Source organism: Paludisphaera soli, from assembly GCF_011064595.1.
Classification (GTDB): Bacteria; Planctomycetota; Planctomycetia; order Isosphaerales; family Isosphaeraceae; genus Paludisphaera; species Paludisphaera soli.
Map to the genome: position 1 here is coordinate 57,401 of NZ_JAALJI010000012.1, position 57,544 is coordinate 114,944.

The following is a 57,544-nucleotide window of genomic DNA, read 5'->3' on the forward strand; positions in this document are numbered from 1 at the left end:
GGGGTGGCGCCTTCGATGTGGCTGCGGGGCTCCTTCATCGACTGTTCCTGGCCGACGTCGATCCCCATCGCGTGGGGATTGCCCTTCGAGTCCAGGAACGAGAGCGAGCCCTTCACCGGCACGCGGGCCGCCATGCGGGAAGCGAGCTGGTCGGCCTGCTCGAAGAGCTGGGCGGCGTCGCGGGTGCGGCCCTCGGCCTGGGCCTTCTCGGCGGCCTGCGTGGTCAGGACCCGCTGGCCCTGGACGGTCCGCCAGAGGTAGGCGAGGCTCACTCCGCCGAAGACGGCCACCAGCACCGTCACGAGCGCCATATAGCCGAGCATGCGGCCCCAGACGATCTCCAGCCGGCGGACCGGCTTGGTCACCACCGTGTAGATCGTCTGCTGCTGAATGTCGGTCGGCAGGCTGATCGGGGCGAGGATCGTCACCATCGACGTCAGCAGGAGCGAGCAGAGCAGCGTCAGGGTGCCGACGTAGAGCCGGCCCATCTCGGCCGCCCGGGGAGGCTGCAGGAACCAGTGGGTGAACGCCAGGACCATGCCGAAGACGATGACGACGACCCAGGGGGCCCACATCTTCCGGTTGGACTCGTACAGCGTCACGCGGGCGATCGCGTAGAGCCGCCGTCCCCGGACCGCGAGGACCTCGCCCAGGAGCAGGCCGGCCACCCGAAGCAGCACGACGAAGCCCATGTAGGTCACGCTCAGCCGGGCGCCGTAGACGATCCCGTCGCGCCAGCCGCTGGTCGGCGACCCGATGATCTGCGGCAGCAGGTTCACCCGCGCCATGACCAGGCCCACGCCCAGCCCCAGCAGGAAGGCCAGGCCCATCCCGACGAGGACCAGGTAGTCGGCCCGCCGGCCGAGCCGGCCGATCGTCCGCCAGACCCCGATCAGCGCCCAGAAGCCCAGGAAGATCACGGCCGCGAAGCTCATCAGGCTGGTGAGCGGGACGCCGGCCAGGCTGGCCGCCTTGACCCACTTCTGCTCCTGCATGACCTGGACCAGCACCGTCAGCGGGATCAGCGCGAGGGCCGCCAGGCCGAGGTAGTCGAACCACCGGCCGACGCCGACGACCCGCTCCTTGACCGCCGTGACGACCCAGTAGCCGACCCAGCCGAACAGCGAGAGCAGGCCGACGGCCTTGAGCCAGGTCAGCAGTCCGCCGACCAGGCCCGACAGGGTCAGCGACGGCTCGCCCGCGAGGAAGAACCAGACGAGGGCGTTGTTCAGCGCCGGGGAGATCTCGAGCGGCGGGGGGGGCGTCGCCGCCGCCTGCGCCCAGAGGAGGGGCCAACTAGGGAACGCGGACATCGATGGAGGTGCTCCTCGGATGCCGGACGGGCTGCGTCCGGGGGCCCGTCGCCGGGCCGAGGCCTCGCCGGGCGGATCCGCCGGGGGCCGGGCTCGTCGTCGGGCTTCGCGATGACGGGGATGATGACGATTTCGGGATGATTCGATCAAGTCGCGGGAGGCCGCGAGGCCGCGGGCACCGCGAGGCGCCCGCCGGGGATCGCGTCGCGATCAGGAGGACTTGGAGGCGGCCTCGGCCAGTTCCTCGGCGGTCGGCGGCTGGGGCGAGCTCGCGGCGACCTTGCGGCGGCCGGGGTGCAGCTCGCTCTCGCGGACGATCCGAAGGAACAACTCCTCCAGCGTGGTCGTCGGGTGGTCGATCGTGATCTGCTCGCCGCCGTGGCGGGCGATGACCTCGCGGACCTCCTGGAGCGCCTCGGCGGGGAGGTTGCGGGCCTTGATCTGGGTCACGTCCTGGACCGTCAGGAGGTCGGTGACCTTGCCCATCTCCTTCAGCTCGCCGCGGTGGAGGATCGCGATCCGGTCGCAGATGTCCTGCATGTCGGCCAGGAGGTGGCCCGAGAGGACGATGGTCTTCCCCTGCTCGCGAAGCTCGCGGATCAGCTCCTTGATCTCGGCCGTTCCGATCGGGTCCAGGCCCGAGGTCGGCTCGTCGAGGAGGATCAGCTCCGGGTTGTTGATCAGCGCCTGGGCCAGGCCGATCCGGCGCTGCATGCCCTTGGAGTACTCGCGGAGCTGGCGGTGCTTGGCGGCCGATAGGCCCACCATGTCGATGAGCTGGCCGACCCGCTTGTTCCGCTCCGAGGCCGGCATCTTGAACAGCCGGCCGTAGAACTGGAGCGTCTCCTCGGCGTTGAGGAACTTGTAGAGGTACGTCTCCTCCGGCAGGTAGCCGATCCGCTCGTTCTTGGAGACGTTGGAGGTGGGCTCGTTGAAGATCAGGGCGTCCCCCTCGGTGGGGAAGAGGAGGCCCAGGAGGAGCTTGATCGTCGTCGTCTTGCCCGACCCGTTCGGGCCCAGGAGGCCGAAGATCTCGCCGCGATGGACCTGGAGGTCGAGGGCCTTGAGCGCCTGGACCTTCGGCCGTCCCCAGAAGTCGCGATAAACCTTGGTCAGATTCCGCGTCTCGATGATGACTTCGGAACTCATGTAAGACGGAGCCTCAACTCAGGTGGGAACTCGGAACAGCGGCGACGGATCGACGGCCGGGATGCGGGCGCCCTCGGCCGGGGCCGAAGTCGGGGACGGTCGGTCGATTGACAAGAATACCAGATGGATGAGAGCGAAGATCCCGCCGGCCGGCGACGCCCGCGGCCGGGTGGCGGCGCGAGGGCGGGTCGATCGGGGGCGGGTCCGAAGGCGACAAGGCCGAAATCCCCGACGGCCGCGCACTCGGTGCGCGGCGGTTTCGGGGCCTTCGACGGCCGTCGCTTGGGGGTGCTACGACCCGGCGGGCCGAAAAGTTCGCAGGCTTTCCCCGCCCGCGAGATCGGCGCGCCGCCGGGATGGCGTCATCCGGATCGTTCGATCCTAAAGGAATGCTAGGACGTTGGCAAGCACCGCCAAGGCGACGCCCGTGCACGCCCGCGGTCGGGTCGGCGCGGGCGTCGGGGTCGCGTCGCCTCGTCGCGACGCTCGCGGCGCGGGGTCAGGGGGTCAGGCCGGTGCCGCCCGAGGCGGGGAGGGGCGGGGCGTCGACCCGGCCGCTGAAGGTCGGCACGGGGGACGTGGGCTTCGCGCCGTCCATCGAAGTGTAGGGCTGGACGGAGGTCGTCGAGGAGTCCAGGGGCGGCCCGCCCGCCGGATGGTCGCCGCCGGCCCCCGCGAACGGCAGGTAGCGCTGGCCGCGATTCACGTAAGGATTGTAGTCGGTCCCCGGGAACATCTGCTCGGGGGGGACGGCCAGATAGCGCGGGAAGTGGTAGTCGGCCGTGCGATCGGCCCCCAGCGGCAGGTAGTGGCCGGGCGAATACCAGCCGGCGTTGTGGGGGTCGCCGTTGGGGAACCCCCAGCCGTCGCCGGGCCCCGGGGGGAGGATCCAGCCGGCCGAGCGGCCGTGACCCCCGTGGCCGTGCGCCGCGTGGCCGCCGTGCCCCTGGTGATGATGGTGCACCCGCTGGGCGCATCCCGGGCAGGCGGGCCCCTGCCCCACGCCGCCGACGGCCAGCGCCAACCCCAACGTCATGATCGCGGCGGTCATCGTTCGATCCTCCTTGTCGAAACCCCTGCAAGCGCGCGAGCCCGCCTCCGGGCGAGGCTCCGAGAGACCCTATCATGCGAAGGGTGCGGCGGCGGCGAATCCGCCTGGAAACTCTTCACGGCGCCCGCCCCGGACGCTACGATCGGATCCGTCGCTCGCGACCGAAACAGAACGCGCCGCGGAAGGTTCCGTCATGATCCTGCTGATCGACAACTACGACTCCTTCACCTACAACCTCGTCCAGCGCCTGGGCGAGATCGACCCGGGCGTCGACCTGGAGGTCGTCCGCAACGATCGGATCACGATCGAGGAGATCGAGGCCAAGAACCCCTCCCGCCTGATCATCTCGCCGGGCCCATGCACGCCCCGCGAGGCGGGGATCTCCAACGAGGTCATCAAGACCTTCGGCCCCCGGATCCCGCTGCTGGGGGTCTGCCTCGGGCATCAGTGCATGGGCCACACCTTCGGGGCGGACGTCGTCCGGGCCGGGCGGATCATGCACGGCAAGACCTCGATGATCCACCACGACGGCAAGGGGGTCTATCGGGGGCTCTCGAACCCGTTCCAGGCCACCCGCTACCACAGCCTGATCATCCAGCCGGGCACGCTGCCCGAGGACCTGGAGGTCGTCGCCCAGACCGAAGAGGGCGAGATCATGGGCGTGCGGCACAAGACCTACCCGATGGAAGGCGTCCAGTACCATCCCGAGAGCTTCCTCACGCTCGAAGGGATCAAACTGCTGAAGAACTTCCTGGAGCAAGGGGCGTGAGCCGACCCCGGACCGGCCTGGGCGGGGCATCGTCATGCTGAGGGTTTCCGAAGCGCTGGCCCTCGTCTTCGAACACGCGGCCCCCCTGCCGGTGGTCGATCGCCCGCTGGAGGCCTCCCTCGGGCGATGGCTCGCCGACGACGTCTGGGCGGACGCCGACCAGCCGCCCTTCGATAAGGCCCTGGTCGACGGCTACGCGGTCCGCGCCGAGGACCTGGCCGACTTGCCCCGTCGCCTCCTCGTGGTCGAGTCGATCCTCGCCGGCCATCCGCCGACCCGCCCCCTGGCAGCCGGCGAGGCCGCCGAGATCACCACCGGCGCCCCCCTGCCCCCGAACGCCGACGCCGTCGTCATGCACGAACGTACGGACCGTCACGGCGATTTCGTGGCGATCCGCCCCCAGGAGATCAGGTCCGGCCTCAACCGGCTGCCCCGGGGCCGGGTCTACCGCGAAGGGGACCGGCTGCTGGCCGGCGGCGTCGTGCTGACCCCGTCGCGCTTGGGCCTGCTCGCGGCCGTGGGCTCGGCCGTGGTCCGCGTGGTCGACCGCCCCCGCGTGGCGATCGTTCCCACCGGCGACGAGCTGGTGGATTTCCGCGAGACGCCCGGGCCGGGCCGGATCCGCAACTCGAACGCCCTCATGCTCGAAGCCCTGGCGGCGGGTCGAGGCGTGGAAACCTGGACGTCGCCGATCCTCCCCGACGAGCCCGAGGCGCTCCGCGAAGGGCTGCGCCGGGCGCTCGAATCCGACGTGGTGCTGGCGATCGGCGGCGTCTCGGCGGGGAGCAAGGACCTCGTCCCCGGGACGCTGCGGGACCTCGGCGTGCGCGAGGTCTTCCACAAAGTCCGCCTCAAGCCGGGAAAGCCCCTCTGGTTCGGCGTGGGGCCCGACCGCGAGGGCCGGCCGCCGGCCCTGGTCTTCGGGCTGCCGGGCAATCCGCTGAGCGGCCTGGTGAACTTCCGGATCTTCGTCGCCCCGGCCCTCGACGTCCTCGACGGCCGCCCCGCGAGGGCCGCGGGGGTCGTCCCGGCCCATTCCGCCGGCAGGCTGGAACACCGGAGCGACCTGGAGACCTACCTGCCGGCGCGGATCGTCGGCGAGCCGCATGGGCCCGCCATGCCCACCATCGAGCCCGTCGACTGGAGCGGCTCGGCCGACCTGATGGCCGTCGTCCGGGCCGACGGCTTCCTCGTCCTCCCCGATCGCGAGACCGTGGTCGAGCCGGGTGAAATTGTCGGCTTCCTCCCTTTGCATTAAGGTACGGGCCCGACCGCTTCGCCCCCGACGCCTCGCAATCGACCGGAAGGACGACGAACGATGGATGCTGGAACCGCCGTCACACAGAGCCCGGAGGAGGAACGCCGGCTCACCCTGAGCGAGCGGGCGTCGCGGCATCCGATCTTCGCGGGCGCCCTCTCGGGCTTCCTGCTCTGGGCGTCGTTCCCACCCCTGGAATGGAGCGTGCTGGCCTGGCTGGCGCTCACGCCCCTGCTCCGGCTGGCCGTCGAGCCGGTCGCGCGGTGGCGGGTCTATCTCGGCGCCTGGGCCGGCGGCCTGGCGTTCTGGCTCTGCAGCCTGCAATGGGTCCGGCTGACCGACGCCACCGCCTGGACCGCCTGGGTGACGATGGCCCTGATCTTCTCGGCCTGGTGGCCGGGCTTCCTGGCCCTCACGCGGCACGCGGTCTTCACGCTCAAGATCCCGCTGATGATGGCCGCGCCGATCTTGTGGGTCGGGCTGGAGCACGTCCGGGCGTTCATCCTGTCGGGATTCCCCTGGTACTACCTGGGCCATTCGCAGTACCGGGCGATCCCGCTGATCCAGATCGCCGACGTGACCGGGGCCCTCGGCCTGAGCTTCCTGATCGTGATGGTCAACGCCCTGATCGTGGACCTGCTCACGCTCCCCCTGCTCCGCCGGTCGCCGAGCGGTCCCCGGTTGCGGCCGAGGCAGGCGGCCCGGGTCTGGATCGTCGCCGTGTCGCTGATCGCGACGTTCGCTTACGGCGCCTACCGGCTCTCGGCCGCCAAGTTCACCGAAGGCCCCCGGATCGCCCTGCTCCAGACGAACTTCGAGCAGGTCTACAAATCCGACAAGCACAAGGCCCAGGACATCCTCGACACGCTCGACCGCCTCACGCTCAAGGCCGCCGCCGCCGACCCGAAGCCGGACCTCGTCGTCTGGCCCGAGACGTCGTTCCCCTGGCAGACGATCGCCATCGCCCCGAACCTCCCCGAGGAGGCCTTCGCGAAGCAGCTCGGCCAGGTCGCCGACGGGCTCACCGCCGAGTTCTGGCGCGATCGGAAGGAGCGGATCGAAGCGATCATCCACGCCATGACCGACGCCGCGGGCGTCCCCCTGCTGATCGGGAACCTCCGCTACGACCATCGCCCGGAGGGCCTCGGCAAGTACAACTCGGCGATCCTGTTCGAGCCCACGTCCCGGGCCATCCAGGTCTACAACAAGATCCAGCTCGTGCCGTTCGGCGAGTACATCCCGCTGCTGGAAACCCTCCCCTGGCTGACCTTCTTCACCCCCTACCGCGACGGCTACCTGCCGACGCTGACGTTCGGCGAGGAGACCAACGCACTCGACCTGGGGAGATACCGCCTCGCCGTCGGCATCTGCTATGAGGACACGGTCCCCCACCTGATACGCCGTTTCTTCCACGACCCCCGCGACGGCCGCCAGCCCGACGTGCTCATCGACCTCTCGAACGACGGCTGGTTCCATGAGTCCGAGGAGCTGGACATGCACCTGGCCGTCAGCGTCTTCCGCAGCGTGGAGAACCGCGTGCCGCTGGCGCGCGCGGTCAACACGGGGCTCTCGGCGCTGATCGACGGCGACGGCCGGATCCTCCAGGTCCTCCCCCGCGGCACCGAGGGGGTGCTCCAGGCGGACGTCCCGCTCGACGATCGGTCCAGCCTCTACATCGCCTGGGGCGACTGGCTGGGCTGGTCCTGCCTGGCGGTCTGCCTCGGCCTGGTCCCGGCCGGATGGGCCTCCCGACGGCTGCGACCGCGACGACCGACCCAGGCCTGATCTTCCGAGGGGTCGCTGATCTCTCCAGTTTACGCCGCTTGCCTTCTCTCCAGTCGTGGGGTAGATTTTGGGCAAGTTGCGCCAGCGAGCGAAGAATCCAGTTTCTCTTGTGGCAACCTCGTGTTGCGACGTGAGGGGCTTGTCGTTCCGGGCGACGCGGCGTTACATTCGAACTGAAGGGATTTCGCCCCCACGGCCCGGCGTCGTCGGGGGGTCCCGCCACATCTCCAGGGATTACCACGGTCCAGCCCAATCCCGTCTTCGGCGCACGGCGGATTCGTCGCGCGGGTGGTTGGCCGGCCGTCTTACTTTGAATGGTAGGATGGGACCATGACTACCGTCGGAAAGATACTCGTCCTCTTCATCATGGCCTTCTCGCTCATCCTGAGCGCGGTCTCTACGGTGGTCTTCACGACCTCGAAGAACTGGAAGACCGCGACGGAAGCGGAGAAGAAGAAGGTCAACGACCTGACCACCAAGCTCCGCGACGCGGAGGCCAAGGTGGCGGCCGCCCAGAAGGACCTGGACACCGAGAAGGGCAACTACGCGGCCCAGGCCAAGCAGCTGGAGGACAAGGTCGCGGCGGTCGAGCAGCAGAATCTGCTGGCCCAGCAGCAGATCACCACCGCCGCCGGCCAGGTCGCCACGGCCCAGCAGAACGCCAAGACCGCCCTCGACGAAGCGGAGGCCAACCGCAAGGAGACGCTCCAGCTCCGCGAGATAAAGGCCAAGGTCGAGGCCCAGGCGGCCGAGTTCGCGCTCCACAATGCCGAGCAGAACGACAAGATCCGCGAGATGGAACGCGCCCTGGAGTCGGCCACCAAGAACAACACCGACCTCCGCGAGCGGGTGGCCAAGTACTCCACCCTGCTGCGGAGCAACGGGCTTTCCGACGACATCACGCAGATCACCGGCATCGAGAGCCCGCCGCCGGTCGTGGGCGAAGTCGACCGGGTCGACGCCACCAACCGTCGGTTCGAATCGTCGATCGGATCCAACGACGGCCTGGTCGTCGGCCACGAGGTGTACATCATGCGGACCTCGCCCCGCCCCGAATACCTGGGCAAGGCGAAGGTGATCGCCGTCGAGCCGAACCACTCGGTCCTTCAAGTCATCGGCAACACTTACCAAGGCAAAAAGCTGCAGGAGGGCGACATTGTCTCGTCTACGATCAAGCCGCGCCTCTAACGCCGGGGCCTCCCGCTCCGCCGCCGCCCCCCGGCAGCGCGGCGTCCTCGTCCAGGCCCCCAAGAGCGACATCTACGTGGCCCTCCTGGGGATCTCGCTGGCCGCCCTGCTCATCGGCTGCATCCTGATGACCATCCTCCTCATGCAGTATGAGTGGAAGGTTTCGGTCGGCTGACCCCGAAGGCCCTCTCCCGCCGTGACCCATCGTCGCCCGTCCCTCCCGCCGACCACGGCCGGAGGGAGCGGGCGAATTTTTTTTGACCAGGCCCTTTACTGTACAGATGAACCGTATACAATGGGTCGTAAGGGAAATGACGATTGAGCCGAGAAGGATCGTCGCTCGCTACGCCCGAAGATCGGATCAGGGCGCTCAGGCGTCGTCGACTCCCCGCTCCTTAACGTGGAAAGAGCGACCACCCATGTCCCAGCACATCGAGATTTTCGCGGCGCTCGCCGCCCCGTTCGCGAACGACGAAGTGCGGTCCCGGAGCCAGGGGGGCCGCGAGTTCTCCTACGTCACGGCCCGGACGGTCATGAACCGGCTGGACGAGGTGCTCGGCCCCGCGAACTGGTGGGACGAGTACACGCCGATGGAGAACGCGATCATCTGCCGCCTGACGATCCGCCTGGCGGACGGGACGACCCTGACCAAGAGCGACGCCGGCGGGTTCACCACCACGGCCGACACGAGCGACTACGAGAAGAGCGGCTTCTCCGACGCCTTCAAGCGGGCCGCCGTCAAGTTCGGCGTGGGCCGCTACCTCTACGGGGACGGCGTCCCGCAGTCGATCCGCGAGGCCCTGGTCCGCTCCCGTCGCGAGCAGTCCGCCGCGGCCGCCACGCCGGCCCCGGCCGAGTCCGACAGGATCGCCGCGGAGCCGCTGCAGCCCGCCCCGCGGCAGGCGCCCTCGCACGACACCGGCCCGAGCCCCGCGCCGAAGTCGGGGAAGGCCCTGTTCGCCTGGGTCAAGGAACGCGACGAGAAGCTGGGCGTCGACCTGCTGAGGACCCTCAGCGATTGGGGGAAGAACAACCACTTCCCGGCCCGGATGGTCCAGTGGAGCGGCGAGCAGGTGGACCAGGGCCACTCGGAGGCCCTCCGCGTGCTCTCGAACTACCACGCCGAGAACGGCGCCGTCGCCGCGGCCGGCCCCCGTCGCTGAGGCGATGGCGGCGTCAAAGCTCCAGTCGGCGTCGGCCTCGGGCCGATGACGGCTTGTGAGGCCGGGGAAGCTGCTCTACAGTAGGGTCGATTCGCTCGCGAAGCCCATCCACCCCCGCTGTCGAGCGGCCCCGGCCTCGGATCGTCGCCCCGATCGTCGCGAGGTCGATCGCGGGGCCGGCGTCCGAGCCTTTGTCGTTGTCGAGGGACGGCCCGTCGTGAACATCGTCTTCGTCGCCTCGGAGGGCGTCCCGTTCGCCAAGACGGGGGGCCTGGCCGACGTCGCCGGCGCCCTCCCGCGGGCCGTGGCGGAGTTGGGCCACGCGACGTGCCTCTTCCTCCCCTGCTACCGCAAGGTCTGGGACTCCAAGCGCGACCTCGCCGCGACGGGCCTCACTCTGCGCATCCCCGTCGGCTCGTCCACGGTCCTCGGCCACGTCTTCGAGGCCCGCCTGCCGGACTCCGACGTGCCGGTCTACCTCATCGACGAGCCGGGCTACTTCGATCGCGAAGGGCTGTACGGCCACCTCGGACACGACTTCGAAGACAACTGCGAACGCTTCGTGTTCTTCCAGCGCGCCGTGCTGGAGGCGACCGCCGCCCTGAACCTCCGGCCCGACGTCTTCCACTGCAACGACTGGCAGACCGGGCTCATCCCACTCTACCTCCGGTCGCTCTACAAGGACACGCCCGGGCTGGAGTCGGCCGGGAGCCTGTTCACCATCCACAACCTCGCGTATCAAGGGCTGTTCTGGCACTGGGACGTCCCGGTCACCGGGCTCGACTGGGGCTATTTCAACCACCGAGCCCTGGAGTTCCACGGCAAGCTCAGCTTCATGAAGGCCGGGCTGGTGTTCGCCGACATGCTCACCACCGTCAGCCCGACCTACGCCCGGGAGATCCAGACCCAGGTGCAAGGCGCGGGGCTCGACGGCCTGCTCCGCGACCGCCGCGACGACTTGCGGGGGATCGTCAACGGCATCGAGGAGCGGTCCTGGAGCCCGCGCAACGAGGCGATGCTCGCCGAGCGATACGACGTCGAGACCGTGTCGAAGGGCAAGGCGGCCTGCAAGGCGTGGCTGCAGAAGCACGCCGGGCTCCCGGTCCGGCCCGACGTCCCCCTGTTCGCGCAGATCGGCCGCCTCGACCCGCAGAAAGGCTGGGACCTCCTCGCCGAGGTCGCCGAACGCCTCCTGGCTCACGACGTCCAGCTCATCGTCCTGGGCACCGGGCATCCCAAGTACCACAACCTCCTCGAAGCCCTCGTGCATCGGCATCCCGGCAAGGTCTGGGCGCACCTCGGATTCTCGGACGACCTGGCGCACCAGATCGAGGCCGGGGCCGACGTCTTCCTGATGCCCAGCCTCTTCGAGCCCTGCGGCCTGAATCAGCTCTACAGCCTCGCCCACGGCACGGTCCCGGTGGTCCACGCCACGGGCGGGCTGGTGGACACCGTCGTCGACGTCAACCCGCAGACGATCGCCGACGGCCGGGCCACCGGCTTCATCTTCCACGAACCCACCTCGAATGCACTCTGGCGGACCCTCGAACGCGTCCTCGACGTCTGGGGCGACCGGAAGACCTGGGCCCGGCTCGTCAGGTCGGGCATGTCCACCGATTGGTCCTGGAAGCAGAGCGCCGGCCGTTACGTGGATCTCTACCGGGAGATCCAGCGGAGGCGTCGCCCGCAACTTGCCCAGACTCTCAGCGAGGATCCCGTTCTTCCTTGAGGCCGGGGGTTCGCTTCAAGTCCTCTCGCCGACATTCCGAGCCTAAGTATCGTAGCCCCGGGCGCAGGCCAGGGACGGGCCGGGGTGATCGAGACGAGGGACCGCGGAATGTCGCAAGTCGCGCTGGCCTTGATGTGGCACCAGCATCAGCCGTATTACCCGGACGATGCGACCGGCGAGAACCCGATGCCCTGGGTCCGCCTCCACGCGGTGAAGGATTACCTCGGGATGGCCCTCCACCTGGAAGAGGTCCCGGAGTTCCAGTGCACCATCAACCTCGTCCCCAGCCTCCTCAACCAGCTTGAGGCCTACGTCGAAGGGGCGACCGACAAGCACCTGACGGTCTCGCGCATGCCGGCCGACGGCCTCTCGCGCGACGACCTGCTCTACGTGCTCGACAACTTCTTCATGGCGTTCGCCGACGCCATGATCCGCCCCCACCCGCGCTACCACGAGCTGTACATGCTGCGCTCGTCGTGGAGCAGCACCGGCGAGCAGGCCCGGACCCGTTTCCGCGCCAGGGACCTTCGCGACCTGCAGGTCTGGTCGAACCTCGCCTGGTTCCACCCCCTGCTCTTCGAGAAGGACCCGGAACTCGCCGAGTTCAAGGCGAAGGACCGCAACTACACCGAGCAGGACAAGGACTGGCTCCTCGACAAGCAGCGGGAATTGCTGGGCCAGGTCATCCCGCTCCACCGCAAGCTCGCCGAGCGCGGCCAGGTCGAGCTGACGACCACGCCCTATTACCACCCGATCCTGCCGCTCCTGCTCGACAAGAAGCTGGCCCGCGAGGCGATGCCCGAGGTCGCCCTGCCGTCCTACCGCGAGGGCTACCCGGAAGACGCCGAGGTGCACGTCCGCCGCGCCGTCGAGAGCCACGAGCGGCGGTTCGGCTCGGCCCCGAGGGGCATGTGGCCGAGCGAAGGGTCGGTCTGCCAGGCGCTCATCCCGCTGCTGGCGAAGCACGGCATCGAGTGGATCGCGACCGACGAGGAGATCCTCGGCTGCTCGACCGGGGGCGTCGTCGGCCGCGACGGCCGGGGCCACGTCCGCCGGCCCGACCTGCTCTACCGCGGCTGGCACGTCCGCGAGGGGGACTCGCAGCTCGGCATCGTCTTCCGCGACCATTCGATGTCGGACCAGGTCGGCTTCCACTACCAGCGCAGCCCGGGGCCGATCGCCGCCGCCGACTTCCTCGGCAAGCTCCACGCGATCGGCGACGCCTGCCGCCACAACCCGTCGACCGTGGTCCCCGTCGTCCTCGACGGCGAGAACTGCTGGGAGTACTTCCCCGACGGCGGCGTCTCGTTCCTCCGCTCGCTCTACCAGGAAACCGTCCGCGACCCCCGCGTCCGGCCGGTCAAGATCGGCGACCACCTGCGCGAGAATCGGCCCGTGGACACGCTCCAGCGGCTGTTCGCCGGCAGCTGGATCAGCCACAACTTCGCCATCTGGATCGGCCACCCCGAGGACAACAGCGGCTGGGACGCCCTTCACGAGACCCGCGAGTTCCTCGTCCGCGAGCAGCAGACCGGCCGCCACGACGAGGCGAGCCTGGCGAAGGCCTGGGAGGAGATCTACATCGCCGAGGGCTCCGATTGGTTCTGGTGGTACGGCGACGACCACTCGTGCGCCCAGGACGCCCTCTTCGACCACCTCTTCCGCAAGCACCTCCGCAACGTCTACGCGTTCCTCGGCTGCGACCCCCCGGGCTCGCTGTTCGCGCCGATCTCGAAAGCCGCGCCGACGCGGGCGGCCAACGACCAGCCCCGGAGCTTCCTCAACGTCAAGGTCGACGGCCGGGCCACCTACTTCGAGTGGATCGACGGGGCCCGCTACGTCTGCGGCAACGACCGCGGCACGATGACGCTGGTCACCCGGGGCCTGATGCACGTCGTCTGGTTCGGGTTCGACGCCGACCGCTTCCTGGTCCGCATCGACGCCGACGGCGGCCCGGCCGCCGAGCGCCTGGCCGAGGTCGACCGGCTCCGCATCGGCTTCGTCGACCCAGCCGAGCGCGAGATCATCGTGATCCAGCCCTGCCTGGAGCGGCCGATCGGCTACCTGAACCACGCGGGGCATGAGCCGGCCAACGGCGACACCGTCTCGGCCGCGACCGGCGCGATCTTCGAACTGGCCGTGCCGTTCGATCGCCTCGGCTTGAAGCCCGGCGACCCGATCCGCTTCTACGTCGAGCTGCTGAAGGGGGAAGCCAGCCTCGACCGCGCGCCCCGCGAGGGGGTCTTCGAGCTGACCACCCCGTCCCCGGACTTCGAGCGGGTCCTCTGGCAAGTCTGACCGAGACCGAGCGGGGGTCGCGGCGGCGCGACGCCCATCCCAACCAGGAAGGAAGGGGGAGACGGATGCCCGAGCTTCGGAAGGACCCGATCGTCGGCCGCTGGGTGATCATCGCTCACGAGCGGGCCCGCCGCCCCCACGACTTCAAGGCGGCCCCCGCGCCGATCGCCGGCGCGCAGACGTGCCCGTTCTGCGAAGGCCGCGAGGAGATGACCCCGCCCGAGATCCTCGCCTACCGCGACTTCGGCAGCCGCCCCAACGGCCCCGGCTGGCGGGTCCGCGTCGTCCCGAATCGGTTCCCGGCGCTCAAGATCGAGGGCGAGCTGGACAAGCGCGGCGACGGCATCTACGACCGCATGGCCGGCGTCGGCGCGCACGAGGTCATCATCGAGAGTCCGGACCACCACCTCACCATGGCGTCGCTCCCCGAGGCCAACATCCGCGACGTCCTCTGGGTCTACCGCGACCGCCTGGTCGACCTGAAGCGCGACCGTCGGCTGGTCCACGGCATGCTCTTCAAGAACGTCGGCGAGGGGGGCGGCGCCAGCCTGGAGCACACCCACAGCCAGCTCATCGTCACGCCGATCGTGCCGATCTCGGTCTGGGAGGAGATGACCGGCTCGCTGGAGTTCTACAACTACCGGGGCCGCTGCATCTACTGCGACATGGTGCAGCAGGAGACGGCCGTCGAGAAGCGTGTCGTGCTCGACACCCCCCACTTCACCGCCTTCTGCCCCTACGCCAGCCGCTTCCCCTTCGAGACCTGGATCGTCCCCAAGACTCACGAGAGCCACTTCGAGAACATCCCCAAGCCGGCCGTCGACGACCTGGCCCACGTCCTGCACCAGGTCCTGGGCAAGCTGGAGCTGGCGCTCGACTCGCCGTCGTACAACTACATCGTTCATACCGCCCCCTTTGACCATTCCGGGCTGCCGCACTATCATTGGCATATCGAAGTGATCCCCCGATTGACCAAGGTCGCGGGTTTCGAGTGGGGCTCGGGGTTCTACATCAACCCCGTCCCGCCCGAGCACGCGGCGGCCTTCCTGCGCGAGGTGGAGGTCGCGACGCCCCAGCCGGGCGCCGCGGCGCGGGAACGGGTCTCGGGGGCTCGGCCTCAACCGCACGCGTCCAAGGTCCCCTGACCGACGGGGGATCGACGCCGATCCGTGGCCCCTCCGGGACGCGCGATGGACCCCTCAGCCGGCCGTGTCGCCCTGCCCCCCCGGCGAATCCTCGGGCCCCCCTCCGGCCTCCAGGCCCCGCGCGTCGCAGCCCCCGCGACCGCCACAGCTTCACGCCCCTCGGCGATCCGGCCCCGGCCGGCGGCGTCGGGGGGTTCCGTCTTCCACGAGGCCGCCCCATGTCGAACCTGCGCCTGATCCTCGCGCTGCACAACCACCAGCCCGTGGGGAACTTCGAAGACGTCTTCGAGACCGCCTATCGCGACAGCTACCTGCCGTTTCTGGAGGTGCTGGAACGCTACCCCGAGATCGCCTTCGCGCTGCACACCTCGGGGCCGCTGCTGGAGTGGCTCGTCGATCAGAAGCCCGACTACGTGGCCCGGGTGCGCGCCCTGGTCGAGGCCGGCCGCGTCGAGATCCTCGGCGGCGGCTACTTCGAGCCGATCATGACGATGATCCCGCACGCCGACCGGGTCGGACAGATCCGATCGTTTGCGGCCTACCTCGACGACGTGTTCGGCGCGAAGGTCCGGGGGATGTGGACGCCGGAGCGGGTCTGGGAGCAGCACCTGGTCTCGGCCTTCGCCGAGGCCGGCGTCGAGTACACGGTCCTCGACGACTTCCACTTCGAACGCGCCGGCGTCTCGGGCGACGACCTGTTCGGCTACTACCTGACCGAGGACGAGGGGCGGCTGCTGAAGGTCTTCCCCGGCTCCGAGACCCTCCGCTACACGATCCCGTTCCAGGAGCCGCACGCGACCTACGAGTTCCTCCGGAACCTGGCCGCGCGCCGCCCCGGGGCCACGGTCGTGTTCGCCGACGACGGCGAGAAGTTCGGCTCGTGGCCCGAGACCCATGACCACGTCTACAAGCGCGGATGGCTGAAGCGGTTCTGCGACATGCTCGTCGGCAACCGCGACTGGCTCGCCTCCACCACCTTCGGCCGGACGGTCGACGCGACGCTCCCCCTGGGCAAGCTCTACATCGCCGACGGCTCCTACCGCGAGATGACCGAGTGGGCCCTCCCGCCGGCCCGCCACCAGGCCTACGAGCAGGCGGCGAAGTCGGTCCGCCAGCACGACCGCTCGGCCGAGATCAGGCCCTTCTTCCGCGCCGGCGGCTTCTGGCGGAACTTCAAGGCCCGCTACCCCGAGAGCGACGAGATGTACACGCGGATGCTCTGGCTCTCGCGGCGGCTCGCCGACCTCTCCGCCCGGCCCGACGTCGACCCCGACTACCTGGAGGCCGCCCGTCGCGAGCTGTACCGCGGCCAGTGCAACTGCCCGTACTGGCACGGCGCGTTCGGCGGGCTCTACCTCCCCCACCTCCGCGGCGCGATCTACCAGGCGCTCATCGCCTGCCACGACGCCCTCGACGAGGCCGAGGGGAAGGTCGGGCCGCGGGCCGCGCTGGAGGTCGCCGACTTCAACCTCGACGCCCGCCAGGAGGTCCGGATCGAGAACGACCGCCTCGTGGCCTTCGTCCGCCCGGCCCTGGGAGGGCACCTCTACGAGTTGGACGTGCGCAAGGCGGGCGTCAACGTCCTCGCCACGCTCGACCGCCGGCCCGAGGCGTACCACCAGACGATCCGCGACGTCATTCGCGCCCGAGGCTCGGCCGAGCAAGGCGCGACCCACGACGGCGACGGCCACGTGGTCCTGAAGCAGGACAACCTCGACGACAGGATCGTCTACGACGACCACCCGCGCAAGGCGCTCGTCGACCACTTCTACCCGCTCGACGCGACCCTCGACGACCTGATCGCCTGCCGGAGCATCGAGCGCGGCGACTTCGCCACGGGGGCCTACCTCGCCCGGATCCGCCGAGAGGGGGACCGCGTGGGCGTGGTGATGGAGCGGCCCGGCCTGGCCGACGGCCGGCCGGTGAAGGTCCGCAAGTCGATCGAGACGGTCGCCGGCTCGCCGGCGCTGGAGATCCGGTACGAGATCGAGGACCTGCCCCCCGACGCCTGCCTGCACTTCGCGGTCGAGATCAACCTCGCGGGGATGGCCGGCCACGCCGACGACCGCTACTACTCGGCCCCCTCGGGCGAACGCCTGGGGATGCTCGACGCCCGCATCGACCGCCCCCACATGGAAGGCCTGAGTCTCACCGACGAGTGGCTCGACCTGGCCGCCGAGATCTCCTGGACCAAACCCTGCGGCGTCTGGTGCTTCCCGATCGAGACCGTCAGCCAGAGCGAGGGGGGCTTCGAGGGGGTCTACCAGTCCTCGGCCGTGATCCCGCACTGGCACGTCGTCGGCGACGAGGCGGGCCGCTGGGAGGTCCTCATCCGCATGGCCTTCGACTCGCGGAAGCCCGCGGCCGAACCCGCCGCGAGGCACCGGGCCAGCCTGGCCGGGGTCTGAACTCGAGCGGGCCCGACGATCAGGAGCGTCGCATGTTCTGGCCGTTCCGGCGGCGACCGAAGCCCGAGCCGCCCGGACGCCCGGCGATCGACGCCGCGGCCATCGTCCGCCGCGCGCGTCGGCTGCGGTTCCGGGTCCGGCCCCAGGCCGTGCTCCAGCTCGCCGGCGCCTACCACGGCGCGAGGCCCGGCGAGGGCCTGACCTTCGCCGAGCTGCACGCCTACGAGCCCGGCGACGACGTCCGGCACCTGGACTGGAACGTCACCGCCCGCCAGGGCCGGCCGTTCGTCCGCCGCTACGTCGAGGAACGGTCGTTCGTCCTCTGGCTGGTGGTCGACGCCTCGGCCAGCATGCGGTTCGGCCGCGAAGGCCGGACCAAGGCCGACCGCGCCGCGCAGGCGGCGGCCCTGCTGGCGACCGTCGCGGTCCACAACGGCGACCGCGTCGGCCTGCTGATCGTCAGCGACCGCGTCGAGCTGGAGATCCCGGCCGGCGGCGGCGTCCGCCACCTCTCCCGGATCGTGCGGGCGCTCGTGGCGACCCCCACGACCTCGCGCGAGACGCAGCTCCAGGCCGCCCTCCCCCGCCTTCGCCGAACCTCGCGGCGGGCGATGCTCGTGGTCCTCGGCGACTTCCAGCCCGAGGAGCCGCTGGGCGTCTGGCGGCAGGCCAGCCGGCGGCACGACGTGGTGGCCCTGCGCCTGGTCGACCCCCTGGAAGAGACCTTGCCGGACGTCGGCCTCCTCGCCGTCCGCGACGCCGAGGGGGAAGGCCGGATGCTCGTCGACAGCCACCGACCTCGCCGACGCGCCGCCTACGCCCGCCGCGCCGAGGAGCGTCGGCGGGCGTTCGTCCGCTGGTGCACGGCCGCCGCCGTCGACGGCCACGACCTGTCGACCGAGACCGATCCGCTCCAGACCCTGATGCAAGTCTTCGAACGTCGGGCCGCGCGTCGGGGCAAGCCGTGAGCCTCGCCGTCGAGGCCGGCCGGCCCGAGGCGCTGGTGCCGCCCCGCCCCAACCTCGGGCCCGAGCCCTGGCGGGACGACTCGCCCGCGGCGTCCTGGCCGGCCTGGATCGCCCTGGCGTTGCTGGCGGCCTGCGTCGCGGCCTGGATCGCCCGAAAGCGACGGCCGGGCGGGGCCGCCGCGCCGGGCTTATCCGCCGAGTCCGATGATTCGCCCGAGACGCGGCTCGTGGCCCTTGGCGTCTTCGTTCGCAAGGTGATGGCCGCTCGACTGGGCCCTGCCCTCCGGGCGCGGACGACCGAGGAGATCGCCGCCGACCCTCGGCTGGCCGAGCGGCTGGACGCCGAGGATTTGGGCCGACTCGTGGCGATCCTCGGCGCGGGGGATCGTGTGAAGTTCGGCCGCGGGGGCGTGGCCGAGGACCTGCTCGAATGCCTGCCCGAATGGACCGCCTGGTCGGCCTCGCTCGACGCCAGGCTGGCGGCGAGGCGCGAGGAGGCGATTCAGAAACCGTCGCCGTGAACCTCGTCCCGGCCGAACCGGACCGCGACGTCCGCCCGCGCGTCCCGGCCCGCGTCGGCGCGCAGCCGGAACCGCCAGGTCGTCGTCGAGCCCAGGCGCGAGCGGGGCGCCGGCTCGCTCACGAGGACGACGTCCTCCACGGCCCCCGGCTCGATCGTCGGGAACTGCTGCTCGTCGATCGTCCACTCGCTCCCCGAGTCGAACGCGAGGAGGCCCAGGCGCGGGCCCGGCGGGGATTCGATCGCGAAGGCCTCGCCATCGGTCAGGTCGCCGGCCTCCAGGGGCCGCACGGCCTCGTCGGGCGAGAGGTTCTTGAGCCGGAGCGTCAGCACGAGGCAGCCGTCGTGATCGCGCACCAGGCGCTCCTCGCCCAGGTCGCGCGAAATCCGCACGCTCTTGTGCAGGATCACCAGCGGGGTGACCTCCAGGTCGTCGACCACGATCGACTTGCCGAGCGTCGTCGTCCGCGAGGCCGGCACGTCGGCGAGGGGCGCGGCGGACGGGGCGGGCGCGGGCTCGACGGCCCGCCGACGGGTCGCGGAGACGTCGCGGGAGGCTGGGGCCGGGGCGGGCTCCCTCGGGATCGTCCGGCCGCTCCAGAGGACCCAGACCAGGGCCATCGTGACGGCGCTGGCGTAACTCCTGAGCAGGACGCTCGACCAGGAATACGGGGCCGCCTCGCTGCGCGTCAGCGGGGCGTCCGGCGCGAGCGAGGAGGCCGGCGAGGACGTCTCGACGCCGATGTCCAGGCGGTCGGTCCGACCGACCCGCGACTCCCTCGCCGCCTGCTCGGCCGCGATCCGCTGGAGGTCCCAGGAGCTGGACCCTCCGAGCATGGGGTCGGGATCGGGCTCGGCGATCGCCGACGAGAGGATCACGCTGATCTCGTCGCTCGCGCCCGAGTGGGGCTCGCCGGCCGGCTTGCGGGGAGTCCGAGAAGACCTGGGCCCGGGCGGAGCGTCGGGGTCGTCGGAGCGCGTCCGGGGTTCATCGGCGGACGAGGAGGGCGGGCGGGGATTCATCTTGGAGGTCCCGGAAGTCGGATCGGGATCGTCGGAACGTCAGTGCTTCGGCCGCAGCCAGACGGTGGCGCCCGGACCGGCCGAGAGCAGCCGGCCCGCGTCGCCGTTGACGACGGCCACTTCCACCCAGCCCCCGCTGCCGAGCAAGGCAATCAGCGAGCCCGGGGCGCTGTCGGCGTAGGTCCGCTCGACCCCCTCGATCCGGTGGCCGCCGATCTCGACGGCCCAGGCGCCCGGCTCGCGGCCCGCGAGCTGGTCCTCCTTGATGTTCGTGATCAGGTTGCCGAACGCGTCCTTGAAGATCACCTCGCCGATGCAGCCGCTCTCGGCCGACGTGGGCTCGAAGTTGCGGATCGCCACGTACTTCGTCGTCGCCGGGCCGAGATCCGCCGGGGGGCCCCCCTTCAAGAGGTGCGCGGCGGCCGGGGCCAGCACGTCCCGGCCGTGGAACGTGGGCGAGATCTCGCGTCGGGCGAGGCTCCGGTTGGTGATCTCCCAGACGCCCTCGACCTCGTGCGTCCGGGCCACCCCGGTGATCAGGCCGTTGTCCGGCAGGACGAACCACTGGCCCGAGGCCCGGACCGCCAGGAGCCGACGCCTGGTCCCCACGCCGGGGTCGACGACGGCCAGGTGGATCGTCTCGGGCGGGAAGGCGTCGACGATCCCCGTGAGGACGAACGCCCCTTCGAGCACGTTCTGGGGGGCGATCGAGTGGCAGACGTCGACCATCGTCACGCCCGGCGCGAGCCCGAGCAGGATCCCCTTCATCGCCGCGACGTACGGCCCCTCCAGCCCGAAGTCGGTGGTGAGGGTGACGATTCCCGGTTTCATGCGACCTCCGCTGGTCTCCCGCCCCCCGATCCGACGCGGCCCGGCCCACGGGGGCCGTTCAACCGCGGCCGGCCTCGTGCGTCGCCGTGATCTTCGAGGTCATGCCGCCCCGCGGGTTGAAATGGCCGACGACCGTCATGCGCCGGGGCCGGCAGGCCGCGACCAGGTCGTCGAGGATCGTGTTGATCGAATGCTCGTAGAAGATGCCCTTGTTGCGGTAGTCGTTCAGGTAGAACTTGAGGCTCTTCAGCTCCAGGCAGGTCTCGGCCGGGACGTAGGTGACGACGATCGTGCCGAAGTCGGGCTGGCCGGTCTTGGGGCAGACGGCCGTGAACTCGGGGAAGCTGATCTCGATCTCATACTCGCGATCCGGGAACTGGTTGGGGAACGTCTCCACCGCGCCTGCCATGTCGATCGGGACCTCCGTGGGGTGCGTCCGGCTCATACACGCGGGACCCGGCCACTTCGATCGGGCCCGCCGCTCCCATTGTAGGCCGCGCCGGCGGCGATTCGTAGCCGGCACCGGGCCCGAGGCCGGCGGCGGGCGGGGATTTTCGCGCGGCGGCCGTCCGGCCCCGCATGGTATGATCGGCCCGGCGCGACCGCCTTCGCTCGCGGACTTCCGCCCCCTCGGACGAGGCGTCGCCGGACGTCGAGGCTTTTCATTGGTGGACCCTTGATTCCTCGTCGCTTTTTGCTAAATGTGTTGGTATCGCAGGTTTCTGGCCTCTCGGGCTCGTTTGCGCCTTTCGCGCCGGCTCGGGGAGGCTTCGCGTGCGGGACCGGCCCGATCGCTTCCCAGTAACCCCGAATGCTTTGGTGCGGTTCCCGTCCCCGACAGGAGTTCCCCGATGTCGCAAGGCCCTCGCCGTCTCCTCCGCCTGGAAACCGTCGATGGAGTGACCGTCGTCAGCTTCGTCGACACCAAGATCGTGACCGAAGAGCAGATCCAGGAAGTGGGCGAACAGCTTTACAGCCTGGTCGAGGACGAAGGCCACAAGAGCCTGCTGCTGAACTTCGGCAACGTCCAGTATCTCTCCAGCGCTGCGCTCGGCAAGCTGATCAACCTGAAGAAGAAGGTCTCGGCGGTCAAGGGGAAGCTCAAGCTCTGCTGCATCCACCCCGATCTCCTCGAAGTCTTCCGGATCACCCGCCTCGACCAGGTCTTCGAGATCTACCCGGAAGAGCAGACGGCCCTCGACAAGTTCTGATCCCGACCCGATCCGGGCTCACGGGCCCTCCCGCGTTCGCGTCCGACGACCCCCGCGCTGGGACGGGGGTCGGCCGCCCGACCGGGGGATCTTCGGCGTGGCGGTCTCGCACCCTCTGGGGGACGCGGACCGCTTTTTCATTGGCGGAGCGCGGATGGCCGACCCTGCCCTGACCCCGATGATGCAGCAGTATCGCGAGATGAAGGCGCGCGACCCCGACGCGCTGCTGCTCTTCCGGATGGGCGACTTCTACGAGATGTTCGGCGAGGACGCCGTCCGCGCCTCGGCCCTCCTCGGCATCGCGGTGACCACCCGCGACAAGGACAAGGAGGGGGCCGTGCCCATGGCCGGCTTCCCCCACCAGGCCCTGGAGACCTACCTCGCGAAGATCGTCCAGGCCGGCCAGCGCGCCGCCGTCTGCGACCAGGTCGAGGACGCGAGGCAGGCCAAGGGGCTGGTCAAGCGCGACGTCGTCCGGGTCGTCTCGCCCGGCACGCTCACCGACGAGGCGCTCCTCGACCCCCGATCGGCCAACTACCTGGCCGCCGTCGTGGAATCGGGCTCCAAGATGGGCCTGGCCTGGGTGGAACTCTCCACCGGCCGGTTCTCGCTCACCAGCCTGCTCCGCACCGAGCTGGCCGACGAGTTGGCCCGGCTGAACCCCGCCGAGACGCTGGCGTCGGAGCTGGCCCTCGACGCCCCCTGGCTCCGCGCCTTGCGCTCGCAGCAGCAGCACGTCGTCACGACCCGACCCTCCTGGGATTTCCAGGTCGAGCAGGCGCGGAAGACGCTGTTCGAGCAGTTCGGAGTGGCGACCGTCGAGGGCTTCGGCGTCGACGACCGCAGCCCCGAGATCCAGGCCGCCGGCGCGCTCGTGGCCTACCTGCGCGAGACCCAGAAGTCGTCGCTCGGCCACATCGCTCGCCTCACCCCCTACCGTCGCGCCGACGTCCTGGCCCTGGACGAGACCACCCGCCGCAGCCTGGAGCTGACCCGGACCCTCCGCGAGGGGAAGCGCGAAGGCTCGCTGCTCCAGGTGATCGACCACACCGCGACGCCGATGGGCGCGCGGCTGCTGGGCGAGTACGTCGCTTCCCCCCTGACCTCCCCCGAGCTGATCGAGGCGCGGCTGGCGGCCGTCGAGGAGCTGTACCAGGACTCGGGCCTCCGGGCGGACCTCCGCCACGCGCTCGGCGAGGCGTACGACCTGGAACGCCTGGCCGCCCGGGCCGCCACCGGCCGCGCCACCCCGCGCGACCTCGGCGCCCTGGCCCGCACGCTGGCCCTGCTGCCGAAGGTCAAGGCCCGGCTCGCCGCCCGGCGTTCGAGGCGGCTCGCGGAGCTGGAGGAGGCGCTGGAACTCTGCCCCGAGGTCCGCGCGGCGATCGAATCCGCCCTGGTCGACGACCCGCCGCTCTCGATCAAGGAAGGGGGCCTGATCCGCCCCGGCTGCCACGAGGAGCTGGACCGCCTGCGGTCCGCATCGAAGGACGGCAAGGCCTGGATCGCCCGCTACCAGTCCGAGCAGATCCGCCGCACCGGCATCGGCGGGCTCAAGGTCGGGTTCAACAACGTCTTCGGCTACTACATCGAGATCTCGCACGCCCAGGCCCAGCGCGGCGAGGTCCCGGCCGACTACATCCGCAAGCAGACCGTCAAGAACGCCGAGCGCTACTACACGCCCGAGCTGAAGGAGTTCGAGAACGAGGTCCGCAACGCCGACGAACGCGCCAACGCCCTCGAATACGAGCTGTTCACGACGCTCCGCGACCGGGTCTCGGCCGACGCCCCCCGGCTGATCCAGGCCGGCTCCGCGATGGCCCAGGTCGACGTCCTGTCGGCGCTCGCCGAGCTGGCCGCCAAGCAGGGCTACTGCCGCCCCGAGGTCGTCGCCGAGCCGGTCTTCGAGGTCGAGGCCGGCCGCCATCCCGTGCTCGACGCCATCCTCCCGCGCGGCGAGTTCGTCCCCAACGACACCGTGCTGACCCCCGACCGCGGCGACCTGCTCCTCATCACCGGCCCGAACATGGCCGGCAAGAGCACCTACATCCGCCAGGTCGCGCTCATGGCGATCCTCGCCCAGATCGGCAGCTTCGTCCCGGCCAAGCGGGCGCGGATCGGCGTCGTCGACCGGCTGTTCGCCCGCGTCGGCGCCACCGACGAGCTGTCGCGCGGCCAGAGCACGTTCATGGTCGAGATGACCGAGACCGCGAACATCCTCAACAACGCCACGAGGCAAAGCCTCGTGATCCTCGACGAGATCGGCCGCGGCACCAGCACGTTCGACGGCGTCTCGCTCGCCTGGGCGATCACCGAGCACCTGCACGACTCCGTCGGCTGCCGGGCCCTCTTCGCCACCCACTATCACGAGCTGGTCGAGCTGGAGAAGACCAAGCCCCGCCTCCGCAACGCCAACGTGGCGGTCGGCGAGAGCCAGGGGGAGATCGTCTTCCTCCACCGGATCGCCCCCGGCGGCGCCGACCAGAGTTACGGCATCCACGTCGCCCGGCTGGCCGGCGTCCCATCGCCGGTGCTCGACCGCGCCCGCGAGATCCTCGCCTTCCTGGAGAAGCAGCACGGGCCCGATCCGGGGCTGCCCGAGCCGGAAGGCCCGATCCGCCGCAAGGTGAAGTCCGGCCGGGCGCTCCAGACGAGCCTGTTCGCCGCACTCCCGGACCCGCTCCTGACCGAACTGCGAAACGTGGACCTCGACGCCCTGCCGCCCGATCAGGCCCTCGACCTGCTCCGGCGGCTCCGCGAACTGGCGGGCTGATCGCTCATGGACCCTGCGCCGAACGACCGCCGAGCTTACTGGCAGGACAGGCTGGGTCGGCTGCGCCTCGAAGCCGAGCCGCTCGACGTGCAGCTCGCCCGCCGTCACGCCGCCTGCTGGGCCCTGACCTCGATCACCACAGCGATCGCCGCCGGCTTCCTCGCGCTTTTCGCCTCTTTCGACCGGCCGGACCTCGGGCTGGGGCTCGCTGCCCTGCTCTGGCTGCCGGTCGTCGGCGTCTCCTGGTGGGATCACGCCCGGCTCTCCCGCGTCGTCCGCGAATACGAGGACGACCTGGCCGGACGGGCCGACGAGGGCGGCCCCGCGCCCTCCTGAACGCGCCCGTCACCTGCACGAGGGCCCCTCCATGTCCCAGTCGAGTGAAGCCGAAGCCCCGTCTCCATCCCCCCGCCTGGAGGGCGTGGACCTGCTGCGCGGGCTCGTCATGGTCCTAATGGTGCTCGACCACACGCGCGACTTCTTCGTCGGCTCCTCGGTCGACCTCGATCGGGCGACGCCCGGGCTCTTCCTCACCCGATGGGTCACGCACTTCTGCGCGCCGACGTTCGCCCTCCTCGCCGGCGTTGGGGCGCGACTGGCCGGCGGTCGCGGGACGGCCCCCGGCCCGCTCGCCCGATCGCTGCTCACGCGCGGTCTCTGGCTGATCCTGCTGGAGGCGACCGTCGTGAAATTCGGGCTGTTCTTCCGGCCGAGCCCGAGCCTGCTGGTCGGACTCGTCCTCTGGGCCATCGGCGGGGCGTTCGTGCTGCTCTCGGCGTTCGTGGCGACGCGGACGCCGGGCTGGGTCGTCGGCCTGATCGGTGCGGCGGTGATCGCCCTTCACAATGGGTTCGACCGACTCCCGCCCGACCTCGGCGGAGCCTTGCGGCCGCTCGCGACGTTCCTCCTGCGTCCCGGGGAGTACCCGCTGCCGGGCGGGATGACCGCCTTCATCGGCTATCCGCTGCTGCCATGGTTCGCGGTCGTCGCGGTCGGCTACTGGCTTGGCGGGATCTATGGGATGGAAGCTGGCCGACGTCGGCCCCTGCTGACGTGGCTCGGCCTGGCGGCGATCGGGCTCTTCGCGGCGCTCCGAGCCTCGGGAGTCTACGGCGACCCCAGGCCCTGGCAGCCGGAGGCCGACCCGACCAGGACGATCCTGTCGTTCCTCAACTGCACGAAGTATCCGCCGTCGCTCCAGTTCCTGCTGATGACGCTCGGCCCCGCGTTCCTGGCGCTGGCCGCCTTCGATCGGGGCGCGGGGACGGCCGGCGGGCCGCTGGCGACGCTCGGCCGGGCGCCGCTGTTCTTCTACCTGCTCCAGTGGTACGTGATCCACGGGCTCGCCCTGGCCGTCGCCCTCGCCCGCGGCGAGCCGACCGGCTGGCTCTTCGTCGACGCGTTCCCCATCGAGCCGCCGCCGTCGTCCGCCTTCGGCCTCCCTTCGCTCTACCTCTGGTGGCTCCTCATCCTGGCGATCCTCTACTTCCCGAGCGCCTGGTTCGCCCGCTACAAGGATCGGAACCGAGGGTCGACCTGGCTGCGTTACTTGTGATTCATCGAGCGATTTCCCTATAAATCCTTCCCCCCTGGCGGGGGAAGGTGGCCCGTCAGGGCCGGATGAGGGGGAAGACGAGCACGGAAGCCGTCGGAGAAATCGGCGGCTGTGAACGCCGTCGCCCCCTCGTGTCGTCCACCTTGATGGTCCCCCTCATCCGGCCCTTCGGGCCACCTTCCCCCACCGAGGGGGAAGGGAAGACATGTTAATCCGTCCGCCGTTCACCAGCCCCGGGCCGATCCGGCGGCGACGCAGCGGGCGTCGTCCTCCTCGTCGGCGTCCTCGGCGAAGGCGGAGCGTTCGGTCCACTCGTCTTCGGGCGAGCTCGACTCCAGCTCGTCGCGGAGCCGCTTGCGGGCGGTGTGGAGCCGGCGCTTGATCGTGCCCAGGGGGACGGCCAGCTCCTCCGCCATCTCGATCAGCGACAGGTCGCGGATGTAGAAGGCGACGAGGGTCTCGCGGTCCAGGGCCTTCAGCCGCCCGAGGGCCTCCCAGAGCCGCGCGGCGCGCTCGCGGGCGATCAGCCCGTCGATCGGCTCGTCGGCCTGTTCGAAGGCCCCCTCCAGGACGACCGCCTCGACCGTGAATGGGGCCGATCGCCGGGTGACGTGGTTGATCGCCATCCGCACGGCGACCTGACGCAGCCAGCCGGCGAACCGCTCGGGCTCGCGGAGCTGGTCGATCCGCCGCATGACGTGGAGGAAGACCTCCTGCGTCAGCTCCATCGCCTCGCCGACGTTCCCCAGCCGGCGCAGGGCGATCGCCCGGACCGTGGGCTCGAACTGCTCGACCAGGCGGCCGAAGGCGTCGCGGTCCCCGTCCTGGGCGCTGCGGACCAGGGCCGCGACCTCGACCCAGCTCGGCGTTTCTTCCTCTCGCGTCTCCATCATGGCGGCCAAGGGATCCACCTTCCCCGATCGGGGGAGTTGCCGGTGGCTCGCGCGATCGGCCCGATGATCCCTGGGCCGACGCGATGCGACGAGTTTCCGGCGACGTCACGAACCTGAAACGCTCGCGGAGGTCCGCGGATCGCCGGCACGGGCCCCCCGATGTGGACGGGGATGGACCGTTGGCGTTCCCGCGACTCGACGCGGCGACGCAAGGATGCGCGGTGCGCGGCGCGGCCGGTTCGAGCGAGAAACCCGATTCCGAATCGCACCTACGCGGAGTCGTCGTTCGCCGGATCGATCGGCGAGCCTTCGGGGTGACGGTGGGGGACGCCGGACGGGGAACGCTCCCCTCTCCGCCGCCACACCCGCCGGTCGTCGCCGACGGCGAGCCTCTTTCCAGGACGTGCGACTCGTTAAGACCCGGCGATCGCCGCTATGGCAGCGATGCTCGCCGTCCGACGACTTGCGGCCCCAGCCGCGCCGGCCTTCTCGACCTTACCGACGCCCCGGCCTGCCGGCCGGGGCTTGGTAGCGACGGCCCGGGCTGCGGCCGAGGCCGCGGCGGATCGTCGAAGTCGGGAGGAGGCCGCGGCACACGCTCCGAGGCTCGGCGAGGGCTGGCACGGCCAACCTCGCCAGGCCCGGAGCGGTTCCGTGGTCGCGTCGTCCACCGTCGGCGTCGGATCGGACCACGCCCTGAGGCGTGGCGTCACCGGCGTCGACGGCCCGGTAATCGGCGGCGCGGGATAGGCGGCTACGAGGGGCTCGCCTACAAAGAAATGCGCCGCCATGGTCTTGCGCATGACGTCTTGATGGGCGTGACGGATGCGCAGGGCCTTGCCGTTGTCGACGCTCGCGTTGAGGACGAGCGACCGCGTCCCGAGATTCAGCCGGTTGGAAAGGGCCGACAGCGTCAGGTTGTTGCGGTTCAACATGGCAATACCCTCGCATCCGCCTTCAGGTGAGGCGGGATCACGTGGTGGGGCGTCGGCCGTCGGTTTCGCGTCGGGTCGGCGGATGAGGCCGGGTCCCGAGGGCGAGGGCGGCGAGGCCCCACGAGGAATGAGACGGCTTTCCGGCCGTCCCGCTGCATTCTTCGACGTTCGTCTCGATCGGGCGCGGGACGCCCGGCCACCCTCGAGGGGCGGGGTTCGTTCGAGATAACGCCCTAGACATCCTAACTCGGGATCGAGTTCGCGCGAAATCGAAAAAAAGGTCGATAATCGGGACGAGAGCGGCCAAGGTGGTTCTGACGCCACGTCGGGAGCAGGGTCCAGACCCGCCGTCCGGGACGGATCGGACGGGCGGAAAGGCTATCGAGATCCACCGCATGACCGCGAGCTCCTGGCGATGGACGGCCGCGATCCTCATCACCTACGCCGTCGCGCTGGCGGCCTGGTCCTGGTTCGCGACGGCGGTCGCCCCGGGGCTGATCGCCCGATCCCTGTCCGGCGAGGGAGGGCCGACCCTGGACCGGCTGGTTCCGCTCATCGCGAAGGGGCGGGCGCTCCCGGTCGTCCAGCAGGAATGGCGGGACGCCTCCTCGGCGGTCGCGGCGGCCCTGGTCGTGCATGCGGTGCTGGTGCTGGCGATCCTTAGCTGGGGCCGTCGCCGGGAGGGGGCGTCGGAGGGGGGAGTCTGGCTCCGCGGGGCGACGTCGGGATTCCTGATCCTCGCCAGCCTGGCCTTCCTGATCGCGACCATCTTCGCCGGCGCGATCCAGGACTACTTCCTGTACTTGCAGATCTGGCGGGAGGTCCTGGGCGGACGCGACCCGTGGTTCCTCGTCCTGGGAGGGATCGGGGCGTTCTCGCTCAACGCCTACGGTCCCCTCTACAACGTCCTGGCCCTGCCCGTCTTGTGGAACCCGCTGGCTCCCAAGCTGATCTTCGCCGCGGCCTACTGGTTCTTCGCGTCGTGGCTGGTGCTGGACCTCGGCGGCCGGCGGGGCTTCCCGGCGTGGGGGAGGCTGGCGCTGGCGATCTGGTTCGCGGGCCCGTTCGCCTGGGTGGAGATCGCGTACTTCGGCCATTTCGACGTGCTGGTCGCCTTGCTCGCCGTCGCGGCGGCCGAGGCGCGGCTGCGGGGGCGTTGGGGCGCGAGCTTCGGCTGGCTGTCGGCGGGAGTGCTGCTGAAGTTCTTCCCGGGGGTGCTCGCGCCGTTCCTCGCGCTGGATCGAGGCCGGGTCCGCTGGCGGTATCTGGCCGCGATCGTCGGGCTGTCGCTGGCCGGGATGGCGGCCGCCGGGGCGTACTGGGGGCCTTCCTTGCTGCGGCCGCTGACGCTGGCGGTGAACCGCGAGTCCGCCGCCCTCTCGATCTTCCGCTACCTTCGCGGGCCGCACTCGCCGATCGGGCGCGACACACTGTTCTTCGCGCCCGACCAGTACGCCACGCCCTTGCTGCTGCTCGCGCTGTACCGGGCCTGGTCGTGGACGCGGCGGATGGGCTTCGAGCCCCTGGCCTCGTGCGTCCTCGCGGTGGCGACGACGCTGCTGATGTACAAGGTCGGGTTCCCGCAGTACTACATGGTGTTGTTCCTGATCGCCCCGTACTGGTTCGTCCGGGACTTCGCGAGGTTGGCGCATCGGGGCCCGCTGGCGACGGCCTTCCTGGCCTGTTTCGCCTGGATCTCCTGGTTCGACCTGCGGCTCGCGCGCGAGGACCCGGGCCCGCTGGTCGAGTGGGTGGGGGTGCCGACGTTCGCCCTGATGATGGCGTTCGTCGTCTGGGTCGCGGTCGCCGGGCCCCGCGAGCAGTCCCCGGAGGGGCCGGCGTGAGGGTCGGTCAGCCGTACGGCGGCCCCCGGCGCTCGCTCGCCTCGTCAGGCAGGATCACGGGGGTCATGGTGATGCTCGACGCGTGCTCGGTCGCCAGCTTCTGAAACTCGTCCTGCGAGCGGACGACCGGGGCGCCGGGCTTCGGTTTGACGCGGGCGTAGGTGCCGTCGGCCCGCAGCTCGCGGGCCTTGAGGTTGTCGGCCAGGGTGATGGCGAGGATCTCGTCGACGACCCGCGACCGGAGGGCCGGCGCCTCGATCGGGAACATCAGCTCGACGCGGCGGCGGAAGTTGCGGGGCATCCAGTCGGCCGAGGAGAGGAAGACCTCGGGCTCCTCGCCGTTGGCGAAGTAGGCGATCCGCGAGTGCTCCAGGAACTTGTCGACGATGCTCCGCACCTGGATGTTGTCCGAGACCCCGGGGACCCCCGGCCGGAGGCAGCAGATGCCTCGGATGATCAGGTCGATCTTGACGCCGGCCTGCGAGGCCTCGTACAGGCTGGTGATGATCCGGGGGTCGACCAGCGAGTTCATCTTGGCGATGATCCGCGCCGGCTGGCCGGCCTGGGCGTGCTCGGCCTCGCGGCGGATCAGGGCGGTGAGGCGGTCGGCGAGGTTCATCGGCGCGACGACCAGGCGCTTCCAGGTGTTGCCCTGGGAGTAGCCGGTCAGCAGGTTGAACAGGGCGCTGGCGTCCTCGCCGATCTCGGGCCGGCAGGTGAAGTAGCTGAGGTCGGTGTAGAGCCGGGCGGTGGTGTGGTTGTAGTTGCCGGTCCCCAGGTGGACGTAGCGGCGGATGCCGTCGTGCTCGCGGCGGACGACCAGGGCCGCCTTGCAGTGGGTCTTCAGGCCGACGATCCCGTAGACGACGTGCACGCCGGCCTTCTGGAGCATCCGGGCCTTGTCGATGTTGTTCTCCTCGTCGAGCCGGGCCTGGAGCTCGACGAGGGCGGTCACCTGCTTGCCGTTCTCGGCCGCGCGGGCCAGCGCGGTGATGATCGGGTTGGAGTCGGCGGTGCGGTAGAGCGTCATCTTGATGGCCAGGACGTTGGGGTCCTCGCTGGCCTGCTCGATGAGCTGGACGACGGCGCCGAACGACTCGTAGGGGTGGTGCACCAGGAAGTCCTGGTCGCGGATCGCCCGGAAGACGCTGTGGCGGCCGGTAAAGGCGGGGGGCATCTTCGGCTCGTACGGGGCCTCGCGCAGGTCGCGGAAGCCTTCGAGCTTGTACAGCCCGCCGAGCACCGTGAGGTCGACCGGCCCGGGGACCTTGTAGACGTCGCGCTCCTCCAGCTCCAGGGCCGAGCCGGCCAGGAGCTGGGCGAGGAAGTCGGAATCGGCCCGCTCGGAGATCTCCAGCCGGACGGGGGCCCCCCACTTGCGCTGGCGGAGCGTCTCCTCGATGGTCGACAGCAGGCTGCTCTTGACCTCGTTCTCCTGGATCGACAGGTCGCTGTTGCGGGTGGCCCGGAAGGCCACGCGCTCGACCGTCCGGTAGCCGCCGAAGAGGGCGTCGAGCCGGGGGCCGATGACGTCCTCCAGCAGCACGAACCGCTTGCCCCCGCCGGGCTCGTCCGGCAGCGGCACCAGCCGGCTGATGACCGACGGCACCTGGAGCACCGCGTAGAGGAGCCGGCCGTGCTGGTTGAGCGACTCGACCCGCAGCAGCAGGTTCAGGCTCTTGTTGTGGACGTGCGGGAACGGGTGCGCCGGGTCGATCGCCAGGGGGGTGAGGACCGGGTAGACCTGGTTCGTGAAGTAGTCGTCGAGGAACGCGTTGTGGGCCTCGGTCAGCTCCGCGGGGGTGCAGATGCGGATGCCGTGGCCTTCCAGCTCGGGGCGGACCTCGTTGAGCCAGACCTCGTAGAGCCGGGCGACGAAGTCGTGGGCCCGCTTGGAGATCTCCAGGAGCTGGGCCAGCGGGCCCATGCCGTCCGGCGGCGGGTCCTGCGGCTCCAGGCTCTCGTAGAGCTGGGCCTGGAGGCCGGCGACGCGGACCTCGAAGAACTCGTCGAGGTTGGACGAGCAGATGGCCAGGAACTTGAGCCGGTCGAGCAGCGGGTTGGAGCGGTCGCGGGCCTCTTCGAGGACCCGTTCGTTGAACTCGAGCCAGCTCAGCTCGCGGTTGATGAACAGGCTGGAGTCAACGACGACCGGCGGCGCCGGCACGGTCGAGGGCCCGCTGCTGGTGAGGGAGTGCTTCGGCTTGCCCACGCTTTGACCACCGTCCAGGGGTTCGATGACGTCTGGGGAGGGGCGGCCCCGCCCTCCCCGCCCGCGCCGCGGCCGGCGGCGCGATCAGGCCGCGACGAGGCCGAGCAGGATCCTCCGGTTGCGGGCGTCCAGGTCCTCGCCGTCCTCGACCCCCTTGGGAGTCTCGAGGATCATCGGCAGGCCCCGGAACCGCGGATCGTTGAGGAGGAATCCGAACGGGTCCAGGCCGATCGTCCCGACGCCGATCCCCGCGTGGCGGTCGACCCGGCTGGCGAGCTCGCGGCGGCTGTCGTTGAGGTGCCAGACCCGGATCCGGCCCAGCCCGACCGTCCGATCGAGCTCCGCCACGGTCTCATCGTACAACTCCCGGAGGTGCAAAGGATAGCCCGCCGCGAAAATGTGGCAGGTGTCCACGCACACCCCGAGACGCCCCCCGTCGGCCGCAAGTCCCAGGATGGCTTCGAGATGCTCGAACCGATGCCCGAGGCACGTCCCCTGCCCCGCGGTGGTCTCCAGGTCGATCGTCACCGCGCAGGCGGAGGTCCGATCCAGCACGCGGTCGAGCGCCCTCGCCACCCGCGCGAGGCCCGCCTCCTCCCCCGTCCCGACGTGCGCCCCGGGGTGGACCACCAGGTCGGCGATCCCCAGCCGGGCGCAACGCTCGACTTCGACGACCATCGCGTCGATGGACTTCTCCCAGAGGGCGTCGTCGGGGCTCGCCAGGTTGATGAGGTAGGAGGCGTGCGAGACCGGGTCGACGACCCCCGTCTCGGCGATCGCGGCGCGGAAGGCGCAGGCCTGGGCGTCGGTGATCGGCGGGGCGTTCCACTGGTTGTTGTTCTTGGTGAACAGCTGAACGGTCTCGAACCCCACGGCGGCGGCCGCGCGGACGGCCCGGTCGTAGCCGCCGGCGATCGACATGTGCGCCCCCAATTTGGGAGGGGACGCGGCCTGGCGGCGGGGGTTCGCGGGCTTTCGGGGCATGCTTCGGGTCCGGGACGGGCGGAAAGCGGCGAATCCGCGACGTTCCCCGAGGAGCGTCCCTTGCGGATCGGGCCGGAACTCCACTAGAATGCAACATCCTGCCGACCTGTCCAGGGCGAGGGCGAGGGTTCTATCTATGGGATGGCTGATCGCGGCCGGCGTCCTCCCCTCCTGCGTCTTCGCCGGGTGGTTCATCCTGCGACGCCCGCTGCGACTCTTCTTCGAGGACCTGCACGTCGACCAGGCCCGCGAGGCGTTCCGCCGCCGCCGCGAGCACCTGGAGGCCGCGTTCGTCGCCAGCCTCGGCCGGTTCGACCGCGAGGAAGGCGCCCGCTGGGAGGACGCCCAGTGGCACGACGAGATCCTCTGGGCGCGCGACCGCCAGACCCGGCGGTTCCTCGCCCTGGTCTGCGTGCATTTCGAGCCCGATCTCTTCGAGCCGCCCCAGGCCCGGCGTCACGCCACGGCGGTCTTCGAGTTCTCCAAGGGGCGCTGGCGGGCCGAGGGGAAGCGGCTGGACCAGATCTTCCCCGACGAGGCCGTCGGCCGCAACCGCCGCTACGAGCCCGTCGCCGTGGTCCATCGCAACCCGCGCCAGCTCGGCTGAGGCCCCGCCCCGGGGGGACGGCTTGGCTCCGTCCCGCCGAGCGGATACCCTGGGGCCGGGCGATCCCGCCGGATCGGAAATCTCGCGGATGCGCGCGCGGACGGCCGCGATCCCTGTCATGTCATGAACCAGCCTGGAAGACGGACCTGATCCCATGCCCGACGAATCGAACGCCCCGAACGCCCCCGGAACGCCGTCGCCCCCGCCCCCGCCCTCCGGCCCCAAGTCGAAGCCCCCGGTCTCGCGCGACGCGGCCATCGACCAGGCGATGGAGGCCGCCCTGGGGAGCGTCCCGGCCCGGCCGGGCTCCGAGCCCCCGCTCAAGAAGCTGTGGGACGACGAGCTGGAGGCCGAGCTCGAAGCGGCCTTGAGCGGCTTCGACCCCCACACGTTCGACGTCGCCCCCGCTCGCCGCAAGCGCGAGGAGCGGCTCCCCGCCGACGGCAAGGGCCGCGGCCAGGAGGCCCAGCAGGGCCTGCGGAAGGGCCGGGTGATCGGCGTCCGGGGCCGGAGCCTGTTCATCGACCTCGGCGGCAAGAGCGAGGGCGTCGTCCCGCTCGACCAGTTCGAGGGCGAGGTCCCCGCCGCCGGCGCCGAGATCGAGGTCCAGTTCGACCACTTCGACCGCTCCGAGGGGATCATCCACCTCCGCCTCAAGGGCTCGGCGATCGAGGCCGACTGGAGCAACCTCCGCGAAGGCGTCATCGTCGAGGCCAAGATCACCAAGGCCGTCAAGGGGGGCGTCGAGGTCGACGTCGACGGCATCCGCGGCTTCATGCCCATCAGCCAGATCGACCTCAACCGCGTCGAGGACGCCGGCGACTACATCAACCAGAAGGTCAAGGCGATCGTCACCGAGGCCAACCAGCGCGAGAAGAACCTCGTCGTCTCCCGCCGCGACCTGCTGGAGCGCGAGCGCGCCGAGCTTCGCGAGAAGACCTGGGAGACTCTCGAAGAGGGCCAGGTCCGCGACGGCGTCGTCCGCTCGGTCAAGCCCTTCGGCGCGTTCGTCGACGTCGGCGGGGTCGACGGCCTCCTCCCCATCGGCGAGATGAGCTGGGTCCGCGTCAACCAGGTCGAGGACCTCATCCGCGCCGGCGACAAGGTGCAGGTCAAGATCCTCCGGATCGACCGCGAGGCCAAGAAGCTCACCTTCGGCCTCAAGCAGCTCCAGAAGAACCCCTGGGACGACGCCGAGGACAACTACGCCCGCGGCGCCACCGTCCCCGGCAAGGTCACCAAGATCATGGAGTTCGGCGCGTTCGTCGAGCTGGAGCCGGGCGTCGAGGGCCTGATCCACGTCTCGGAACTCGCCCCCACCCGGGTCCGCCGGATCGCCGACATCGTCCAGCCCGGCCAGGAGGTCGAGGTCCGGATCCTCAAGGTCGAGGCCGACGCCCGCCGCATCAGCCTCTCGCTGCTCCCGTCGGGCAAGGACCAGCCGGCCGCCGAGGACGAAGCCGAGGGCGAGGACGACGTCCCGGCCGCTCCGAAGCCCGAACGCAAGGTCCCGCTCAAGGGGGGCCTGGGCGACCGCGAGCCGATCCCGAAGCTCGGCTCGTGACTTCCATACCATAGGGCGGGCGTCGCCGGGGGCCTCCCTTGCAATCGAGGCCCCGTGACGTACCATTTCCACCAAAAGGGTCGCGCGAGACCCTCCGCTTCGAACGCAGTGCCAGCGAGGTGTACGATGCAGATCCAGGTCACCACCGACAACCATATCCACGGCGGCGAACGCCTCATCGAAGGGATCACCCAGGCCCTGGAGGGCACGCTGGAGCGATTCAACGGCCAGATCACCCGGGTGGAAGTCCACCTGGCCGACGTCAACGGCCCCAAGGGCGCCGACAACGACAAGCGTTGCCTGATGGAAGCCCGCCTCGCTGGCCACCAGCCGATCGTCGCCAGCCACCAGGCCGCCACCGTCGACGAGTCGGTCGACGGCGCGTCCGAGAAGCTCTTCCGGGCTATCGAGTCGACCTTCGATCGCCTGCACTCCCACAAGGGCCCGCAGACCTCCGCCGGCGGCGATCAGGTCATCTGACCGACCCGCCACCGAGGGACTCATGAACGGCCGGGACGCCGGGCGCCGACGCCCGGGGCGTCCCGGCCGTCTCCCTTCCGCCCGCCTCCCGACGACGCGAGGCCCCGCGATGCTCCACGACGACGAGACCGAACGGCGGCTCGCCGAATTCTACGGGCCGCCCGACGAACGCGACCGCAAACAAACCGACTTCATCGCCGACCTCGTGGAGCGGTTCTCCAATCAGGGAGTCCGCAGCCTGCTCGCCGCCCTCGGCCAGGTCGACGGCCTCCTCTGCACGGACATGCTCCGGCGGATCGACCTCGCCGCGACCCCGCTGGCCGAGATCCTCAGGCCGTTCGAGCCCTGCGGCCTCCGCCTGGATGTGGATCCGCGCGAGGACGGCGACTTCGACGTGGAATTCGGCGGCTGCTGGCTCGACGTCGGCGACGGCCTCCGCACGGTCGCCCGACGCTCCGGCGACGGATTCGTCCTCGTCGACGGCGAGGCCGCGCAGTTCTGGATCGCCTGAACCATGCCGTCCGCAGCGATCAACCAGGCCCTCTGGTACCGCCGTTTCGGCCCGCCGGCCGAGGCTCTCGCTTTAGAGGCCTCGGATATCCCGCCCCTCGATCCGGGCCGCGTCCGCGTCCAGATGACCGCCGCGCCAATCAACCCGTCCGACCTAATCCCGATCACCGGGGCCTACCGGCATCGCGTCGTCCCGCCCCGGGTCGCCGGCCACGAGGGCTGCGGCGTGGTCGTCGAGTCGGCCGATCCGAGGCTCCTCGGCCGCCGCGTCCTGCCCCTGCGCGGCGAGGGGACCTGGCAGTCCTTCGTCCAGGCCGATCCCGAATGGACCATCCCGGTGCCGGACGAGATCCCCGACGACCTCGCCGCGCGGGCCTATATCAACCCGCTCGCCGCCCTGCTGATGCTGGAGGCGTGGCCCCCGGCCGGTCGTCGCGTGCTGCTGACCGCCGCCGGCTCGACGTGCGCCCGGCTGCTGGGCGCGTGGGCCCTGGAGTCGGGTGCCCGCGAGGTCCTCGCCGTCCATCGCTCCCCCGCCCACGCCGAGTCCCTGGCCGCGCTCGGCCTGACGCCGATCCGCGAGGACGACCCGAAGCTGGCCGCCGCCGCCTCGATCGCCGACCTCGCCTTCGACGCCGTGGGGGGCCGCCTCGCCGCCCGCCTCCTCGCCGAGATGCCCCGCCGCGGCGACCTCGTCTCCTACGGCCTCCTCTCCGGCGAGCCCTTCCTCCCGACCCCCGCCGGCCCGACCGTCCACCGCTTCCACCTCCGCGACCGCCTCGAAGGCGTCTCGGCCGACGCCTGGCGCGGCTGGTTCGAAAGCCTCTGGCCCCGCCTCCGAACCGCGACGATCCCCAGCGTCCGCCCCTTCCCGATCGAATACTGGCGCGAGGCCCTCGCGTCGTTCGACGAATCCGGCCGCTCGTCCAAGCCCATCTTCCGATTCGCCGAGGTTGATCCCGGGCCGACGCCCCCTTAGATTCACAGGACGCGATCGAGCGGCGCGCCAATCGTCGGTCCTCGGTCCGGTCCCGCGGGGAGGACGCATGGCCTATTCCATCGAGATCGCCCGGATCCTGACCGATCAGCTCGCGAAGATCGTCACCCTGAACCGGCATCAACTGGTCGGACACGCCGCGAACCTCGATTTCTGGACGGGGGAAGTGCGGCACGTCCTCGGCGTGATCGACGGCTACGGCCCGCGGTTCGAGCGGATGAAGGCGGCGCACGATGGATACGTCGCCGATCACGGCACGCTGGAGTTCCGCCTCGACGAACCCGGCCTCACGGGCAAGCCCGCCGGGCCGAGGCGCGTCCCGAGTCGGGAGCTGGCCGAGGCGAGGGGTCGACTCCGCGACGCCTTCTATCGGGCCCTGGTCCGCTTCCACGCCGAGGGCTTCATCGACGAGGGGCCGTTGCGGCGGACCTGCGACGCTCTCGGCATGGGAGTGGAATCGAGCGACCTTCGCAGGCGAGGCTGAAACACGCAAGATTTATTGATTATGTAAACATGATCGCATTTTCACCCAAATCCAGGCTGCACACCTCGGGTCCGTCGTCGGGCGCGAGGCTCCGGAGACGAGGACCATCGTGCGAGATCACAGCTTCCTGCCGGTGATTCTGGGACTCGCCCTGGGACTGGTCTCGACGAGAGCGTCGGCCGACGAACTCCGCCCCGTCCCGCTCAAGGCGAAGGTCGAGAACGTCCAGCCGATGACCGGCATCGTCCTCTGGTCGACCAACGCGGCCGTCCGCACCGCGCCGATCCAGCTCGAATTCCGCTACTTCTCCTACCGCGAGGTCGTCGACGCGAAGGGGGAGTACGACTGGTCGCCCGTCGAGAAGTTCCTGGACGAGGTCGCCGGCCGTAAGCACCAGGCCGTGCTCCGCTGGCACGACACGTACGTCGGCCAGCCCTCGGGGGTGCCCGATTCCATCCGGTCGCTTCCGGACTACAAGGAGGTCGTGGCCCCGAGCGAGAAGAAGCCAACCGGGTTCCCCGACTACTCGCATCCGGAGCTGCGGCGGTTCGTCCTGGACTTCTTCGACCGCTTCGCCGCGAAGTACGACCGCGACCCACGCCTGGCGTTCCTGGAAGTCGGCTTCGGCCTCTGGTCCGAGTACCACATCTACGACGGGCCGATGGAGCTGGGGAAGACGTTCCCCTCCCTCGAATACCAGCGCGAGTTCGCCGAGCGGATGGCCGCGCGGTTCCACGAGACGCCCTGGATGATCTCGGTCGACGCGGCCTCCGACTGGGCCCCATTCGCGGACGACCCGAAGCTCCTGGCCCTCCCCTTCGGCCTGTTCGACGACTCGTTCAACCACGCCGACCACGCCAAGGTCAACGAGCCCAACTGGGACGCCCTCGGCCGCGACCGCTGGAAGGTCGCCCCGACCGGCGGCGAATTCAGCTTCTACGAGCCGAAGGACCAGAAGCTCGCCCTGGCCCCCCAAGGGCCGCACGGCGTCCCCTTCGAGCGTCACGCCGCGAAGTTCCACATCACCTTCATGATCGGCGACGCCCAGCCCCGCCACCAGAAGCCCGACCGCATCCGCGAGGCCGGGCAGGCCTGCGGCTACCGCTTCCGTGTCACGCGGTTCGACGCCTCGGAGAGTCGCTCCGAGGTCGCGATCGAGAACGTCGGCATCGCGCCGATCTACCACGACGCGTTCCCCGCCGTGAACGGGGTGCGGTCGAAGGAGTCGCTCAAGGGCCTGCTGCCGGTCGAGTCGCGGACGTTCCCGATCGCGGCCGGCGGCCCGGCTCCGACGCTGACCATCGAGTCCGACCGGCTGGTCCCCGGGCAGCGCATCGAGTTCGACGCCGATCTGCCATGAGGGACTGACGCAGAAGGCGTCGTCCGACTCGACGACGGTCTTCCCCCCTCGCGGGGGAAGACAGACCGCGCAGCGGTCAGATGAGGGGGTGACGCGCGCGGGGCGATTGGCCTTTCACCGCCCCGTCCGCATGGCCGTCGGTCTCGGGAAGACTTGACGGACCTCCGACGGCCTTGTCGCTCGTCCCCCCCTCATCCGGCCCTTCGGGCCAGCTTCCCCTGCCAGGGGGGAAGGACCTTCGCCGCCGACGGCCTGTGGTTCTTGAAAGGGCACTGCCAGGGAGAAGGCTCCCGGAGGCCCGCCACCCCCGTCAGAACAGCGCCGTGGTCTCCGGCGCGCCGAGCATCAGGTTGAGGTTCTGGACGGCGACGCCGGCGGCGCCCTTGATGAGGTTGTCCAGGCAGGCGAGGACGACGATCCGGCCCCGGACGACGCGGACGGTGATGTCGCAGAAGTTGGTGTAGGCCGAGTCCTTGGTCGCCGGCAGGTGGTTGATCGCGCGGACGAACGGGCTGTCGGCGTAGAACGACCGGTAGAGTTCCAGCAGGTCGTGCTCGACGGGAGTGCCGACCGGCCTCGCGTAGATCGTGGCGAAGATGCCGCGGTCCATCGGCACGAGGTGGGGCGTGAAGATGACCTCGACGGGTTCGCCGCCGCCGCCGGCCGTGGTGAGGATCTGGTCGATCTCGGGCGTGTGGCGGTGCCGGCCGACGTTGTAGGCCGAGAGGCTCTCGTTGCACTCGGGGAAGTGCGTCCCGAGCTTGGGGGACCGCCCCGCGCCCGAGACCCCGCTCTTGGCGTCGATGATCACCCCCGTGCGCTCGATCAGCCCCTCGGCGATCAGGGGGGCGAGGCCCAGGATGCTCGCCGAGGTGTAGCAGCCGGGGTTGGCGATCAGGGAGGCCGCCGGGATCTGTTCGCGAAACAGCTCCGGCAATCCGTAGACGGCGGCTTGCAGGCCCTCGGGATCGGTGTGGGCGTGGCCGTACCAATCCTCGTAGACCTGCGCGTCGCTCAGCCGATAGTCCGCGCTGAGGTCGACGACCTTCACGCCACGATCGCGGAGCGACGGCGTGACCGCCATGCTGGCCGTGTGCGGCAGGGCCAGGAAGGCGTACTGCGCGCGTTCGGCCACGCGGTCGGCGTCGAACGGCTCGCAGGCCAGGTCGATCCGCCTCGCCAGGCTAGGGTGGATCGCGTCGAGCCGGGGCGATTCGTCCTGGCGCGAGGTCGCCACGGTCACCCGCACGTCGGGGTGCTTCAACAGGATCTGGATCAGCTCGCGGGCCGCGTATCCCGAGGCCCCCACCACCGCCACGCCGACTGGTTCCGCCACGACTCGATCCCCTTCCGCTGCTTCGCTTCCCTTCGCTTCAACCCATCGCGGTCAAGGCCCTTCGACGCTCCCGCCGCGACGCTTCCAGTATCGCCGCGCACCAGGCCGCCCAGCAAGCTGCCGAGAACCAGAGCCCCTGCCGCACGACGGCCGCGTCGTACGTCAGCCGCAACACCGCCCCCTTCGCCGGCCGCGAATCGACCGCGACCCGCATCCAGGCCCCGCCCCCCTTCCCGACCCGGAACGCCGGCCGGATGTTCGCGGGCGTCTCCGCCCCCCCCTCCTCGACGACCGTCGCCCGCCACTGCGGGTCGAACAGGACGGAGACGAGCACGATGCCGGGGTGGACCGTTTCATCCAGCGGGATCTCCCAGCCGATCGGCGACCGTGCGACCGCGTGCAGCGGCCGGGCGGCGGCGAGGAGGTCGAGCACCGGTCGGGGGTCGCCGTTCGACTCCTCCGGCACGTCCCCGGCCGCCAGCCAAGCGCGCGGGGCGTCGCCGGGCGGCCGGACGATCCGGAACGCGTCGGCCGCCGGACGTCGATCCGGGTTCCAGTCCGGCCCGAGCAGCCACCGCGCGAGGTTCGGGTCGGCGATCGTCTCGACCTCGCCCGGCGGCCGGGAGCCGGCTTCGAGCGGGTCGAGCACGCGCAGGCCGGCGCCGGTCGCGCGCATCGCCCTCAACGCCGTCTCCCCGCCGGGGCCGTCCAGGGGCGTTCGCGCCAGCGCGCCGAGCGCCGTCAGGGCCGGGAGGTCGAGCGTGCGGTACGCCTGCACCGGGGCCAGCCCGGCGGCCATCGCCAGGTTGCGCAGCGGGTCGATCGTGCGCGTCCCGCGCGGCTCCTGCGCCAGCCTGGCCAGCACCGGGCTCTGCTCGGCCAGCGGCCGGAGCGGGCCGACGTCGACCAGCCGGTGACGCCCCAGGAGCATCAGGTCGGCCCCGGTCAGAGCGACGAGCGCCGCAGGGACGATCGGCCGCAGGCGAGGGATCGTCGCCAGCCCCGCAAGCAAGGCCACGGCGGACAGGATCGCCAGCGCCTCGCCCAGTTCGACGGCGTAGATCGCGAACCGATTCGCTTCGAAGGAGCCGAGGCCGGCGACCGGCCGCCGCGCCAGGTTCACGACGCTCCGGAAGTCCGGGTCCCCCTGCCACGGCCGGGCCCGGAACGCGGCCTCGAAAAGTTCGGCCGCGCCCCGGCTCCCCGAGGGGGACGTCGACCAGAGGGCCAGTTCGAGCAGCCCCACGACCGCCGCGATCCAGAGCAGGGCGGCCGCCGCGAGGATCAGGAGCCCCCGCGCCGGCCGCTCCCAGGCTCGCCAACGGTCGACGCCCAGGCCCGCCAGGAGCGCCAGCGCCAGGGTCATCGGCAGTCCCCAACGCGCGGGGGCCCGGAAGAAGGAGAAGCCCGGCAGCTCGATCAGCGCCCGGAAGCCCGGGACGTACGGCCCCAGGCTGAGGATCAGCGAAACAGCCCCCAGCACCGACAGGCAACGCACCGCCGGGTCGCGTCGGCCTTCGCGGAAGATCGCCAGCAAGGCCAGGAACAGCGGGACGGTCCCGACGTAAGCCAGGTATTCCTCGGGCGAGGTATGGAACGGATCCCACACCAGCGGCCGCCAGAGCGGCGATCGGTGGAACAGGTTCGGCGCGACCAGGCTGACGAGGTGGAGCGGCGTCGCGGCGAACCCCGACAGGTACTCGAAGTCGCGGCGATCGGCGGCCATCCCGGCCAGCCTCGCCGTGGGCCAGACCTGAATCGCCGCCAGCGGCAGCACCACCGCCAGCCCCAGCACGAGAAGGCCCGGCCGACGGAAACCCGCGACCGAACGCCTGCGAACCAGGGCCTCCAGAGCCATCCAGCCGGCCAGGACCGCGATGGTCCCCTGCGTCATGAAGGCGATCTGGAAATGGCCCGGGAGCACCTGGATCGCCAGGACCAGCGTCAGCAGGAACAGCCGCCTGGCCGTCCCGGGACCTTCGTGGTTCGCGAGCGACCATGCGAGGCCCCAGGCCCAGGGGAGCCAGGCCCCCGTCGTGTAACCCCAGGGGTGGGGCATGTGGATCACGAAAAAACCGGAAGCGGCGTACGCAAATCCCGCGAGCGCCGCCCCCATGCGCCCCGCGCCGAACGTCCGGGAGCACCAGTAAGCCCCCAACCCGGCCCACGTCGTATGCAGCACGAGGCTCGCGACGTAGGCCCGCTCGACGCTCAACAGCCCATAAAGGAGGAGATGGGGGGGATAGAACGCGCCCATCTGGCTCTCGCCCACGCCGGGAAAGCCGTATCCCCAGAGATCGTTCCAGACGGGGAGGCGACGGGCGGCGATCGATTCGGCCAGGAAGCTCATCAAACCCAGGAAGAACTGGGTGACGTCGCCCCCGATGGGCATCGCGGTTCCCAAACTGAACGGCAGGAGCCAGACGAGAAGCGCCAGGACCACGCCAAGGGCCGCGAGACCCCCGACCAGGGGCCCGACGCCTCGCGGGGGCGCATCCGCCTTCCCCGATCGGATCGTCTCGTCCACGCCTTGTCGGCCCCCGCTGCAGGTAACTTTTGCAATTTCCCGGGCGATCTTACAGGAATCCGCCTTGACCGTCACGGCCCGCGCGACCTTCGAGGCCCTCGCGAGCCCTGTTTCCCGCCGAATTCGGGCCTCATGGCGAACCTCGTCCCCCTTCCGTCGGTCTTGGCATGCGAGCTGCTTTAACTACCCGGCATCGAAGGCGAGACCAACCCGGAGCGACGCTCGGCTCCGCCGAGAAACGATAACGGATCCCCGATCACACAAGGAGGAAGTCACATGCTGGTCCTGAGCAGGAAGTTGGGCGAGGCGATCCAGATCGGTCCGGACATCCGCATCGTCGTCGCGAAGATCGACGGGCATCAGGTCCGCATCGGCATCGAGGCCCCGATGAGCGTCTCGATCAAGCGTCAGGAAATCTGCTTCGAGCTCCCCTCCGAGCGCGACGCCGACCGCTTGATGGAGGCGGTGAGCGCTTGACGACCCCCTCCCCGGCGCGCCCACACTGGACGGCCTGACGCGGGGCGGATGATCGCCCCGCGCAGGCCCTCCGGACGCCGACCGATGCGCATCGTGATCGCACCCGACAAGTTCAAGGGGAGCCTGACGGCCCCCCAGGCGGCCGACGCCCTCGCGCGAGGCGTCCGCGCAGCCCTCCCCTCCGCCGAGATCGTCGCCGCCCCCATGGCCGACGGCGGCGAGGGCGTCGTCGACGCCCTGGTCGTGGCCACCGGCGGGAGCTACGAGGAAGCTCACGTCGTCGGCCCCCTCGGGTCCCCCCACACCGCGCGGTTCGGGCTGCTCGGCGACGGTGGCACGGCCGTCGTGGAGATGGCCGCCGCGGCCGGACTGGCCCTCGTCCCGGAGGACCGCCGCGACCCGCGAAGGACCACCACGCGCGGCGTCGGCGAGCTGATCCTGGCCGCCGCGCGCACGGGCGTCCGACGCCTCATCGTCGGCATCGGCGGCAGCGCGACCAACGACGGCGGCGCGGGGATGGCGCAGGCGCTGGGGTTCCGGCTGCTCGACGCGCGGGGCCGCGACCTCGGCCCGGGCGGCGGGGCGCTGGTGGACCTCGACCGCATCGTCCCGCCGGGCGAGCCGCGCGCGCTCGGGCGCGTCGAGGTCGCCGTCGCCTGCGACGTGACCAACCCGCTCTACGGCCCCACGGGTGCCTCGGCCGTCTACGGCCCGCAGAAAGGGGCCACCCCCGAGATGGTCGCGGAACTCGACCGCAATCTGGAGCACCTGGCCCAGGTGATCGAGCGCGACCTCGGCGTCGCGATTTCCGACGTCCCCGGCGCGGGGGCCGCGGGGGGCCTCGGCGGGGGGCTGTTGGCGTTCGCGGGGGGCCGCCTGCAACCCGGGATCGACCTCGTGATCGCGGCCGTCGGCCTGGAGAACAAGCTCCGGGGGGCCGACCTCTGCCTGACCGGCGAGGGCTCGCTCGACGCCCAGAGCGCCTTCGGCAAGACCGCCGTGGGGGTCGCCCGGCTCGCACGGTCGCTGGGGGTGCCCACCTTCGCCCTCGTCGGCTCGCTCGGTGAAGGGGCCGAGGCCTGCCTGGCCGAGGGGATCGACGCCTATTACGCGATCGGCCGAGGGCCGGCGACGCTCGACGAGTCCCTCGCCCGCGCGCCGGAACTCCTCGCCTCGGCCGCCGAGCAGGCGGTGCGCGGGTTCCTCGCCGGGGTCCGCCGCGGCTCGCGAGGAGATCGGGCTCATGAGTGAACATCCCGTCATCGGCGAATTCGGCCTCATCGACTGGATCCGTCGCCGGAACTCGGCCGCCGGCGCGACGCTCGGCATCGGCGACGACTGCGCGATGGTCGACTTCGAAGGCGCGCCGGCCCTCGTGACGGTCGACATGCTGATGGACGGCCGCCACTTCCGACTGGCGGAGGACGGCCCCGAGGCGGTTGGCGCGAAGGCGATGGGGGTCAACCTCTCCGACGTCGCGGCGATGGCCGGCGTCCCCCGGTTCGCGGTCGTCGCGGTCGCCCTGCCCCGGGACTCGGCGGTCGACGTGGCGAAGGGCCTGCACGAAGGGATCCGCCGGATGACCGACCGCTTCGGCGTGCAGCTGATCGGCGGCGACACCAACGCCTGGGACGGGCCTCTCGTCGTCACCGTCACCCTCCTGGGGGCCGCGACCTCCCGCGGCGTCGCGAAACGTTCCGACGCCCGGGTCGGCGACGCGATCTTCGTCACCGGGCCGCTCGGCGGCAGCCTCTTCCGGGGCCGGCACCTGCGGCCGGAGCCCCGGGTGGCGGAGGCCCTCGCCCTATCGGCCGCGACGGACCTGCACGCGATGATCGACCTCTCGGACGGACTCTCGTCCGACCTGGGCCACATCCTGGAGGAGAGCGGCGGCCTGGGCGCGGCGCTCGACGCCGAGGCCGTGCCGATCCACGACGACGCGATCGACCACTCCCGCGCCGACGGCGTCCCCGCGCTCGACCACGCCCTGAACGACGGCGAGGACTTCGAGCTTTGCTTCACCGTCCCCGCCGACGCGGCCGACGCCCTGGCGGCGCGCCCTCCCGACGGGGTCTGGCTCCGCCGCATCGGCGCGATCGTCGCCGAGCCCGGCCTCCGGCTCCGAGGGGCCGACGGCCGCACGTGGGCGATCGAGGGCCGGGGGTTCGACCACATGAAAGGCCCGTCTCCGCGATGAACGTGCAGCCGCTCGAAGACGCCCTCCAGGTCGAGGTCGCGGGCGAGGCCGAGACCGAGGCCCTCGGCCGCGCGATCGCGACGTTGCTCGCCCCCGACGTCGTCGTCGGCCTGGTCGGGCCGCTCGGCGCGGGCAAGACGCGGCTCTCCCGCGCGATCGCCGAGGCCCTCGGCGTCGACCCGACCGCCATCGCCAGCCCGACCTTCGTGCTCATCCATGAATATGAAGGCGTGATCCCGGTCTACCATTTCGACGTCTACCGCCTCCCCTCGCCCGCGGCGTTCGAAGACCTGGGCGCGGCCGATTACTGGGCCGCAGGCGGCGTCTGCCTCGTCGAGTGGGCCGACCGCGTCCCCGACTCGCTCCCCCCCGACGCCTGGTGGATCACGATGGCACCCGTCGACGAGTCCCGGCGGACGATCCGCATCGCCGCCCCCGCCGACGTCCGAAACCGGCTCGCCGAGGCCCTCGCACCGAAGGAAGCACCATGACGCCGAACTGCCCGTCGCGTACTCGAAGATCACTCTTTCATCGCGTCGCTGAATTCCTTCCCCCCCGGCGGGGGAAGGTGGCAGAAGGCCGGATGAGGGGGGGACGCACGCAGGGAGTCTCGAACTTCGAAGCCCCACCCGCGCGGCCGAGGCGCGGGAAAGACCTCCTCGAAACCCGGCGGCCTTCTCGCTCGTCCCCCCCTCATCCGGCCCTTCGAGCCACCTTCCCCCGCCAGGGGGGAAGGGCTTTGTGGTCCATGTTCCTCGCGGCCCTCGCCATGACGGCCCACGCCGAGGACGGCACCCCAGCCGAAGAAGCCAAGCCCAGCCTCGTGGGCGCCTACGGGCCCTGGCTGTCCGACAAGGTCCTGGGCGACGGCCCTGCGAAGCTCTCGTTCCGCACGGGCCGGTGGAAGTCGCTCGACGAGTGGCGAAAGGTCGGCCGCGAGCGGGTCTGGGAGTGCCTCGCGCCGGTCGACCAGGGGGGCGTCCCAGAGGTCCGCGTCGAGGAGACGCGCGAGTTCGACGGCCTGCACATCGAGCGGCTCTCGTGGCAGCTCCCCGGCGGGCCGCGCACGGAGTCCGTCTTCCTGAAGCCGGCCGGGGCGACGGGCAAGCTCCCCGCCGTGCTCGCGCTCCACGACCACGGCGGCAACAAGTTCCTGGGCTGGCGGAAGATCGCCCGGATCGGCGACGAGCCCTGGCCGATCGTCGTCGACCATCAGGACCACTATTACGGCGGGGTCGCCTGGGCGAACGAGCTGGCGAAGCGCGGCTACGCGGTCCTCGTCCACGACACCTTCCCGTTCGCCAGCCGCCGCGTCCGCGCGGCCGACGTCCCCCAGCGGATCCGCGAGGGGGGCGTCGATCCCGAGCCGACCGACGCCGAGGGCGTGGCCCGCTACAACAAGTTCGCCGGCGCCCATGAAGACGTGATGGAGAAAGGCCTGATCAGCGCGGGGACGACCTGGCCGGGCGTCTACGTCGTCGAGGACCAGCGGGCGCTGGACGTACTTTGCGCCCGGCCCGAAGTCGACCCGGACCGCGTCGGCTGCGCGGGGCTCTCCGGCGGCGGCATGCGGACCGTCTACCTCGGCGGGCTGGACGACCGCGTGAAGTGCGCCGTGGCGGTTGGCTTCATGACCACCTGGCGGGACTTCCTGCTCAACAAGTCGTATACCCACACCTGGATGGCCTACGCCCCGCTCCTTCCGCGCGACCTGGACTTCCCCGAGATCCTCGCCCTCCGCGCGCCCCTGCCGACGATGGTCCTCAACAGCAGCGAGGACCAGCTTTACACGCTCCCGGAGATGCAACGAGCCGACGCGATCCTCCGCGAAACCTTCGCCAAGGGGGGCGCCCCCGAAGCCTACGACTGCCGCTACTACCCCGGCGGCCACCGCTTCGACCTCGACATGCAGCGCGACGCCTTCGCCTGGTTCGACCGCCACCTCGCGGCCTCACGCGATCCTCGCCCTTGAGACCGGGATGCCGGATTTCGGGAACTCCGCCGCGGCCCCGGACGTCTGAACCAGGACGACTGACATGGTACGCGAGGGAGGGTTCGTCCGATACGAGCCGCCACCGGCATGAGGCGAGGTGACCGTTGAACAAGTCCAGACTGCGGCTCGGGCTGACCTCCGTCGCGATCGCGTCGATCTATGTGCTGTTGCTGACCCGCGCGGAGGAGCGGCCTCGGGACCGACCCGTCGCCGATCAGCCTCCGGCCCGGGTCGAAGCCCCTCCTCCGATCGCGAATCAGACCGCCCCCCCGACCCGCAGCCATCCCCGGAACGACGGCCCCCCGGACGTGCCCGAGATCGTGATCCCGAACGAGGCGACGCCGCCCCCGGCCTTCGAGGTCTGGACCCGGAACCGTCGGATGAAGGCGGCGGAGAGGTGCGTGTTCGAGCAGATTCGCGAGGCCCTCGCGGATAACCGGGTCATCCCCGAGCACCGCGCCCGGCATTTCTCCTGGATAAAGACGGACGAGTCCGGGATGAAGACCGAGGATCTCGGGGCCTTGAACTGGACGGCCGAGCTTTTGGCCGTCGAACCCATCGAGAACGGCCATCTCGTCTCCCTGCGAATCCAGCCCCGGATGGGGCCGCCGGGCGGCGGGCAGCTCGTCCTCCTCGACCATTCAATCGAGCGATACAAGGTCTTCCAGGACGGGACCTGGTCCTTCGTCGACGGGACCACCCCACCGGGCATGGGTCACGGCGGCTGGATAATGGATTGACCCCGCCGGCCTGACGCCGGGCCGCGAAATGGCGAAGCGATCAGGGCTGGCCGTCCCGAGCCGGGATCGGCGCCCCCACCCGCGAGGCCCAGGATCGCCAGGCGGCCGTCAGCTCCGCCAGGCGTTCCGGCTCGTCGGCGGCCCGATCGCGGGTCTCGGCGGCGTCCTCGGCGACGTGGTAGAGCTGCCAGTACCCGCGAGCCTGGGCCACGGCCTTCCAGCCGTCTTCGATCACGGCCCGGCCCCCTTCGTGCTCGAAATACAAGGTCCGGCGGTCCTGGCGCGGGCGGCCGGCGAGGGTCGGCGTGAGGCTCTCGCCTTCGAGAGGCTTGAGGACGCGGCCGTCGTATCGCGCGGGATAGTCCACCCCCGCCAACTCCAGGCAGGTGGGCATGACGTCGATGACGTGGCCGAGGCGATCGGCGGTCGCCCCGCGGGCCGCTTGCAGCCCCTTCGGCCAGCGCACGATCAGGGGCGTGTGGCAGCCGCCGTCGAAAGACTCGGCCTTCCAGTAGCGGAACGGGGTGTTCGCCGCGTTGGCCCACCACGAGCCGATGTAACCCCAGGTCTCCTCCGAGCCGGGTTGGAACGGGGCCTCGTAGCGGATCGGCTTCCCCTCGCGCGTCCGCGAGGCGCGGTCGAACCCGCGCTCCAGGTAGCGCTCGGGCGAGGCCCCGTTGTCGGCCAGCACGAGGATGATCGTATCCTGCTCACGCCCCGTCTCCCGGAGCGCCTGAAGGATCGCCCCGACCCCCTGATCGACCCGGTCCACCATCGCGGCGTGCACGGCCATGAGCGCGGCCTGGTGCTCACGGCCGGCGTGGTCGAGCGCGTCCCAGTCGGGCCCGCGCCCGTCCAATTCGGGCAGCGGATGGGTCACCGGGTCGATGAGGCCCATCGCGACCTGCCGGCGATATCGGGACGCGCGCAGAGCGTGCCAGCCGTCGCGGTAGGTGTCGCGATAGCGGGCGACGTCCTCCGGGCGGGCGTGCAGCGGCCAGTGCGGGGCGCAGTGGGCGACGTAGAGGAAGAACGGCCGATCCTCGCGTGACATCGTGTGGATGTAATCGACGGACTTCGCCGTAATGGCGTCCGTCAGGTAGAAGTCGTCGGGGACCTCGCGGACGGGCTCGGTCCCCTCGACCAGCGAGAAGGGGTCGAAGTAGTCGACCACGCCCCAGATGGGCCCGTAGTGGCGGTCGAAGCCCCGATTGATCGGGTAGCTGCGGACGTCGGCGAACGGCCGGTCGAAGTCCGCCTGGTGGTCGAGCCAGGCCAGTTGCCGGAGACCGTCCGGCTTGCCGTCGATCGGCGACGTCTCCGAGAGATGCCACTTGCCGGCCATGGCGGTCTGATAGCCGTGCTCGCGCAGTAGCTCGGCGATCGTCGCGCCGTCGCGGCCCAGGTCCCTCCCGTTCTGGGCCAGCCCCACCTGGTGGGGATACAGCCCGGTCAGGAGCGACGCCCGAGTCGGGCAGCACCGCGAGGCATTGTAGAACCGGGTGAAACGCAGCCCGTCCGCAGCCAGGCCGTCAATGTTGGGCGTCTGGATCTCGCCGCCGTAACAGCCGAGGTCGCTGAAGCCCAGGTCGTCGAGCATGACGACGACGATGTTCGGGCGACGGCCCTCGGCCTGGAGCCCCGACGCCCGCGCCTCTCCCGCGATCGACGCGAGAAGGAGCCCGATCGCCAGCCCGAGCCGGGCGGGAATCCGAAATGCTGCTTGTCGCACGACGACGCCTCCCTCGCCCCCCTCCACCCCACTTGAGGCCGCCTCGGTCCCGGGCCTCCCGATCGGTCGAGGGTAGCAGAATTCGGCGTCGCGAATCGAGCGACTCGAACCATCCTGAAGGTGGGTCGATGCGCCTCTCGGGTCCAAGAAACGCGACGTCAACATGCAGACCTCCGACGACAAGGGATCCGGTGCGGGCGGCCGTGAAACCTCGGCGATACGCGCCGAACGAAGCCAATTTTCACTCAGATCTCAAATGCTTAAACCAAAACAACTTGCGACTCTCCCCGCCCTCAAAACTTGTGCGCGAACGAACCCAATCGAAGCCGATCCCGGGGCGGCGGTGGAGGGGGCGGCCGGCGACGATCGAAGTCGGACCGCCGGGCCGATCGAGGTGGCAACGGCACCGTCGAATCGCGCCGAACGAAGCCAACCACTCGACCGAACGTAAAACATTATCCTATTGTACCTTGCGACCTGAAAACCCGTCGATTCCCGCGTGCGAACGAACCCAATCGAAGCCAGTTGTCACCACCCAGACCGCCGCCGAGGCCCGAAGAGCGAGGCTTCCCTGGAGGGGGGCCCCGGGCACCTCGGCTTGGAAGGCGGGGACCCCGAACGGTAATGTGGCGATGTACGAATCTTCAATTCAACGACGGTGGCCCTCGTGACGACCTCGCCCGAATCCGACGTTTACGATGTGGCGGTCCTGGGCGCCGGGGCGGCCGGGCTGGTGGCCGCGATGCGGGCGGCGGAGCGCGGGGCGCGGGTGGCCCTGCTGGAGAAGAACCGCAAGGCCGGAGTCAAGATTCTGATCTCCGGCGGCACCCGCTGCAACATCACCAACGCCCGGGGGCTGCGGCGGCTGGAGTCGGTCTCGGGGCCGATCGACCCGGGGTTCGACCCGAAGCTGCTCCGGGGCGTCCGGGCGATCCAGGACGCCTTCGGGGCCAACGGTGCGTTTCTCGGGCCGTCGCTGCGGAAGTTCGACGTGGACCAGACGGTGCGCCTGTTCGAGGCCGAGGGAGTGACGGTCAAGGTCGAGGCCAACGGCAAGATCTTCCCCGCCTCCGACCGCTCGGTCGACGTGCTGGAGGCTCTCCTGCGTCGGCTCGGACGCTCGGGGGCCGAGGTCCGATTCCTCTGCCCGGCCCGGTCGGTGGAGCGCGACAGCGAGGGCTGGCGGATCGGCCTGCCGGAAGGCGAGATCCGCGCCCGTCGGGTGATCCTGGCGGTCGGCGGGAGGTCGTTCCCGGGATGCGGGACCACCGGGGACGGCTACGCGATCGCGCGGGCGCTGGGGCATACGATCGTCGAGGTCCGCCCCGCCCTGGTGCCGTTGAAGGTGGTTCCGGAATGGGTGCCGACGCTCCGGGGGCTGAGCCTGCAGGACGTGGTGGCGTCGGTCCACGGGCCCTCGGGCCCGGCCCTGGCGCAAAGGCGGGAGGCGATCCTGTTCACGCACACAGGCCTCAGCGGCCCGGCAATCCTGGACGTGAGCCGGGCCGAGGCGCGACGGGCGGACGCCGATCGGCTGGAGCTTCGGATCGACTTCCGGCCCGACGAGTCCCGCGAGGGGGTGGACCAGCGGCTCCAGGCGGCGACGCGTCGCGGCCGCGCGGCGGTCGCCTCGATCCTCTCGGCCGACCTGCCGCATCGCCTGGCGGAGTGCGTGCTGGACCACTGCGCGATCCCCCGGTCGCGGATCGGCCCGGACCTGTCGCGGGCCGAGCGGATCCGGCTGGTGGGGGCGCTCAAGGGCCTGGCGATGCCGATCGCGGGGACGCTGGGGTTCGAGAAGGCGGAGGTCTGCAGCGGCGGCGTCGCGCTGGAGGAGGTGGATCCGAAGACCCTGGAGAGCCGGCTGGCGCCGGGCTTCCACCTGGCGGGCGAGGTGCTGGACCTGGACGGCCTGATCGGCGGCTACAACTTCCAGGCCGCCTGGAGCACCGGCTGGCTGGCCGGCGAGTCGGCGGCGGCGGGCGTCAGCGGCTGAGGGCCCCTCGCGAGATCGCCCCCGGGTCGCGCGAGACCTTCTCGGCGAACTCGCGGAACGAGGCCAGGGCGATCTTGAGCTGCTGGAGCGCCTGGTTGGCCGAAGCGGCCAGGGCGTTGAAGTTGTCGTAGAGGTCGGACTGGGTGAGCAATCGTTGGATGGAGCCGTTGGTGTTCAGGCCGCCTCGGTTGTTCCGGAGGGTGTTCGAGAGCAGCTCGACGTCGGAGGCGATGCGGTTGACCCGGCGCACGGTCTGGCCGAAGTCGGTGGCCGGCGTGCGGTCGACCGGCGAGCCGAGGTCCTTCATGAGCGGGGCGGCGTCGGCGAGGGCCGTGTCCAGCCGGGCGGAGGCGGCGGAGAACTTGGCGACGCCGGTCTTGAGGGCGTCCTGGGTGGCGGGGTCGAGGGTGCTGTTGAGCCGGTCGGAGGCCTGCTGGATGTTCGCCAGGGCCGCCTTGACCCCGGCCTCGTTCTGGTCGACGAAGCCCCGGATGCTGGTGGAGGCGGCCGAGAGGTCCTTGCCGGTGGCGTCCCAGGTTGCGAGGAACTCGTCGAGCTTGCCGGCGCTCTTGGAGATCTTGGCGAGCCCCGAGGCGGCTTCCTGGATCGTGGTGAGGGTGTCGCCGGCGCGTTCGAAGGCGATGGTGGCGGCGGCGAGGGCCTTGGAGGGGTCGGCGGCCACCTCACCCTCGACGATCGGGGCCTGGGCCGGGGTCGGGCCGGTCTCCATCGGGCCCTCGCCCACGCCGGGGAGCAGGTCGATGGTGACGTCGCCGATGAGCGACTTGGTCAGCCGGGGGATCGACCCCTTTCGAAGCTTGAACTGGCTCTCCAGGGCGAGGGTGACGAGCACGCCGTCCGGCTGGTTCGCCCGGTCGTCGAAGTCGATGCCGACGACTTCGCCCACGCGGATGCCGCTCTTGCGCACGGCGACGCCCTGGAGCACGCCCGGGGCCTCGGCGTAGTGGACCTTGATGAACCCGCGCTCGCGGAGGATCTGCGGGGACTCGCCGAACCAGACGATCAGCATCGTCAGCACCAGGCCGGCGACGATGACGAACATGCCGAGCCGAAACTGCATGACGCGTTCATTCATGAGCACCCTCTTCTCTTCCCGCGGGGGTCGGCCGCATCGTCCGGGTCAGGGGCTCGCCGCGCGATTCTGGGCCGCCAGCTCGCGGAGCCGCTCGCCGGCCTCGCCCCGGACGAACTGGCGGACGCGGGGATCGGCGGCGTCCTCCAGCCCCTCGGCCGGGCCGTCGTAGATCATCTGGGATTCGCCGCGGCCGATCCGAGCCAGCGGGTAGAACATCACGACCCGGTCGGCCACCTTGGTCACCGTCCGCATCTCGTGCGTGACGACGACGCCGGTCTTGTCGCCCCCCCGCTGGGTCTGGAGGATCAGCTCGTTGATGACGTCGGTCATGATCGGGTCGAGGCCCGTGGTCGGCTCGTCGTAGAGCATGACCTCGGGGTCGAGCGCCAGCGCCCGGGCGAGGCCCACGCGCTTGCGCTGGCCGCCGGAGAGCTCGGCCGGCTTCTTGTGCTCCAGGCCCTGGGGGAGGCCGACGTCCTGGAGCCTCTCGGCGACGATGGCGGCGACCCGATCCTCGTCGCATACGTGGTGCTCGCGCAGCCCGAAGGCCACGTTGTCGTAGACGCTCAGGCTGTCGAACAGCGCGGCCATCTGGAACAGGAAGCCGAACCGGAGCCGGAGCTTCACGAGGTCGCGCCCGGCCAGCCGAGTCACGTCCTGGCCGTCGAAGAGGATCCGCCCGCTGGTGGGGTGGAGCAGGCCGATGATGAGCTTCAGGAGGACCGTCTTGCCGCACCCGCTCTCGCCGATCACGCAGACGGTCTCGCCCCGCCGTAGCGTCAGGTTGAGCCCGCGCAGGACCTTCTGGTGGCGGAACTGGATGGAGACGTCCTGGAATTCGATCAGTTCCGCGGCGGGGGGGTCCGCCTGGATCGCCGTGGGCGCGGCATCGCTCATAGCAGCCCCGAGGCCTGAGGCCAGATCGCGCGGTAGGTCGTGTTCCAGGCCAGGCCGAGGACGAAGTCCAGGAAGAGGATCGCCATGAACGAGAACACGAACGCCTCGGTCGCCGCCTTGCCCACGCCCTCGGCGCCGGCCGTGGAGTTGAACCCGCGATGGCAGCTGATCAGGGCGATCGCGGCCCCGAAGAACAGGCTCTTGAGCACCCCGGCCAGGATGTCGAGCCCCTCCACGTAGTCGCGCGAGTGCTTCCAGTAGGCGAACGAATCCACCCCCATGACCTGGGTGCAGACGGCCGCCCCGCCGATGACCCCCATGAAGTCGGCCATCAGGGTCAGCAGGGGGATGAGCAGCAGGCAGGCCATGAACCTGGGGACCGCCAGGTAATAGATCGGGTCCGTCCCCAGAGCCGAGAGGGCGTCGATCTGCTCGGTGACCCGCATGGTCCCCAGCTCGGCCGCCATCGACGAGCCCACGCGGCCGGCGAGCATCGTCGCGGCCAGCACCGGGCCCAGCTCCTTCACCAGGGAGATGTTGATGACCGAGCCCAGGCGGGTCGCCAGGCCCATCATCTGGAACTCGTGAAAGGCCTGGACCGCCAGGACCATGCCGATGAACGTCCCGGTGATCGCCACGACCGAGACGCTCTGGACGCCGATGGCGTAGAAGATCGGCACCAGGACCGACCAGCGCGGTCGGCGTCGGAAGATCCAGCCCAGGGTCTTCAGCGAGAACAGGCCCACGTCGCCGATCTCGGCCACCCGGTCGAAGACGTGCTGACCCAGGCGGTGGACCGCCGTTTCCGGGCCTTCGTCAGCGTCCGCTTCCGGATTGAGCGTCGCCACGGCCATGCCCGCATCCCTTCCCTGAAATCGCAGGCCCATCCCAGGCCGGGGCCCTCCGCCCCGGGCCGCGTCTCGGCCCCGACGCCCCGATCGCTCGACGATCGGCGTCGTCCGGTCATTCTCAACATTCCTCGATAAGTTGACAAGCCCGACTCACGGGCCCCGATCGCGCCACGCATCCCGCTCGGAACTCTCGGCTTGCGGAGGTCCAAGGCCGATCGGCGCGCGCGGCGACGCCACACCCTCGGCGAGCACGATCGACGAACCTCACCCCGCAGACGTCGCGGGTCCGCTCTCAGCGCAGGACGCGGATGTAAATGCAGCCTTCGTGGATGCAGATGTCGGCTTCGACGCCTTCAAGCCCGGGAAGCGCGACTTCCAGGTAGTTGAAATCCTGATCCCGATATCGATGCACGGAACGCTTCGATGGGTCGGACCCCTTCCGCGAACGGACGCTGGACAAGCAGCCCAGCAGGTCGGTCACGAGTTCGGGCAACGAACGCCGGACCTCGGGCTTGATCGCGGGTCGGACAATGGGGAGGGTGACATTGCAGGAAACCTCAGACATGGCGAAATCCTTAAAACGTGGCGACCCACGGCGTGGGACGCGGGACCGACATGGGAGGGCAGGCTGGTCCGGGCACGCACGCAATCCTTGAATCCGTCAATCACCGAAGCCCGGTCCGAGATCAGGTCGCGCTCGCCTTCGAATCGCGACACGTCGAAAGAGAGAAGGATGGGTCATGGCGCACACGCTCTCTCAGGCGGTACCAATTTCCGAGGATTTCGCGAGCAACAAGCGGGGAGAAGGGTCAATCCGGCGGAACTTCGAGATGGATTCGACTCGCAGTTTTTGCATCCATGCATCATTGCTTAACGCAATGTATGCGCACAAGCGAGAGTCAAACCCTAATATAACGCATGCCTGAGGAGAGTGAAGCTTAATTTTTTTTCAAGTGGACGGCTCTCGATCCAGCCGATCCAGGAGCCTGAATGCCTGGATGTCAAGCAGGGAGTCGAGTCGGAGGGATTGGGGCGGGCGAGGGTCGATGGGCGGGGCGGCCCGAGAGGCCGCTTCAGGCGGATTCGGGCGGGAGGGGCGGCACGCCGAGTTCGTCGAGGCGGCGGGCGAGCATCCGCTCGATGGCCTCGGCGGTGCGTCGGTATGTGGGCTGATCCGAGCCGATTGGGTCGGGGACGTCGTCCCCGTCGGGATCGAGGAGGAAGGCGTGAGGGGCCGATTCAGGGGCCGCGGCGAGGAGGGCGTCCAGATGGTCCAGGGTCATGGCGAAGACGCGGTCGGCCTGGCGGAGCAGTTCGACGCTGACGGGCCGGCTCCGGTGCTGTTCGAGCGTCCCGCCCATGGTGCGGAGCACCTCGACGGCGTGGGATGCGGCGGCCGCGCCGTGGGACGCCGCGACGCCGGCGGAGACGACGAGGTAGCCTCGTCCCTCCAGTTCGGCGATCCCGCAGCCCAGGCGACGCGCCAGCAGCACCTTGCAGATGGCCTCGGCCATCGGGCTGCGGCAGGTGTTGCCGGTGCAGATGAAGGCGAGGACGACGCCGGATCGGCTCGCGAGGGTCGGAGAGTCGACGACCCCCTCGCGGACGACGGACCAACGGTCGCCGTCGATGCGGACCGCCGTGGCGACCCGGCCGAGTCGCGTCGGGCCGGAGTCGATCGCCATGTCGACGTCGGACATCGCCCGCAGGGGTTCGGCGGTCGTCGCGGGGGAGCGGTCGGGGTTGCGGACGAGGCTCAGGACCAGCGGCGCGGGGCAGAACCGCAGGACCTGCCTCATGAGGCGATCCTCCGGGCAGCGGAGGGCCACGTCTCCGTCGGGGGAGATCATCGATCGCACCGGTTCGGGGAGGCGATCGAAGAGCCCTTCGCGGATGGGCCGCGGGAAGACCAGGGAGACCGGGCCGGGCCAGCACCGGCGAGCCAGACGCGCGCCGATCGCCGGGATCTCGGGAACCCAGTCGGCCGCCTCCGAGGCCCCTTTCACCAGCAAGGTCAACGGCCGGGGCTCGGCGTCGCCCCGCTGCTCGCGGAGCCGGGCCACGCCCCGGGGGTTCAGGGCGCTGGCGGCCAGGCAGTACACCGTCTCGGAGGCCAGCCCGACGACCCCGCCCTGGGCCAGGCACGCCACCACCCGGTGCACCACATCGCGCGCGTCATCGCAAAGCGCGAGGTCGATCCAGTTGGGTAGGGCGGGAGCATCCGTCATGAGTCTCGGGTGGAGCGCCGGCGCTTCGCCGGCGGATGGGGCGGAGAGCTCGTCAGAGCAGGAGGGTGAGGCCGATGACGTCCTGGATCTCGGCATAGATCGAGCGAACCTGCTCGGCGTTCTGCACCGTGAGTTCCAGGGTGATGGACACGTGCCGCCCGCCCCGGGTGGCGCGGACCGTGTATTCCAGGTCGGAGGGGGCGGCCAGGTGCGCCGTCACGGCCCGGACCACGCGGTCCTCGAAATCGTCCTCGGCACGGCCGATCGCCTTGATGGTGTAGGTGCCGGGGAAGAGGTGGGTCGATTCGAGGAGGTCCACCGAGGGTCGATGATCCGGGCGACTGTCCATGCCTGGGCTCCAGGAACGGCGGAGTTCGAGTCCGCACACGGAACTCATATCATCATACCGAACGCCGATCGCTTCGGGAACCCGTCGCCTCGATTTTCCCCCGGGCTCGCGGCGGCGT

Annotated in this window: 49 protein-coding genes (1 of these 49 only partly in view); 31 read left to right on the forward strand and 18 right to left on the reverse strand. The window is 70.5% G+C overall.

Going from position 1 to position 57,544, the window contains the following annotated elements; all coding sequences use genetic code 11:
* The 3 genes from G6O68_RS16330 to G6O68_RS16340 form a co-directional block, all read right to left on the reverse strand.
* Window positions 1–1,313, reverse strand: partial view of an ATP:cob(I)alamin adenosyltransferase gene (locus tag G6O68_RS16330; RefSeq protein WP_165249695.1) — the 5' portion only. Its footprint begins 1,114 nt before the window's first position; the window shows 1,313 of its 2,427 coding nt (coding positions 1–1,313); it begins with the start codon at window positions 1,311–1,313; its stop codon lies beyond the left edge, outside the window.
* A 210-nt stretch (window positions 1,314–1,523) separates the two neighbouring features.
* Window positions 1,524–2,462 (reverse strand): ABC transporter ATP-binding protein, encoded by a 939-nt coding sequence (locus G6O68_RS16335; protein ID WP_165249696.1) that lies wholly within the window; start codon window positions 2,460–2,462, stop codon window positions 1,524–1,526.
* Between the two features lie 499 nt (window positions 2,463–2,961).
* Window positions 2,962–3,513, reverse strand: coding sequence for a hypothetical protein (locus G6O68_RS16340; protein WP_165249697.1), 552 nt, complete (start codon window positions 3,511–3,513; stop codon window positions 2,962–2,964).
* 193 nt (window positions 3,514–3,706) lie between these two features.
* Between G6O68_RS16340 and G6O68_RS16345 the strand changes: the two genes are divergently transcribed.
* From G6O68_RS16345 to G6O68_RS16400, 12 genes are all read left to right on the forward strand, one after another.
* Complete coding sequence (locus G6O68_RS16345; protein ID WP_165249698.1) at window positions 3,707–4,282, forward strand: anthranilate synthase component II; 576 nt, start codon at window positions 3,707–3,709, stop codon at window positions 4,280–4,282.
* A 34-nt stretch (window positions 4,283–4,316) separates the two neighbouring features.
* Window positions 4,317–5,540 carry a molybdopterin molybdotransferase MoeA gene (locus G6O68_RS16350; RefSeq protein WP_165249699.1) on the forward strand — a complete coding sequence of 408 codons (1,224 nt, stop codon included), beginning with the start codon at window positions 4,317–4,319 and terminating at the stop codon, window positions 5,538–5,540.
* 60 nt (window positions 5,541–5,600) lie between these two features.
* Window positions 5,601–7,325 carry an apolipoprotein N-acyltransferase gene (gene lnt / locus G6O68_RS16355; protein WP_165249700.1) on the forward strand — a complete coding sequence of 575 codons (1,725 nt, stop codon included), beginning with the start codon at window positions 5,601–5,603 and terminating at the stop codon, window positions 7,323–7,325.
* Window positions 7,326–7,655: 330 nt separating this feature from the next.
* Window positions 7,656–8,513, forward strand: a complete 858-nt coding sequence (locus tag G6O68_RS16360; RefSeq protein WP_165249701.1) for a hypothetical protein — start codon at window positions 7,656–7,658, stop codon at window positions 8,511–8,513.
* On the forward strand, window positions 8,482–8,688 hold the full coding sequence (locus G6O68_RS16365) for a hypothetical protein (RefSeq protein ID WP_165249702.1): 207 nt from the start codon (window positions 8,482–8,484) through the stop codon (window positions 8,686–8,688). The genes G6O68_RS16360 and G6O68_RS16365 overlap by 32 nt, the downstream gene beginning before the upstream one ends.
* A 244-nt stretch (window positions 8,689–8,932) precedes the next feature.
* A complete protein-coding gene (locus G6O68_RS16370) occupies window positions 8,933–9,676 on the forward strand; it encodes a Rad52/Rad22 family DNA repair protein (RefSeq protein ID WP_165249703.1) in 744 nt (247 codons plus the stop codon).
* 217 nt (window positions 9,677–9,893) lie between these two features.
* Window positions 9,894–11,405 (forward strand): glycogen synthase GlgA, encoded by a 1,512-nt coding sequence (gene glgA / locus G6O68_RS16375; RefSeq protein ID WP_165249704.1) that lies wholly within the window; start codon window positions 9,894–9,896, stop codon window positions 11,403–11,405.
* Window positions 11,406–11,513: 108 nt separating this feature from the next.
* Complete coding sequence (locus tag G6O68_RS16380; RefSeq protein ID WP_165249705.1) at window positions 11,514–13,703, forward strand: glycoside hydrolase family 57 protein; 2,190 nt, start codon at window positions 11,514–11,516, stop codon at window positions 13,701–13,703.
* A 65-nt stretch (window positions 13,704–13,768) separates the two neighbouring features.
* On the forward strand, window positions 13,769–14,848 hold the full coding sequence (galT, locus tag G6O68_RS16385; RefSeq protein WP_165249706.1) for a galactose-1-phosphate uridylyltransferase: 1,080 nt from the start codon (window positions 13,769–13,771) through the stop codon (window positions 14,846–14,848).
* Window positions 14,849–15,066: 218 nt separating this feature from the next.
* On the forward strand, window positions 15,067–17,256 hold the full coding sequence (locus G6O68_RS16390; RefSeq protein WP_165249707.1) for an alpha-amylase/4-alpha-glucanotransferase domain-containing protein: 2,190 nt from the start codon (window positions 15,067–15,069) through the stop codon (window positions 17,254–17,256).
* A 32-nt stretch (window positions 17,257–17,288) separates the two neighbouring features.
* On the forward strand, window positions 17,289–18,224 hold the full coding sequence (locus tag G6O68_RS16395) for a DUF58 domain-containing protein (RefSeq protein WP_165249708.1): 936 nt from the start codon (window positions 17,289–17,291) through the stop codon (window positions 18,222–18,224).
* Complete coding sequence (locus G6O68_RS16400) at window positions 18,221–18,745, forward strand: hypothetical protein (protein WP_165249709.1); 525 nt, start codon at window positions 18,221–18,223, stop codon at window positions 18,743–18,745. Before G6O68_RS16395 ends, G6O68_RS16400 begins: the two co-directional genes overlap by 4 nt.
* Here G6O68_RS16400 and G6O68_RS16405 read toward each other — a convergent pair.
* From G6O68_RS16405 to queF, 3 genes are read right to left on the reverse strand one after another with little or no spacing between them, the layout of a single operon-like run.
* Window positions 18,727–19,767: a hypothetical protein gene (locus G6O68_RS16405; protein ID WP_165249710.1), complete on the reverse strand. Its 1,041-nt coding sequence runs from the start codon at window positions 19,765–19,767 to the stop codon at window positions 18,727–18,729. The two genes, G6O68_RS16400 and G6O68_RS16405, sit on opposite strands and share 19 nt — an antisense overlap.
* Before the next feature lie 39 nt (window positions 19,768–19,806).
* Window positions 19,807–20,598 carry an SAM hydrolase/SAM-dependent halogenase family protein gene (locus tag G6O68_RS16410; RefSeq protein WP_165249711.1) on the reverse strand — a complete coding sequence of 264 codons (792 nt, stop codon included), beginning with the start codon at window positions 20,596–20,598 and terminating at the stop codon, window positions 19,807–19,809.
* Window positions 20,599–20,656: 58 nt separating this feature from the next.
* Complete coding sequence (gene queF, locus G6O68_RS16415) at window positions 20,657–21,007, reverse strand: preQ(1) synthase (RefSeq protein WP_165249712.1); 351 nt, start codon at window positions 21,005–21,007, stop codon at window positions 20,657–20,659.
* Window positions 21,008–21,449: 442 nt separating this feature from the next.
* Here queF and G6O68_RS16420 point away from each other — a divergent pair, with 442 nt between their 5' ends.
* The 4 genes from G6O68_RS16420 (at window position 21,450) to G6O68_RS16435 (ending at window position 26,137) form a co-directional block, all read left to right on the forward strand.
* Window positions 21,450–21,809: an STAS domain-containing protein gene (locus tag G6O68_RS16420; protein WP_165249713.1), complete on the forward strand. Its 360-nt coding sequence runs from the start codon at window positions 21,450–21,452 to the stop codon at window positions 21,807–21,809.
* Between the two features lie 154 nt (window positions 21,810–21,963).
* On the forward strand, window positions 21,964–24,582 hold the full coding sequence (gene mutS / locus G6O68_RS16425) for a DNA mismatch repair protein MutS (protein ID WP_165249714.1): 2,619 nt from the start codon (window positions 21,964–21,966) through the stop codon (window positions 24,580–24,582).
* 6 nt (window positions 24,583–24,588) lie between these two features.
* Window positions 24,589–24,918, forward strand: a complete 330-nt coding sequence (locus tag G6O68_RS16430) for a hypothetical protein (protein ID WP_165249715.1) — start codon at window positions 24,589–24,591, stop codon at window positions 24,916–24,918.
* Window positions 24,919–24,949: 31 nt separating this feature from the next.
* Window positions 24,950–26,137, forward strand: a complete 1,188-nt coding sequence (locus G6O68_RS16435) for a DUF1624 domain-containing protein (protein WP_165249716.1) — start codon at window positions 24,950–24,952, stop codon at window positions 26,135–26,137.
* 224 nt (window positions 26,138–26,361) lie between these two features.
* On the opposite strand, the gene G6O68_RS16440 is transcribed toward G6O68_RS16435, so the two are convergent.
* A complete protein-coding gene (locus G6O68_RS16440; RefSeq protein WP_165249717.1) occupies window positions 26,362–27,030 on the reverse strand; it encodes an RNA polymerase sigma factor in 669 nt (222 codons plus the stop codon).
* A gap of 1,330 nt (window positions 27,031–28,360) precedes the next feature.
* On the opposite strand from G6O68_RS16440, the gene G6O68_RS16445 reads away from it, so the two are divergent.
* Window positions 28,361–29,809: a hypothetical protein gene (locus G6O68_RS16445; RefSeq protein WP_165249718.1), complete on the forward strand. Its 1,449-nt coding sequence runs from the start codon at window positions 28,361–28,363 to the stop codon at window positions 29,807–29,809.
* A gap of 7 nt (window positions 29,810–29,816) precedes the next feature.
* Here G6O68_RS16445 and ppk1 read toward each other — a convergent pair whose 3' ends face one another.
* Window positions 29,817–32,021 (reverse strand): polyphosphate kinase 1, encoded by a 2,205-nt coding sequence (gene ppk1 / locus G6O68_RS16450; protein WP_240911324.1) that lies wholly within the window; start codon window positions 32,019–32,021, stop codon window positions 29,817–29,819.
* A gap of 84 nt (window positions 32,022–32,105) precedes the next feature.
* Window positions 32,106–33,005: a deoxyribonuclease IV gene (locus G6O68_RS16455; protein WP_240911325.1), complete on the reverse strand. Its 900-nt coding sequence runs from the start codon at window positions 33,003–33,005 to the stop codon at window positions 32,106–32,108.
* Window positions 33,006–33,141: 136 nt separating this feature from the next.
* On the opposite strand from G6O68_RS16455, the gene G6O68_RS16460 reads away from it, so the two are divergent.
* From G6O68_RS16460 to G6O68_RS16490, 7 genes are all read left to right on the forward strand, one after another.
* The gene (locus G6O68_RS16460) at window positions 33,142–33,612 is read left to right on the forward strand and encodes a hypothetical protein (RefSeq protein WP_165249719.1); all 471 of its coding nucleotides are present in this window, start codon (window positions 33,142–33,144) and stop codon (window positions 33,610–33,612) included.
* A 154-nt stretch (window positions 33,613–33,766) separates the two neighbouring features.
* Window positions 33,767–35,176 carry a 30S ribosomal protein S1 gene (locus tag G6O68_RS16465; protein ID WP_165249720.1) on the forward strand — a complete coding sequence of 470 codons (1,410 nt, stop codon included), beginning with the start codon at window positions 33,767–33,769 and terminating at the stop codon, window positions 35,174–35,176.
* Between the two features lie 126 nt (window positions 35,177–35,302).
* Entirely contained in the window at window positions 35,303–35,656 is a 354-nt protein-coding gene (locus G6O68_RS16470) for an HPF/RaiA family ribosome-associated protein (RefSeq protein WP_165249721.1), read from the forward strand.
* 109 nt (window positions 35,657–35,765) lie between these two features.
* The gene (locus G6O68_RS16475) at window positions 35,766–36,167 is read left to right on the forward strand and encodes a hypothetical protein (RefSeq protein WP_165249722.1); all 402 of its coding nucleotides are present in this window, start codon (window positions 35,766–35,768) and stop codon (window positions 36,165–36,167) included.
* A gap of 3 nt (window positions 36,168–36,170) precedes the next feature.
* Window positions 36,171–37,145 (forward strand): zinc-dependent alcohol dehydrogenase family protein, encoded by a 975-nt coding sequence (locus G6O68_RS16480; protein ID WP_165249723.1) that lies wholly within the window; start codon window positions 36,171–36,173, stop codon window positions 37,143–37,145.
* A 67-nt stretch (window positions 37,146–37,212) separates the two neighbouring features.
* Entirely contained in the window at window positions 37,213–37,647 is a 435-nt protein-coding gene (locus G6O68_RS16485; protein ID WP_165249724.1) for a hypothetical protein, read from the forward strand.
* 109 nt (window positions 37,648–37,756) lie between these two features.
* Window positions 37,757–39,007 (forward strand): DUF4832 domain-containing protein, encoded by a 1,251-nt coding sequence (locus G6O68_RS16490; protein ID WP_240911327.1) that lies wholly within the window; start codon window positions 37,757–37,759, stop codon window positions 39,005–39,007.
* A 310-nt stretch (window positions 39,008–39,317) separates the two neighbouring features.
* Here G6O68_RS16490 and argC read toward each other — a convergent pair whose 3' ends face one another.
* Both argC and G6O68_RS16500 read right to left on the reverse strand, forming a co-directional pair.
* Window positions 39,318–40,343, reverse strand: a complete 1,026-nt coding sequence (argC, locus tag G6O68_RS16495) for an N-acetyl-gamma-glutamyl-phosphate reductase (protein ID WP_165249725.1) — start codon at window positions 40,341–40,343, stop codon at window positions 39,318–39,320.
* A gap of 37 nt (window positions 40,344–40,380) precedes the next feature.
* Window positions 40,381–42,735, reverse strand: a complete 2,355-nt coding sequence (locus G6O68_RS16500; protein ID WP_165249726.1) for a hypothetical protein — start codon at window positions 42,733–42,735, stop codon at window positions 40,381–40,383.
* 411 nt (window positions 42,736–43,146) lie between these two features.
* Between G6O68_RS16500 and csrA the strand changes: the two genes are divergently transcribed.
* From csrA to G6O68_RS16530, 6 genes are all read left to right on the forward strand, one after another.
* Window positions 43,147–43,347, forward strand: a complete 201-nt coding sequence (csrA, locus tag G6O68_RS16505) for a carbon storage regulator CsrA (protein ID WP_165249727.1) — start codon at window positions 43,147–43,149, stop codon at window positions 43,345–43,347.
* 84 nt (window positions 43,348–43,431) lie between these two features.
* A complete protein-coding gene (locus G6O68_RS16510) occupies window positions 43,432–44,598 on the forward strand; it encodes a glycerate kinase family protein (protein ID WP_165249728.1) in 1,167 nt (388 codons plus the stop codon).
* Window positions 44,591–45,544, forward strand: coding sequence for a thiamine-phosphate kinase (thiL, locus tag G6O68_RS16515; protein ID WP_165249729.1), 954 nt, complete (start codon window positions 44,591–44,593; stop codon window positions 45,542–45,544). Before G6O68_RS16510 ends, thiL begins: the two co-directional genes overlap by 8 nt.
* Entirely contained in the window at window positions 45,541–46,035 is a 495-nt protein-coding gene (gene tsaE / locus G6O68_RS16520) for a tRNA (adenosine(37)-N6)-threonylcarbamoyltransferase complex ATPase subunit type 1 TsaE (protein WP_165249730.1), read from the forward strand. Before thiL ends, tsaE begins: the two co-directional genes overlap by 4 nt.
* 257 nt (window positions 46,036–46,292) lie before the next feature.
* Window positions 46,293–47,516, forward strand: coding sequence for an alpha/beta hydrolase family protein (locus G6O68_RS16525; RefSeq protein WP_240911328.1), 1,224 nt, complete (start codon window positions 46,293–46,295; stop codon window positions 47,514–47,516).
* Window positions 47,517–47,641: 125 nt separating this feature from the next.
* The gene (locus G6O68_RS16530; protein ID WP_165249731.1) at window positions 47,642–48,277 is read left to right on the forward strand and encodes a hypothetical protein; all 636 of its coding nucleotides are present in this window, start codon (window positions 47,642–47,644) and stop codon (window positions 48,275–48,277) included.
* A 40-nt stretch (window positions 48,278–48,317) separates the two neighbouring features.
* Here the strand turns inward: G6O68_RS16530 and G6O68_RS16535 are convergent, their stop codons facing one another.
* Window positions 48,318–50,009 carry an arylsulfatase gene (locus G6O68_RS16535; protein WP_206108115.1) on the reverse strand — a complete coding sequence of 564 codons (1,692 nt, stop codon included), beginning with the start codon at window positions 50,007–50,009 and terminating at the stop codon, window positions 48,318–48,320.
* A gap of 667 nt (window positions 50,010–50,676) precedes the next feature.
* Between G6O68_RS16535 and G6O68_RS16540 the strand changes: the two genes are divergently transcribed.
* Window positions 50,677–52,005, forward strand: a complete 1,329-nt coding sequence (locus tag G6O68_RS16540) for a BaiN/RdsA family NAD(P)/FAD-dependent oxidoreductase (protein ID WP_315852135.1) — start codon at window positions 50,677–50,679, stop codon at window positions 52,003–52,005.
* On the opposite strand, the gene G6O68_RS16545 is transcribed toward G6O68_RS16540, so the two are convergent.
* The 6 genes from G6O68_RS16545 to G6O68_RS16570 all read right to left on the reverse strand — a co-directional run bounded on the left by G6O68_RS16545 (window position 51,995) and on the right by G6O68_RS16570 (window position 57,426).
* Window positions 51,995–53,101: an MlaD family protein gene (locus G6O68_RS16545; protein WP_165249733.1), complete on the reverse strand. Its 1,107-nt coding sequence runs from the start codon at window positions 53,099–53,101 to the stop codon at window positions 51,995–51,997. The genes G6O68_RS16540 and G6O68_RS16545 overlap by 11 nt on opposite strands.
* Before the next feature lie 45 nt (window positions 53,102–53,146).
* A complete protein-coding gene (locus tag G6O68_RS16550; RefSeq protein ID WP_165249734.1) occupies window positions 53,147–53,998 on the reverse strand; it encodes an ABC transporter ATP-binding protein in 852 nt (283 codons plus the stop codon).
* Window positions 53,995–54,852: an MlaE family ABC transporter permease gene (locus G6O68_RS16555; protein WP_165249735.1), complete on the reverse strand. Its 858-nt coding sequence runs from the start codon at window positions 54,850–54,852 to the stop codon at window positions 53,995–53,997. Before G6O68_RS16555 ends, G6O68_RS16550 begins: the two co-directional genes overlap by 4 nt.
* 289 nt (window positions 54,853–55,141) lie before the next feature.
* Window positions 55,142–55,414, reverse strand: a complete 273-nt coding sequence (locus G6O68_RS16560; RefSeq protein ID WP_165249736.1) for a hypothetical protein — start codon at window positions 55,412–55,414, stop codon at window positions 55,142–55,144.
* A gap of 508 nt (window positions 55,415–55,922) precedes the next feature.
* Entirely contained in the window at window positions 55,923–57,077 is a 1,155-nt protein-coding gene (locus G6O68_RS16565) for a Sua5/YciO/YrdC/YwlC family protein (RefSeq protein ID WP_165249737.1), read from the reverse strand.
* A gap of 52 nt (window positions 57,078–57,129) precedes the next feature.
* Window positions 57,130–57,426 (reverse strand): YbeD family protein, encoded by a 297-nt coding sequence (locus G6O68_RS16570; protein WP_165249738.1) that lies wholly within the window; start codon window positions 57,424–57,426, stop codon window positions 57,130–57,132.
* Window positions 57,427–57,544 lie beyond the last annotated feature (118 nt).

Coding starts and splice junctions, on each gene's coding strand:
- G6O68_RS16350 (WP_165249699.1), top strand. CDS start 4,317: ATGCTGAGGGTTTCCGAAGCGCTGGCCCTCGTCTTCGAACACGCGGCC.
- G6O68_RS16565 (WP_165249737.1), bottom strand. CDS start 57,077: ATGACGGATGCTCCCGCCCTACCCAACTGGATCGACCTCGCGCTTTGC.
- G6O68_RS16440 (WP_165249717.1), bottom strand. CDS start 27,030: ATGATGGAGACGCGAGAGGAAGAAACGCCGAGCTGGGTCGAGGTCGCG.
- G6O68_RS16485 (WP_165249724.1), top strand. CDS start 37,213: ATGGCCTATTCCATCGAGATCGCCCGGATCCTGACCGATCAGCTCGCG.
- csrA (WP_165249727.1), top strand. CDS start 43,147: ATGCTGGTCCTGAGCAGGAAGTTGGGCGAGGCGATCCAGATCGGTCCG.
- G6O68_RS16380 (WP_165249705.1), top strand. CDS start 11,514: ATGTCGCAAGTCGCGCTGGCCTTGATGTGGCACCAGCATCAGCCGTAT.
- lnt (WP_165249700.1), top strand. CDS start 5,601: ATGGATGCTGGAACCGCCGTCACACAGAGCCCGGAGGAGGAACGCCGG.
- queF (WP_165249712.1), bottom strand. CDS start 21,007: ATGGCAGGCGCGGTGGAGACGTTCCCCAACCAGTTCCCGGATCGCGAG.
- G6O68_RS16360 (WP_165249701.1), top strand. CDS start 7,656: ATGACTACCGTCGGAAAGATACTCGTCCTCTTCATCATGGCCTTCTCG.
- G6O68_RS16570 (WP_165249738.1), bottom strand. CDS start 57,426: ATGGACAGTCGCCCGGATCATCGACCCTCGGTGGACCTCCTCGAATCG.
- G6O68_RS16430 (WP_165249715.1), top strand. CDS start 24,589: ATGGACCCTGCGCCGAACGACCGCCGAGCTTACTGGCAGGACAGGCTG.
- G6O68_RS16445 (WP_165249718.1), top strand. CDS start 28,361: ATGACCGCGAGCTCCTGGCGATGGACGGCCGCGATCCTCATCACCTAC.
- G6O68_RS16480 (WP_165249723.1), top strand. CDS start 36,171: ATGCCGTCCGCAGCGATCAACCAGGCCCTCTGGTACCGCCGTTTCGGC.
- G6O68_RS16560 (WP_165249736.1), bottom strand. CDS start 55,414: ATGTCTGAGGTTTCCTGCAATGTCACCCTCCCCATTGTCCGACCCGCG.
- G6O68_RS16410 (WP_165249711.1), bottom strand. CDS start 20,598: ATGAAACCGGGAATCGTCACCCTCACCACCGACTTCGGGCTGGAGGGG.
- G6O68_RS16460 (WP_165249719.1), top strand. CDS start 33,142: ATGGGATGGCTGATCGCGGCCGGCGTCCTCCCCTCCTGCGTCTTCGCC.
- G6O68_RS16545 (WP_165249733.1), bottom strand. CDS start 53,101: ATGAATGAACGCGTCATGCAGTTTCGGCTCGGCATGTTCGTCATCGTC.
- G6O68_RS16395 (WP_165249708.1), top strand. CDS start 17,289: ATGTTCTGGCCGTTCCGGCGGCGACCGAAGCCCGAGCCGCCCGGACGC.
- G6O68_RS16370 (WP_165249703.1), top strand. CDS start 8,933: ATGTCCCAGCACATCGAGATTTTCGCGGCGCTCGCCGCCCCGTTCGCG.
- G6O68_RS16465 (WP_165249720.1), top strand. CDS start 33,767: ATGCCCGACGAATCGAACGCCCCGAACGCCCCCGGAACGCCGTCGCCC.
- G6O68_RS16525 (WP_240911328.1), top strand. CDS start 46,293: ATGTTCCTCGCGGCCCTCGCCATGACGGCCCACGCCGAGGACGGCACC.
- G6O68_RS16550 (WP_165249734.1), bottom strand. CDS start 53,998: ATGAGCGATGCCGCGCCCACGGCGATCCAGGCGGACCCCCCCGCCGCG.
- G6O68_RS16500 (WP_165249726.1), bottom strand. CDS start 42,735: ATGCCCATCGGGGGCGACGTCACCCAGTTCTTCCTGGGTTTGATGAGC.
- G6O68_RS16420 (WP_165249713.1), top strand. CDS start 21,450: ATGTCGCAAGGCCCTCGCCGTCTCCTCCGCCTGGAAACCGTCGATGGA.
- G6O68_RS16475 (WP_165249722.1), top strand. CDS start 35,766: ATGCTCCACGACGACGAGACCGAACGGCGGCTCGCCGAATTCTACGGG.
- mutS (WP_165249714.1), top strand. CDS start 21,964: ATGGCCGACCCTGCCCTGACCCCGATGATGCAGCAGTATCGCGAGATG.
- G6O68_RS16405 (WP_165249710.1), bottom strand. CDS start 19,767: ATGAATCCCCGCCCGCCCTCCTCGTCCGCCGATGAACCCCGGACGCGC.
- G6O68_RS16335 (WP_165249696.1), bottom strand. CDS start 2,462: ATGAGTTCCGAAGTCATCATCGAGACGCGGAATCTGACCAAGGTTTAT.
- G6O68_RS16435 (WP_165249716.1), top strand. CDS start 24,950: ATGTCCCAGTCGAGTGAAGCCGAAGCCCCGTCTCCATCCCCCCGCCTG.
- G6O68_RS16555 (WP_165249735.1), bottom strand. CDS start 54,852: ATGGCCGTGGCGACGCTCAATCCGGAAGCGGACGCTGACGAAGGCCCG.
- galT (WP_165249706.1), top strand. CDS start 13,769: ATGCCCGAGCTTCGGAAGGACCCGATCGTCGGCCGCTGGGTGATCATC.
- thiL (WP_165249729.1), top strand. CDS start 44,591: ATGAGTGAACATCCCGTCATCGGCGAATTCGGCCTCATCGACTGGATC.
- tsaE (WP_165249730.1), top strand. CDS start 45,541: ATGAACGTGCAGCCGCTCGAAGACGCCCTCCAGGTCGAGGTCGCGGGC.
- G6O68_RS16390 (WP_165249707.1), top strand. CDS start 15,067: ATGTCGAACCTGCGCCTGATCCTCGCGCTGCACAACCACCAGCCCGTG.
- G6O68_RS16340 (WP_165249697.1), bottom strand. CDS start 3,513: ATGACCGCCGCGATCATGACGTTGGGGTTGGCGCTGGCCGTCGGCGGC.
- G6O68_RS16510 (WP_165249728.1), top strand. CDS start 43,432: ATGCGCATCGTGATCGCACCCGACAAGTTCAAGGGGAGCCTGACGGCC.
- G6O68_RS16345 (WP_165249698.1), top strand. CDS start 3,707: ATGATCCTGCTGATCGACAACTACGACTCCTTCACCTACAACCTCGTC.
- G6O68_RS16455 (WP_240911325.1), bottom strand. CDS start 33,005: ATGCCCCGAAAGCCCGCGAACCCCCGCCGCCAGGCCGCGTCCCCTCCC.
- G6O68_RS16470 (WP_165249721.1), top strand. CDS start 35,303: ATGCAGATCCAGGTCACCACCGACAACCATATCCACGGCGGCGAACGC.